Consider the following 57671-nt stretch of genomic DNA (forward strand, 5'->3'; position numbering starts at 1 on the left):
GATCTTACCGGTAGCGTTTTATACCTTCCCGATAAACGTTTTATTCCTTCCGACAACCGTATCGTTTGTCCCGGTAACCGTTCCGGTTTTCCTGTGTGGGTATAAATGGTTCAGGAGGCGAAATAATTAGAAAGCCTGCTGGCATTCTGGCCATATTGAGCTTGGGGTCGATAGACGTTTTAAGACAGATCTGCTTCTCCTAAGTGCTCTTTGCGTTTAGCGCTTCTGATCTTGTATAAACGTTCTGTAAAACCGCCCTGTTTTTCGAAATCTATTGCAAGGCGTTCGACCTGACGGTCAAGGAGATATGTGGCCAGGTTCAACAAAGATAGTGCAGCATTGGCAGCAAGACAGGCAGAAGACAAGGGTGAGCACGGACTGGCACTGACGTACGCCGCGGCTTGATTTTCATCATCAGTTTTTAGCGTCTGTTGGTGTCCATGCTTGTCAGTGGACCTTTTTTTTCCTGTGCCACCCAAACCTGCACCTCTTCCAGGGTTTTACAACGTAACTCTTTAAATCGCACCAGTGCAGGGTGCTGTGGTGATAGTTTTGGGTGTTTCCTCTGCCTCAAAAAGTCCTCATAATCCAGTGTTAACTCCTCCAGACTTGCCCGCGCAACCTGCGTCAGCTTAATCTCAAACTTTTTTGATGTAGCACTGGCCTGAGAGCCCTCTGCAATGTTTTGAACACCACTTTACGAGTCGAGGGGTGGCCCCCGAACGTGAGCTGTGAAACATTAAAAGTAAACCTAACTCAGGTCCCCGAGCGGAGCCGAGGGGTTAGTTTACGGTATCCACCATGTTTGGGTATTAGCTCGCTCATTTTCTAACTCTTATACCAGCAGGTTTATTTTCCTGGTCCCGTAGGGACGACATATACATATATGAAGATATGTGTTGTCCCTACGGGACAAGGAATTCTACCATGATTGTTTAACTATAAATATACGGTCCCTACGGGACCACAAAAAATTGGCGTATTTGCGACCAAACTACCACCTATTCCACCAAACCCCTCACTCCTACGCGGCAGGGCAGGACGGAAGGATAGACAATGGCCGAGGAGGAACGACGAGCCTGGAGAACATTGTGCCCGGATGGGTAGGGCCGATCCGAGTCTTCGAGGGTGCCGCCCTGATTAGCTTTGAGCTTTGAGCAGTGAGCTTTGAGCAGGAAAAATTAGCTTCAGCACCCTAAAGATCCTCATACACCACTTCCTTAAAAATCACCGTAGAATTCTGAAGCCTCTTATAGGTCCTGAATTTGTGATACAAATCGCGGGTGGTAAAAACAAGCATCGATATCGCTTCCCACAGAAAAACCCAGCCACCCACATACAACCCTTCCACTATAATTGTCGGGAAAATCCCGATTTCAAGCTCTTGGGGATAAGTAGTGGCCGCAAGAAGAAATAAAAAGCCCGCGAGTATAAAAAGAAAGATCCTTTGATTGGTATTTTTGAGCTCCTTTTTGGCCAAATACCGCTCATACGTGAATCCATTGTGCAGTCCCCGTTTAACCTGCTTCTCCCGCTGCTCCTCTCTTTTCCCTTCAGGAATGGAAAAACAAAGAGTCAGGGGGTATCTAAAGGGGATATCATCTGAGCTTTCTTCCAGATAAAAAATCAAATCGGGGTCAAGGTCTCTTAACTTAAAAGGCGCAGGGTCCCATTCATTAAAGATATCAGAGTAATGATCGAGGGCGATCTCTACAATGTATGATCCACTGGACTGATCAAAATCGTACACTTCACTGAAAACGCCCTGATGTTTGAGACTTGGCATAACTCAATAACTCGCTCTGAAATCCATTCACTGTAGGTCTGCTATACCAACTCATAACTGCTAAAACTATGCCTTTGACCGTAAACGGAGGGAGGTTATCTTGGGTTCCAGCTCTGACTCGACCCTAAGATGGCGGCCACAAAAACCATCATACCTATAGCAAAACGCACCTGACTTCGGTGATCAAACTCTCTTTTAACCAGGCGAAGTCTCTGAAGTTCAGCGGTATCTATGACCACAGAGTCAGAAAGCACCGCCGCGGTATCGGGGTGGTCTTTTGCACTGTCTGCAACAGTATAAGCAGCCGTAGCGGCTACCCCTTTATGAGTTGCGGAATCAGCCGCTTGTGCCTCTTCTTCTCTCTCTGCAGCAGATGCCCTTTCTTCTGACATCCGGTCTCTTCTGGCGGATGGCAAGATCCCGTATGAGGGATAAGCCATTAGTAATACCATAATTAAAACAACAAATTTCATCTTACCCCAGCAAATTTCTAAGGATTGTACTTACCTCTTTTGGGTTTGCTTTTCCTCTGGTAGCTTTCATCACCTGTCCCATAAAAAAGGAGGTAAGTTTTTTCTCTCCATCTTTATAGCGCTGCACTTCCCCGGGATTGGCATCAAGCACCTTTTGTACTTCAGACTGAAGCGCACCGGTATCGGAGACCTGCTCAAGCCCCTGCTCTTTAACCACCGTCGCGGCATCCTTGTCTTCGCTCTCCATCAACTGAAGAACCTTTTTTGCGGCTTTTGCCGATATACTACCCTTTTCAATCAGTTTAATTAGATCCCCCAGCCTCTGTGCGGACACATTCAGGGAAAAGGGACCCCCGACCTTCTTTTCATTTATAATACGCATTATATCGCCCATTATCCAATTAGCTGAAGCTTTAGGCTCAGAAGAAGCAGCAACAGTTTCTTCATAATATTGGGCCAGACCGGCACTCGATGTAAGGATATCCGCATTGGTTGCATTCAAACCATAGCTTTCCATAAAACGGTGACGCTTTGTGGCAGGTAACTCCGGAAGCCTGGTTTTAAGCTGTTCAACCCATGGAGTTTCGATGATCAGTGGCATAAGATCGGGATCGGGAAAGTAACGATAGTCGTGTGCATCCTCTTTGGTGCGCATGGGAACAGAGCGGTTTTTCACCGGATCCCACAGAAATGTTTGCTGAAGAACAGTGCCACCGGATGACAACACCTCTTTTTGCCTGGCAGCCTCGTACTCCAACGCTTTCTCCAGATTCCTGAAACTGTTCATATTCTTGATTTCCGTTTTGGTGCCAAGCTTACTCTCCCCCTGAGGCCGTATAGAGATGTTTGCGTCACAGCGCAAACTCCCCTGCTCCATATTACAGTCGCAAATCTGAAGGTACTCAAGGATTTGCTTTAATGAAGTCAGGTAAGCGTATGCTTCTGCCGGGCTTCTCATATCGGGCTCGGAAACAATCTCTATGAGCGGAGTTCCGCACCTGTTCACATCGAAGAGTGAATCGATATCCTGATCATGAATCAGCTTCCCGGCATCCTCTTCCAGATGTACGCGGGTGATGCCTATCATCTTTTCCTCACCATCCACAGTGATGGGAAGTGTTCCCGGACCACACACCGGAATTTCATACTGAGAGATCTGATAGCCTTTGGGCAGATCCGGATAAAAATAGTTTTTTCTGGCAAATACAGATTTTTCGTTGATACCGCAGTTTAAAGCCAACCCGATCCTAACAGCCATCTCTGCAGCACGACGATTAAGCACAGGTAATGCTCCGGGAAGTCCGAGGCACACAGGACAGCCATGGGTATTTGGTGGATCACCAAAAGGAGTAGTGCAGCCGCAGAAAAGTTTTGTTTTGGTCAGAAGCTGAGCATGTACTTCAAGGCCTACAACTATTTCATAATTCATTACTTATCCTCCGGAGCTGTTCTATGCTGTTCGATCAGTTTCTAACAACCTGTCCCTGAAACCCGGCCTTCTTTAGAGACTGATCCAGAAACCTCTGCGCTTCCTCAGGTGAACTGAATAACCCGGCACGCACTCTGTATATTGTAGTATTATCAACCGTAGCTTCTGCAATTTGTACGTGTTCGAAATCTTCATTTAGCTTTTCACGTATCTTTATTGCATTCTCCCTGTCACCAAAAGCACCAACCTGTACGGTATAAGCACCCAATGATCTATTGAATTTTAGATCACCTTGTTCCAGTATATTCTTTTGTGCCAGTGTTTTATTGATGCTTTCAACTTCGCTGTCCAACCCAAGCTCCTTGGCACAAAATAGCCTTGCCGCAAGTATGGCAATTTTTACAGGGGAATCCGCCTCAACCTCCCCGGCTTTAAGCAATTTCTGGCGGGCCTGCTTGTAATCATTTTCATCTATTAGAAGGTAAGCCAGATGAAGCAACGCTCGTTTTGATACATCCTCCCCGTGCTCAAGAGAGAGTGTGTGCCAGATATTTGCAGCTAACTCTGTGTTGCCATCAAGAGCAGAAGAGAGTGCCCAGCGATGGCGGGTGAAAAAGTCGGGAGTTATTTTGCCTGATCGTTGATACAGATTGGCAGCACGCTCCCACTCACCTTTTGAAAATGCATGATCTGCCAGTAACTTAAATGCTTCAGCTCGAACCCGGGCTGGCACCTCTTGTTCAGAGCTGAGGGAATCATAGAGCGAAAGCGCGTCAGCAGCACCAAGCGTTCTTGCGTAGAGAAGCCGTGCTTCCGCGTTTAGTGGATCGTTGCCAAGAACCTGCTTAAAAATTTCCTGTGCTTTTGAGATCTCACCTGCGTTTAAATAGTGCTCTCCATTAGTGAGAGGCTCTCCCGTTACATAAAGAGATAGTGAGAGCAGCAGAAGAACGGTTTTATTTGCGAACTTAGTAATCATCAATGCTTTATGAGATGAAAGGTTAATACGTCATTTCTCGCTCTGATTGTTTGCTTCACCATTTTCTCTGGCTGGATTGGCCCTGTTTTGCTGCTGATTTTCTTCTTGTTGAGGGCTTTCTTCCTTTTTTTCTTCCTCTTCCTCTTCAGAAGTACCCTTGTAGGTCTTAAGTTCAGCCATAACTTCCCTGAGCTTCAACTCCAGGGCCTTGATGCGCCTGCTTTTCTTACGCAGTCCGGCCTGTCCGGTAAGATAGTAATATCCGGCGATAAGAAACCCTATCAAAAGACCGATGGCAAAGGCAGAAACAACATAAACATAGATTGGAATACCGGGAGTAGTGTACCATAAGAGCTTCATAGGCACAGTCAGTGCGAAGGGTTCCTGGATAAAGGTAAAGATAACTATCCAGGCTATGATAAAAGCTAATACAAATACCGCTATCCATTTGGAGATTTTCACAAGCTATATCCTTTCCGCGATTAAGGTCATACCGCTGCTACGAACTACCCTGGCCTTTAAAATCATTCCTGCATCAATGTCCTTGCAAGCAAGAAGTACCCTTTTACAGCCTTTATCCTGTCCGATCCACATTCTGTCCCGCTTCTCCTGACGTCCGCTCACAAGTACATCAATTTCTTTGCCAACACTTTGAGCATAGATTTTTCTGGTGATTTCAGTCTGAAGGTCTATAAGGGCCCTGAGCCTCTCACCTTTTTGTTGCTCTGTTATGCTCTCAGAAAGCTTTGCCGCTGAAGTACCCTGCCGTGGAGAGTAAGCAAACATAAACGCCTGCGTATACCCAACTTCACTTGCAAGCGAAAGCGTTTCCTCAAACTCTTTATCCGTTTCTGAGGGAAATCCTACCATTATATCGGTGGTGAGATCAGCATGGGGAATATGTTTTCTGATCAGATCGATAAGAGAAAGATAGTGCTCTCTTGTGTACCCACGATTCATCAGTGAAAGTACCCTGTTGGATCCGGCCTGAACCGGCAAGTGGATATGTGAGCATAGTGAAGGTATACGGGCGAGTGTTTTTATCAGCTTTTCGGTGCAGTCTTTGGGATGGCTTGTAGTGAAACGTATCCTCTCAAGTCCATCAACTGCCGATACCATCTCAAGAAGATCCGGAAAATCTATCCCCTTATAATCATAGGAATTAACGTTTTGGCCAAGAAAGGTAATCTCTTTTATCCCTTGGGCCACCTTTTCCCGAACCGATTTTTCCACCAGTTCTGCCGGCACCGACATCTCCGATCCCCGCACATAGGGTACTATACAGTAGGAGCAGTAGTTGTCACACCCCCGCATCACCGGAACAAAATCGGTCACACTGTTGGTGGCAAAAACAGAGGTTTGGTCGTTAGAATCACCAAAGATCTCTTCAACGACCTCATCGACGCGATCCATCTGTTTCGCACCGATTACTCTTTTAACCCCGGGAACTTTCTTTTTCAGGTCTTCTCCAACTCTTTCTGCCATACAGCCGGTGACCCACAGCTCTCTGTCACCCGACTTACACAGGGCGCTCAGTTCGGCTATGCGTGAAACAGCCCGTTTTTCGGCATTTTCGCGAACGCTACAGGTATTAACAACTATCAGATCCGCTTCATGGGGCGTACTCGTAAGTATAAAACCTTTTTGAGATAAGAGCTGAAGAAGAGTATCTGAGTCTGCCACATTCATCTGGCAACCAAAAGTCTGAAAAAATACAGAAGGCATTTATATCAATTGTCTCAAAAAAAGTGAATGAATTACATACTAAGGTAAACTATTGAAAATTACTATTTGCGGGCTCCAAATTGCGACTTTTATACTGTATGGCCGGTAAAAGTTTCTGCGCCCAAGAGCCGCCCTAAACTTCCGCTGTTGTACCATCAATACCCCGTAGGATTCCTGGCCCCACGTTCTCCCAAGAGAACAACGATTCACCATACATCCCATTTCTTCTGTGCATATCTGCTCTGAAAGCATATATTACCCTAAAGAGCCTCTGGGAAGAATCATTGAATAGTTTTAAGCAAGCTATGTTACAATTTTTCCAGAGAACACTCAAAGGGGCCTTTAAACAACCTGAGCAGGAAACAGTAACTCATGGCCGACATTTTTAAATATCAGAACTTTCGTGACTATCTTAAAGCCTATTATGAGGAGCAAAAGGCAGCTAAGAAGGCATTTTCCTACAGAAGCTTCTCACAGCAGGCTGATTTTAGCTCACCATCATTTATATACAACGTCATTGAGGGGCGACGCAACCTCACCAAAACCAGCATTGTTAAGCTTTCACGCGCTATCGGTCTCACACGGGAGGAAGCTGATTATTTTGAGAACCTGGTTTTCTTTAACCAGGCCAAAACAGTTATCGATAAAACCACCTTCTATAGCAGAATCGCAGAGATGAGAAGGTCGATCGATATAGAGATAGTCACCAAAGAGCGGTATCAATATTTTAGTGACTGGTATCACAGCGTAATCAGAGAAGTTGTGGCATTCTATGACTTTAAAGACGATTATACCAAACTTGGATCTTTTCTCACTCCCGCCATAAGCGCAAAGCAGGCTCGTGATTCGGTCCGGTTGCTTGAAAAGCTTGGATTTATAGCTAAGCAGAAGAATGGTTGCTACGCACAGGTAAATAGCGCCATAGCCGCAAAGCCTTCAGCGGTTGAATCTTTTCTGATAGAGCGATTTCAAATGGAGATGCTTCAGATGGCACTTCGATCGTACCAAAAGATACCACTTTCAGACCGTATGTCTTCATCTACTACCTTCTCTGTATCAAGAGAAACGTTTGAGCTTTTCAAACAAAAAGCTCGTGATTTTAGAAGAGAACTTGCTGAAATCGCTAAACTCGACTCATCACCGGATTGCGCCTATCAATTTACAATGAATCTGTTCCCTCTCAGCCGGAGTGTTAATAATGATAAGTAGAAAAAAAATGCTCTGGTTTTTCGCGGCTTTGATTACCACTTTTTTTGCCTGCACTGAATCCCCTACTGTAGCCGGTGGGTCATCTGATACCGAATTAAGTGGTGCTGTCATTGTGGGAAAAGCTGTAGACTCAAGGGGCACTCCCTATGTTGATGCAGATGTTAAACTGAGGAAACATTTCTACCTGTCTCAATCCGGTTATCGAAATGAAAGTCAAAGCGTTCGTAATACATTAACCGACAGCCTTGGGAGTTTCAGCTTCGACTCGGTTGACCATGGATACCACGTTATTGAAATATCAAACGACGGCGATTCAAGTAGTATTTTCAGAGATATCGAAGTCAAACCAACCGATTCATTTGTGGAACTTAAAACAGATACGTTACGTCCCAATGCATTTGTCTCCGGGTCTATTGAACTGATGTCAAGAGTTCCTGTTCGTGGGGTTGGTGCAATAGTTGAAGTATTTGGTCTTGAACGCTCTGTTAAAACCGACCCCTATGGACGCTTTATCCTTGCATTACCAGAAGGCACATACAGATTAAATATCAGCGCGGATACTACTGGTTTTCATGAACTTGAACTCTTGCTGGATGTCATAGCCGGTGAATACAAAAACATCGGACACTTCAGATTACACCAGAAAAATTTATCACCCTGTTCAGATTACGAATGCGATGCATTTGTCATACGCTCTATTCTTGATAAAGCGGGATATGAGTCCATAGAAATTGATTCGATTGCAGAGGTTCGTCACGAAAGGATTGTGGAAGTTTCGCTCAGGGGACTTGATCTGGGTGGAGGCATTGAAGATCTCTCAAGACTTAGTTATCTTGAGGTAGTAGATCTTGGAAACAACAACTTATCTCATGAATCACTTGTCTTTATAAACCACCTTTGGAGACTTACAGAACTTAAGCTTGATTCTAATCGTCTCCAGGAACTTCCTTTTACCATAGATCAGCTAACCGGGCTTCAATTATTGGACATTAGCAATAATGAGCTTAGCACATTGCCGTGGTTTATTACAAACATTAAACCTGAAACGTTTCTTGGATTGTCTGGAAACAACCTTTGTTTTCTACCATTTCACATTGAAAATTGGGCAGACACTTATGATCCGGGGTGGCGCAACACTCAGTACTGTTCTTATATGTTTTGAATAAATAACAAATACAAACATGTTAAAATACCTCATTGAAAGACTGGTGAAAAATATCAGCCTTACGGGGATTCTATACCCTGAAATGAGAGTACAATGATAGTTTTGTGACTTTTTATAACAGGGATAAGTAACAGAATTAAAGTAATCAAACCGAAAAATTGAGGGAGGTAGACAGGTGTGTCACATTAAACAAAAGAGTATGTGGGGAATATTCTTTATTCTTCTTTTTACCAACACTTACGCTTCAGAGGTTGAACCGGGTTATGTACTGTACACCTCTGCTTTGGGAGCAACAACGACCTACCTTATGAATATGGAGAAGGAAGTAGTGCACACCTGGACCCATCCCCGCAGCGGTGGATACTCTGTTCATCTTCTGGAAAACGGTAATCTTCTTCGGCCAATGGAAGCACCGCAGGGTCCGGGGTTAAACGGAGCTGCTGCATCGGGTGTCATTCAGGAGATCGATCCTGATGGAAACATAGTGTGGGAGTTTGAATACAGAACTGACGATTTTGTTCTGCACCATAACCTTGTCCCAATGCCAAATGGAAATATACTGGCAGTTGCCTATGAGAGGATACCCGGAGCGGAAGCAGAACAAGCAGGGATAAATGTACGAGCGATTGATATGTGGAACAGACAAATTCTTTCGGAGAAAATCATTGAAATTGACCCTACCGCTCCTGCGGGTTCTGAAATAGTATGGCAATGGCGTTTGTTTGATCACCTTGTACGTCAGGAAAACGCAGCTGATCATCCTACACTTTTCAGCACTGATTTAGGTATGGATGGTAACCGGTTTCCGGGATTCAATGACTGGATGCACTTAAATGGATTGAGCTATTGTCCGGTAAATGATCAGGTGATTTTTTCCTCCAGGTACTTTAGTGAGATCTATGTAATAGATAAAAGCACCACAACAGAGGAAGCTGCTACCGGCAGCGGTGGCAGAACGGGAATGGGGGGAAGGATTCTTTATCGTTGGGGAAATCCTCAAAATTACGGTGCACCGGGGGAAAAACAGCTTGATGTGGTGCATTCTCCAAAATTTATACCTCCGGGATATCCTGGTGAGGGGAATATCATACTGTTCGAAAACGGGGTTGATAGGCGCCAGTCTCAAATCCTTGAGATCACTCCCCCTGTAAGAGACGACGGTACGTATGAGTACAATGAGCATACTGGTTTTGGGCCAGGTGAACCGGAGTGGGTCTATACAAAATCAGGTTTTCACTCCCCGCTTATGAGTAGTGTTCAACGTTTGAAGTGTGGCAATACTTTTACCTGTGAATCTGAGCCTGGAAGAATGAGAGAGATAGCTCCCGATGGAACGGTTTTGTGGGAATATGAATTTGGCCAGATGGTATCCAGAGTTTTAAAATATCCTGTAGATTATTCGGGAATCATTACCCTATTAGACCTGGAACCCATTCCGGATGATAATGATTCTATACCAAATGATGTTGACACCATTCCGGATAACAGAGATACCATACCAATCAAAGCAACACAACTACAGCGAAGTGCCATTAACGCGCCTTCAATAGCGCGAAAAAGTGGTCGTATAGAATTCTCTAACATAAAGAATATGAATGTGAGTATTCACTCCCTTAGTGGGAAACTAATCTACTCCACTTCTGCAAGTAATGAAGTACACACTGTACTTACAAACAGTTTTTCTGAAGGGCTCTATATCACCAGCATCACTGACCGCGAGGGAAGAATAATCGCGTCAGGAAGAATAACACTAATACATTAAATTCTTCAACTTTTATGAAGGTAGAAAAGGGATATCGCTATGTTTAAAAAACTTTCATTTCTTTTAACACTACTACTGTTTATACCGTTAAGATCACAAGAGGTGAACATCTCCGGAACTATTGTCGATGACAACGCGGAACCAGTCACCGACGCATTGGTTATGCTCAAAAACAATCCTGATTTAAAGGCATACTCCAATGAAGTAGGGGCCTTCCTTTTATCTGATAATGTTTCAAGTGTATCTAACAGCTTAAACGCGCGGGCCCGGTCTTTTAATGTCGCGATAAGTAACAATATCCTTTCCGTAGAAGCACCGTCCTATAAGGGGGAGCTAAGGATGGACATCCTTAAAACAAACGGTGCTGTAGCCTACTCCGCATCAACTCAAAACCAGGCAACAGCTGTTTTTAGTCTTCCTCGTTTGTCTCAGGGACTATATCTTTTACGATTGACTACCCCCCAAAAGTCCGATGTGGTAAGAATGGTCAATCCCGGTTCAGGCTCTCCCTATCTCTCCGCCAATGGTAGAAGGACCATTTCAGGATCAAACAGACAGGCCCAATCGGCAGAACCTGATGATACACTTATGATATTTGCCGGAGGATACAGAAATTACAGTATTCAGCTTTCTACGGTTCATGAGCCAAATGATTTAACAGTAACACTCACCCGATCAAACCCCTGGATCCCTGCCGAAGAGCTAATGTACTCCGGTAACCAGGTAAAGATAATGGCAGATGGATACGATTTTGAAATGGGACAACCCTACCCGGAAATCATTGAGTACTCATCCGATTGGGAGCAACCCGTCCGCACAGTTACATTTAATTACGATTTTTGGATGGACACTGTTGAGGTAACTCAGAGGGAATATGAAGAGATCATGAGAGCTGCTTATGATGACTATCAGACACCGCACTGGAACGCTACCTATGGCTTGGGAGATGATTATCCGGTTTACACTGTAACAGCTCACGACGCGATGCTTTTCTGTAATGCCAAAAGCAAACTGGAGGGGTTGGATACTGTTTACTCCTACTCCTCCATCGGTAGAACACCTGGTTCTATGAGCCAACTATTCGATCTTGAAACAGACTATTCTAAAAACGGGTACCGTTTACCCACTGAAGCAGAGTGGGAATACGCGTGCAGAGCTGGCACCTACACCGATTTTTACTGGGGTAATATTTCTCAGGATATAGAAGATCCTGAAATCGATAATCATGCGGTATGGAGAAATAATTCCTGGGACTTAGGATCGGAAGGAACATCCTATGGGACATTTCCGGTCGCGAGCAAACCGCCAAACGATTATGGGCTGTATGATATGTCCGGTAATGTATCGGAGTACGTGGGAGATTTCTTTGAGGAGTACCCGTGGGGTGATGATACAGATCCAACCGGACCTGCAGATGGAGTGTTTCATGGTCTGCGTGGTGGCAATTGGGGCAATAGCGCATTTTATCTGCGCTCATCCAACCGGGAGTTTATGGCACCGGATTACGAATATTATTTCATAGGGTTCAGAACTGTACGCAGAGCGGACTAGTTGTAATTCAATGTAAGGGGTTTCTAACATGTTAAAGATTGTTATTGCTATACTTTTAACAGGTATGGCTATTAGAACACTTGCAAATACTGTCGATTCTACAGAGATCCTTTTTGATGAAGAGCAGGTGTTTAACTATGAAATACAATTCTACACACCCGATTGGTCTGATTCCATGGATTACTACATGGAAATAATGGGTGGAGAGTATATGCCCGCACGGTTCATAAGTCGGTTCGATGACGGAGACAGTATTGTTCTGGAAAATGTTGGGGTGCGTTATAAAGGCAATTCATCCTATACGTTTTCCAGACATTCTGTCAAACGTCCTTTAAAAGTTAAATTTGATAAGTTCGTTGATCACCAGTACTATTTTGGATTAAAGAGGCTAAGTTTTCATAACGGTGTTCTTGATCCAAGTTTTATGCGGGAAAAAATAAGTTATGATATTGCCCGGGCTTATATGCCTTCCCCAAGAGTATCGTATGCAAACATAAGCATCGAAGGCGAACTGATTGGCTTTTATATCCAGGTCGAACAGGTCGATGACCAGCTAATTACAAGATATTATGAAGATGACACCGGCCGACTGTTCAAAGCCGGTAATGATGGAGCTTTTATGACCTTCTCTGTTGACGCATTTTCCAATTTCGACAGAAAAGAAGGTAGTAACGATTGGTCCAATTTTATCGACATGATGGATAAACTTAATAATACCAGTGATGAAGAATTTGTTGAAGTGATAAGTGAAGTGCTGGATCTAAAAAGCTGTATTACGCATTTGGCCTACACTATGGTGCTGTCTCATTTCGATAGTTATACCGGATCAGGGAGAAATTTTTACCTCTATGAAAATCCTAAATCAGGACGTTTTGAAATACTACCGTGGGATCTTGACCAGTCATTTGGTGTCTATACCAACAACTGGGATGTTATCAATGCAGACATAGTCGATATTTCAAATCTCGATCAACGACCACTCAACCGAAGAATCATAGAAAACGATTCTCTGAGAAACGTCTATTTTGATTTTCTTGAAAGGATGCTGAATGAAGCAGCAAATCCTGAGCAAATTGCCGCAGAGGCAGACAGGATAAAGGAGCGAATAAAAGAACATGTTAAAAACGATCCTAACAAATTCTACACGTATGAGGATTTTTTAACCAATATAGAAGAAGATCTTGTGGTGCAATCAGGCCCAAGGAGAAGGGTTTTTCCTGGGATAAAGTCTTTGAGCGCTCAAAGAGCGGAATCAATTCTTTCGCAAATAGAACACTACCGCGCGACATCTGTTGTTAAAAACAAAAAACCGGATAATCTACATCAAATGGCAATCCGTGCTGCAGGAAACAAGCTTTTACTTAGTTATTCTGTAAAAACCGACGCTAAGCCGGTTACTTTAAATGTGTACAATGCCAGAGGGAGCCTTATTGATTCCAGATATTTAGGTTTAAGAAACAGAGGACAGCATACAACCTCGATCTCTTTAGAGCAAAAAGCCGCAGGATTCTATGTTGTACAGCTAAATTTTGGAGACAAGACTCAGTCCAGATCTTTTATTATGCGCAGGTAAAACTGATATCATTATCATAATTCAGGCAATTATAGCTTATATGGAATATTTATTATTGCTGATTATTGCTAATATGCCAAATTTAATCAGCCATAGGCTCTGAATTTAATTATTTTAACCCACGATGTGGTATTTTTAACTATTGCTGTTTCATTTATAGAAGGGATTCAAGTAATGTCTCGATTTTTCATGGGTAGTATTTGTGTAGCTCTAACTACTATTATTATTGGTTGTGGAGGAAGTGCACCAAGTCCGGTCAATATTGAATCGAAGGGGACTTTTGCGCTGGTCAGTTTTTCTTTGCATAATTCTATTGTAGAAAGAGGAAAAGAAGCCGATTCTGGTCCGGGCCTTCTTCAAGATAAGGAAAACTACTATGGTGACCACATGGTTGCTCTTGAGGATATGATGGATCAGTTTTTTGATAATAAAAGGGAAATTTTCATTAGTGTACCTTTTATTGGTTTGAACGCAATCACAGAAAATGAATATTACGCAAATGAAACAAAACATGTCCCCAGAATGGTGATGGGTAGAAATATCGCTCCAGGGGCAAATATGCTCACAGCACGCGAAATTAACTACGTTTCTCCTTACGATAGCGATAAACTGGACAACCTTGCTGAGGAACTTGGAGCTGATGTTTTGGTGATGGTTGAAAACAATGCAGAATTTTACCTGAGTGGGGGACTCGGTTTAAGTGTAGGAAATCTTAATGTTGGCGGTGGCGCAGGAACCCTAAACCTTAAGACACGGGTGATTTTTTACGAGCCAGGCCAGGGAATCATTGTTGATAATACATTCTCTAACGATAGTGATGAAAAAATCCCTATGATACAGGGTACAGTAGACACAAAGGATTTTCCACGGTGTATTGCTCCTGCTATGCAATTAAACATTGCCGATATGAAATCCTTTTTTATCGAGCAAAAAGAAAAGGCTCTGGAGCTGGAAACGCAGGAATTGTAAATTTTCCTTTTTTTGGTTAATAGTGAAGGGTCACTATTAAGTATGTATACTATAGTGACCCTTAAAACCCTCTTACCCCACCATCGGTGAGCATTTACTGTGTGTGTCATCGGTTTTTACCACATCTCAATCAAAAAGAATGCTCTGCTCCGGGGAGATCGTAAAGTTCATCACATATCTGGCTTTATCAGATTGGCAATCAGGCTCCAATTCATCCAGAGAAACGATATACCCCAATACGCTTATCGTTCTTTTATCAAACGTTTCCAATACCAGTTGCTCAGAAGTGCCGCAGAGTATGCAACCATCAGAAAGCCGAAGGCTTAAACCTCCTTACGGTTCAGAACGGAGTGGCAACTGGATATAGCCGAAGGGATAAATAGTCTAATCCCTGAGCAAACGAACGGAGAAACCCACCCTTTTAATGCGGTCAAACTGCCCAGACCCCCGTGCATGCGGGCATGGTATCGGGGAGTGCTGGACCCCAACTTTTCGTGGAGTATTCCCTCCCGTTTTCAGACGAGATTCTTATCTTTACTCCCCTACCCTTTTTTCAAATTCTTTAAACTTTTCAGGTTGGTTTTCAATTTTTGCCCATCTGCGGATCTCGTTCATATTCACCTTATTCATTTGGCATATCAGCATTGCTTGTTCAAGACATTGTGCATCATTACCATAAAAATAGCCCGCAAGCCTGTCCTTTACAGAATCAGTCGGGGAGAGCAGTGAGAGATTGCCTGTTATCAAATTTAATTCAACTGGTTTTATCTGAGACTGCTCCCCGATACCAAGCGGCCCGGGCGGAAATTCAACTGAATAAGCGACTGATTCATTGATAAAAATTCTCCCCTCTTTCTCAAAACCAAGTGCAGTCATGACTTTGTTGATAATTTCATCATTCTGATGCCAGAAATAGTTCACCACAAAATCAAGATCACCTGTGACATATTTCTCATTGCTGTAGATTTCGGCGCATGCCCCACCTGACAGTGTCGCCTTCAATCCTTCTCTGTTTAGATTCTCACAAATTAATGCAGCAAGCTCCCGTATTGAAAGGTTTTCTATGTTTTTCATTTTAAGCGGAGTCCTTCTGAATATCCCCGAGATATCTGACAGGTTTGCCTTTCGCCCTTGGCCGACGGCGGTTGTACAGAAGTTTCTCTTTCCATTGTGGCGGGTAAGCATCTACAATCTTCAAAAGAAGTGCCGTTAGCTCTTTACGAAGAAAAAATCTGGGGTTCATGCTGTAAACAATTGTTTTACCGTATGGATTTGCAATCAACACACCATCGGCTTCAAGCCTGTTTAGTTCCCGCTTTATCGGCCGGTCCGGGCAACCCCAGAATTCTATTATTTCGCCAGCATACCCTTTTTCCCGTGCGGCAATGAAAGTAAGGATGCGTTCCCTGCTGAGTGATCCAAATAGAGATTTCATAATTCCCTCATATTCAAAAAGGTCAATTATTAACCCATATAGGTTACAATATAACCTTAAAATTACGGGTGATCAAGGGGTTTATTTTGTGCTGTACCGTCTCATTTCTCCATAAAATAACTGCCGTTTTGGGATTTTGAAAACAGGACGGGTTTTGGAACAGCAATTCAGGGTCATTTGGGGCTTTTTTGCAGAAAGCTCAGGTGTCCCGTTAAACCTTCGTTTGTGGGACTGGGGAGATATGGCCAGTTTGTATGCTTTGTGCTAATTGCGTATGTTATGTGCGTATTGCTTTACATTGACACCTTTTCTACCACGTACTCCTCCTCCTGCAGCAAAACACCCCGTAGCCACCTCTTACATAGAAATGGTTCCACCACCAGCCACTTATGCAGCCACTGATCATCTTCCGTCTGAACCGGTAGGTGCGGTAGTGTTTCATTACGCCGGCATAGGAGTTCATACTGCTTAGGAACAGGTCCATCTCTTCTTCTGAGGGCTTGTGGTCTCTGGCCGTTAGAGTGAGGTTATTAACATGTGTGTTTCATTTAACTATTTCAGATGACTTCGCAAACCAATCAGATACCTATTTTTGGGTACAGATGCTCTCGGCAGACCCTTCAGGTGCCGATTTCAGGGTTTTTCATGGTCCGGTAAACATTGCTGCCAGCCCGGGTACGGTCACTGATGGCAAATAATGGGCATCTGAGATGGGCGGAACCCTTGAGGACAGTGTCCCGAACAAGTCCGCCCATGGGCGGAACCCTTGAGGACACTGTCCTTAACAAGTCCGCCCATGGGCGGAACCCTCGCGGACACTGTCCTTAACAAGTCCGCCCATGGGCGGAACTCTCGGGGACACTGTCCTTAATAGGTCCGCCCATCTCAGATGTGCTTAAAATGCTCTCCTGTACTATTTCTTATAACCTCTTTCTACTATAAATTTAGCTAAACCATCAGAAATAGTGTCTCGAGGGGCGGTAATCTCTCTTCCGGGGGTCATTAGCGAAGACGGTACAGGCAAACTTGCCTATATCGCGGAGCAAATCGACGGGTCCTTATATAATTCGTTGCGACTGGTCAGGTGTCCCAAAAACATTGTGCCTTAGAAAATACCAGATCTCCGCCCCAGGCAGATCTCCGCCCCAGGCAGATCTCCGCCCCAGGCAGATCTCCGCCCCAGGCAGATCTCCGCCCCAGGCAGATCTCCGCCCCAGGCAGATCTCCGCCCCAGGCAGATCTCCGCCCCAGGTAGATCTCCGCCCCAGGTAGGAAACCTGGGGCTAATATAGAAAACCCCTTTGGGGTATCATATCGACGTTTCCAGGCGTTGGTGTTGGTAAATAAACCAAAACCTTTCTGCCTTAGAAGATAACATGGTATTGTCCCTATAATAACCTGAAAGGTTTTCCCTCTACCAGCGAAGGGTTTCCTACCCTGGCTGGTTGGGTCACCCCCCCCCTAGCCTCCGTAGCAGTAGCTACTGCGGAGGAAAGCCGGGGGTCAATGGTGAAAGCGTGAAAAGCCCCGTTTGGGGGACCCATGGACTATAAGCCAGGGAGGAAGGCAGGGGTTCTGCATCGGCATTGTGGCATTGTGACATAGTGGCAGGTTCTCTACGCTCTCTTGTATAATCTTCTACGGGAGGGGATGTTTATGAATTCTGCTCTCTGGGCTTGGCAAATCTTAAGCGCTGAAAGCGCGGGATATAATAGCCCGGGGTAAGCCAGTCTTCTGGCGCAGCCCCGGGTGTTGATGCCCAAAAGAAATCCGAGCGCTGAAAGTGCGTCAACTTCGTTGATGTCATCGAAAAAACAGAGGTAAAAATTTGGGATGTGAATAGAAAGAGTTTTATGAGGCCAAAGGCAATACCATAATACTAATGACCGATAACTAATTATTATAACAGTCAAGACATAGGCAACACAAATTTGTATTACCCCTGTCTTGAACCTCCACCAATGATTAGGGAATAAACATCTTTCCCATTCTCTTTCCCTTTTCCTATTCCTATTCCTGCTCACAGCTCAACGCTCATAGCTCATGGCTATTTAACAAAGACTATCGCGCGACTCCCAGCATTGCTCTGTAACGATAAACCTCTCCTGTACGGCGATCATACCCCTGTGCTTGAATAAGGTAAGATCCCGGTGAAACCTGAGCCCCTCTTCTATTGGTAAGATTCCACATGACAGGAGCGGTTCTACCTTCTCTGTCAGTTTTAACATCTGCTTTGTGGATAACATTACCTAAAGCATCATAGATTACCACCGCAAAGTCAGCGGCTGCCGGAGCATTGATTATAAACTGAGCTCTTCCGGAATAAAGCGCAACGGGGTTGTTATATATCATTATCCCACCGAAGTCATCAGGTGAGCTATCACTATTAAATCTGGTTACCGATGTAGGTTTGTGTATAGTGAATACTCCGTTTACAGGAATAATTCTATAGTTTTGCGCCTCCGCAAATGGAACTATTTCATACGTTCCTGCAGCTTCTCCCTCTTCCCGCTCAGCTCCGTAATCTATTAGTGCAGACTTATTTTCACCAGATATGAAGCCTTCAAACATAAGTGTGAAGCTCGGATCGTCAGTATTTATATACTTCGATGTATCTTCAGCGGTTACTGTAAGCCTTTTTTTGGTTATATTACCGGTTATTACTGAGGGTAGTTCAATGAAATAGTTATTTGCATCCGCACCCGTAAGTAAAAATTCAGAAAGAGTTACATTGATATCAGACCCTGCATTCTTATCCTCAAACGATGCAATTCCCGGTGATAGAGACAAAGTGTCCCCTAAAATTAAAAATCCATCTTCGTAGGTAACACCATCAATTGTTGCATCTGTTGTGCCATCATACGCCTTGTCTGCGATAGTAACACTGGTTACGTTAATGGGTCTTTTAGAAATTGTACTTAGTATCGTATCAGGGAGTTCATAGGCATAATTGATAGCATCGTCTCCCGTTAATGTAATGCTGCTGATAACAACTATCTTATTTTCTTCGGCATTTTTATCAGCAAAGGATCCATCTATTGCTTCTATCGCGACATCATCTTCAAAGACAACATTTCCTAACGAATCCCAGGTAAGTGTCAAATCCACAGTGCCATCATACACTCTGCTATCAGCAGCGATACCGACAACAGTAATCTCTCTTGCAACGATATTACCGGTAACAGTACTTGGAGATGAACCGATACGATAGTTACCTGCATCATGACCTGTAAGTGAGAGGTCAAAGCCAGTAACAGGCTTGTCATCACCGACATTTTTATCTTCAAAAACTCCTGTTGTCTGCGCTACTGAAACATCATCTCCAGAAATTACTTCATCAACTATTCCACTTATAATAATTGCCTCATGAGTGCCGTCATACTCTTTATCCTCGACAGTAACACTTACAATGGTAACCTCTTTTTCAGTGATATTTGCTGTTACCGGTTCGGGTTGTGCCTCAAGCCTGTAATTGCCGGCATCATCACCGCTTAATGAAAATTCTGAAAAAGTCACTGTTTTGTCAGTACCGGCATTCTTGCATTCAAATGCTCCCCTGCCAGTATCAATCACAACATGATCATCATCAAGAACCCCATCGATTGTAAAAGTCTTAATAGTTGCCTCGTCTGTACCGTCGTACTCTTTATCTTCTACTTCATTAATAGTAATTGTAACTGGTTTTTCCAGGACGATTAGGTCTGCAGAGACCTGAGCCGGATAATACGTTTCATCACTATCCACAGAAACTGTCAAGGTAGCTTCACCTACACTTACAATAGTTATCTCTCCTTCTTCTGAAACTGTTGCGACCGATTCTTCTGAACTGGCGAATGTAACTGTTCCTCCTGAAGACGTTTCTACCTCTATAGGAAAGGGGGCGTCTCCATAGGTAACTGTATCTGGTAACGGCTCGATGAAGGTAATTGTCTGCTCCAGTTTGTATCCCTGCCATTTTAAAAATGGATACTCACAGTTATCGATGGTGTTTATTCCCCAAATTTCATCATTGCCATTATCTGTTTCACCCATAAAATCCCAGCCTGCATCCAGAAAGGTAGAAGCGATTTTCATCTGTTCACTGGTTTTGCCTTCACCTGCCGCCGATGTGTCTAATTCTGAGGTTTCGGTATCCCAAAATGAGTTTTCAACACTTCCATCTTCGCCAATTTGGCCAATCAAACCACCAATGTTATTAGTACCTCTAACGCTTCCCCTGCTGTAACTGTTTTCTACCGAACCGCGGTTTAGTCCTACTAATCCGCCAACGATATCTTGTCCCTCAATATCACCTTTACTGTAACAGTTTTGAACAATTGAATTTGTATTATTTATTCCCACCAAACCACCTACAGTATTTCCTTCTTCATGTATTTCTACACTTACATTGCTAAAGCTTTTTTTGATCCTTGAACCACCATTACTTGCTCCTACCAGACCCCCAACAACATACTGTCCTGTTATAGTTCCAACACTATAGCACTCTTCTAACGTAGAACTGTTATTTATTCCCACCAAACCACCAACAGTAGCATTGGCTATGATTTCACTTTCACTGTAGGACCTTTTTATTGTGGCGGAGCTGTTGTTTCTTCCTACCAAACCACCAACAACACTATCGGCTGAAATCTCATTTTCGCTATAGGACTCTTCAATAACTGAGCCGTTATTTTCACCTACCAGTCCACCAGCAACGGTTGAGAAAGAACGACCATCCCTAATTCCAACCACCCTACCGGTGCTGTAACATTTACTAATTGTTGAACTGTTCTGGTTGAGGCCTACCAATCCACCAAAAACAGTCTGAGCTGTAACAGCACTACGGCTATGACTGTTTACTATGGTGGATGACACATTGTTACCTACCAAACCTCCAACGTGTTGACTGCCGGTAACCTCACCAGTGCTGTAACTACTATCCTCAATAGTTGATCCATTTCCACTAAAACCTACCAAACCACCAATATCTTCACCGGTTCCAGAAACCGCACTTTCGCTGTAACTGGTTCTAATTGTTGTCCCGATACTGACTCCCACTAACCCCCCAACATACGATATTCCGTTTACTGTTCCGGTAGTATAGCTGTTTTCTATAGTAGCACCATGGTGTGCAACTCCCACCAAGCCTCCAATGTCCAATTCTCCGCTTACTTCTCCTGTTGCATAGGAGTTTTCTATCACAGAAGCCTCAAGTGCTACTCCCACCAAACCACCGACACTAGTAGAACCAATAACAGAGCTGCTGCTAAAACTATTTACAATATTGGATTGAATTGCATTTTCCCCCACCAGACCACCTACAATATTATCGGCTGTAACGTTACTTTCACTATAGCATTCTATAATATCTGAGGTATCATTTCGACCTACCAGTCCACCAGCGACGGTCGTGGTAGAGTCACTATCCTCAATTCCATTCACCTCACCGGTGCTGTAACAATTTCTAATTGTTGAACTGCTCTGATTGAGGCCTACCAAACCACCAAAAACACTCTCAGCTGTTACTATACTATGGCTATAACTGTTTTCAATGGTGGATTGCAAGTTGTTACCTACCAAACCTCCAACGTTTCGACTACCGTTAACCTCACCTGTGCTGAAACTACTATCCTTAATAGTTGATCCATTTTCACTAAAACCTACCAAACCACCGATATCTGTACTGTCCCCAGAAACCGCACTCTCACTGTAACTGTTTATGATTGTTGTCCCGCTACTAACTCCCACTAACCCTCCAACAGACGATGTCCCCTTTACTGTTCCGGTAGTATAGCTGTTTTCTATAGTAGCATAATGGTGTGCAAATCCCACCAATCCCCCAACACGCGCACCACCGTTTACTTCTCCGGTAGTATAGCTGTTTTCTATAGTAACCCCATGGTGTACAACTCCCACCAAGCCTCCAATGACCGAATCTCCGCTTACTTCTCCTGTAGCAAAGCTATTTTCTAAAGTAGTCCCAAAATGTGCAGCTCCCACCAAACCACCAACACTAACAGAACCAATAACAGAGCTGTTGCTTGAATTATTGACATTGGAACTATAATCATTTTCCCCCACCAGACCACCAACAATACTATCTGCTGTAACCTCATTTTCACTATAGGATTCTTCGATGTTAGAGTCTCTATTGATTCCAACCAAACCACCAACAACAGTGTAACCAGTAACAGTGTTATTACTGCTATAACTATTTACAATATTGGATTGAGTTGCATTTTGTCCCACCAGGCCACCTACAATGCTATCGGCTTTGACTTTACTTATACTATAGCATTCTATAACATCTGATGAAATGTTACTACCTATCAGTCCACCAGCAACACCTGTAGTAGAGTCACTATCCTCAATTCCATTAACATCACCGTAACTGTAACAATTCCTAATTGAGCCGCTAAAATTGTAGCCTATTAAGCCACCAAAAACACGCTCAGCTGTTACGTTACTGTGACTATGACTGTTTTCAATTATGGTTTCTATGTTAGTCCCTACCAAACCTCCAACGTGTCGGCTACCGGTAACCTCACCTGTGCTGTAACTACCATCCTTAATAGTAGATCCATTAGCACTAATACCTACCAAACCACCAATAGTTGAACCCGTTCCAGTAACCGCACTTCCGCTGTAACTGTTTCTGATTGTTGCCCCGATACTGACTCCCACTAACCCTCCAACACCCGATATTCCGTTTACTGATCCGGTAGTATAGGTGTTTTCTATAGTAGCCGGATGAGCAGATCCTATCAAACCTCCAACAGTTGCCTGACCATTAATATCTACATCCTCTAAACCTACATTTCTTATAACCCCATTTTCCACAATCCCAAATAGACCTGCCCCACTTTCAGAAAGGGTTATTCTAAGATCTCTAATAGCGTAACCCCTACCGTCAAAACTACCCGTAAAAGCAGTGTCATTTGTTCCTAAAGGCAGCCACCCGTTATCGCGCCCTACCAAGTCATCATATCCGTTAGTGGTTGAATCCAAATCATTCATCAGAATAAAGCTTTGACCAGGATTATGACGAATTCTGTCTAATTCAAACCAATTGGTGATCTGGAAAGGGTCACTTTCTGTACCAGCCCCTCCCGCGAAAAGGGATAGATTCGTGGTTTCATCAGAAAACAGATCATCACTATTTACCTCCTGAGCAAACAGTAGTACCAGTAGCGCAGGACACAATACACAGAGAAAAGTCTTTAACCTGAACATATTCTCCCTCATTTCTGTAAAATGCGAGTTTATACTATTTGAACTATCAGACTGTTGGTTGCAACTATTTTTTTTTCGCCTTACAATCAGGCACCAGAGTGAAGCTTATATTTATAACAGACAGGAATGTTTTTGTTTATAGTATGATAATATATACTACTATCTTACAATCAGGCAATATTTTTTTTAACTTTATGGGGTCACTAAACAGTGTACTGTTTAGTAACCTCTGTGCATCTTCAGTGTTTTGCCGCGCTTTTTTGTTGAGTTTTTTCAGAAAACCGGGAATTATTCTGTTTTTACCACATCTCAATCCAAAAGAATGCTCTGCTCCGGAGAAATCGTAAAGTTCATGATGTATCTGGCGCTATCAGATTGGCAATCAGGCTCCAATTCATTCAGAGAAACTATATACCCTAATGCGCTTACCGTTCTTTTATTAAACGTTTCCAATACCAGTTGCTCAGAAGTTTCCTTTGAACGTAAAGAGAGGTAAATATAGGCGTTCTCTATACCGATACAGGGGTCATCACAGGGACATCTTTCATCTATAATGGAATCCAGCGACAGCGCAAGCCCGTCTCTACTGTTTTTCAACGTATCTCCAATAAGTATCGCATTATCTTCATCAATTACAAGCTTTGAAAACAGGTGCACTGTGACAGAATCATACGGTTGCTGAACTGTTACCACCTTATCATCATAGAGTTCATGAGTAATTCGTAATGTGTGAACTGCCGCCTCTGCGTTCCATTGTAATGACTTTTTGCTTACAGTAGCTCCTGTTTTATTGGACCATTGCCCGTTTAAAAAAAACGTTCTCTGTGCAGAGCCAATAGTAACATCGGCTACTATACTTCTGTTTTTGTATTCCCTGGGAAGCGGAATAGTGTGAGTTCCCGTCTCCATCATTCCTTCATGAAGCACCTTTAGCATTCTTCCACGCAGATCATACAGAGAAACTTTTCCTTGTTGTGAATGCAAGCTGTTGATAATCAGCTGACCTTCCTGAAAAGATACCTGTTCTCTTGAAGAGGAGATCACTCTTGAAGTACTGACAGGGTCTAATGTAATCACAAAACTCCCGGAAGCATCAGTAGTATCCGATAATTGCTCTGAATCAAGGTGTACTATGCTTCCCTCAACCGGGTGTCCTCTCCGGTTAAGAACTGTTCCTGAAATAACTGTTTGGGAGTGAATAAGCTGGAAGTTAAGAAATAAGATCAAAAGCAGAGCTAAAGATTTCATAATGGGGCTCCTTCAGTCATGGTGATGAGTTAGTTTTAGATGTGATCTTTCAATGATTTAAGCTCTTTTTTTAAATTACTATTTTGCTCACTACAATTGGTGTTTTTTTTGACTACTTACTATCTTTCCTCTAAATTAAGGGAATATCTCCTCGGTAGTAAGTAGTAATAAACTCTAAAAACTGCTTACCCACTCAAACCATCAAAGAGTTGTAATTAGTCATATTGTAATTTAAAACTGGGAGAATATAACATCAACTCTTGAGCTAAACGCGTATTTTATATATATTGCGATAAATATACTATGTAAATATCTCAGGTAGAAAATGATACCCACTATTTTTAACTACACAGATTACAGAGAGTACCTTACAAGCGTCTTTAATCATAAAAAAGATCTTAACCCTAAGTTCTCTCACAGACTTTTAGCCCTAAAACTTGGTCTTAAGGCTCCCGGGCACATGCTTTTAGTTATGCAGGGTAAACGACGCCTCACATTTGAGATAGCGGAGAAAATTGTGAAATGGCTGCGATTGAATCAAAAAGAATCAGATTACTTTTTCCAGATGCTCTGTTTTAACCATGCAATAACTTCTAAGGAAAAACAGATCGCTTATGAAGAGATGATCAGTCTCCGTAATCATACTGTAAAAGTGGCCAATACCCGATTTTATGAGAAGTGGTACTATTCTGCAATAAGATCAGCACTGAATATTATTCCCTTTTCAGGAGATTATAGTGCGCTTGCCACCGGTTTGATACCACCAATTACTATCGACCAGGCCAAAGAAGCAGTAAAGATTCTTACAACTGAGGGGTTTATTGCTCAAGACCAATCCGGTTATTTTTACCCTTCTGATCCATTCATTACATCAGGTGAAAAGTGGAAATCAGATACAATTAAAAGTTTACGGTATCAGTTTCTTGATCTGGGCAGGGAGTCACTTGAACGTTTTGAGCCAGAAAAAAGAGATGTATCATTTCTGACCGTTACACTGTCTGAGAAGAGCTTTGAAAAGGTAAGAAAAAAGGTTGAAAAACTTCGGGCAGAGATACTTTCTGTTGCAAGTACTGAAACAAAACCAGATCGGGTTGTGCAGTGTAACCTTGCCCTGTTTCCTCTCTTCGAAAAGGACAATGACCAGTGAAATTGTATGTTGCCCTTCTAATCACATCTATTACGCTACTGTTCAGCTGCCATTCGGGAGGCAGTGGCAGTGAAATAGTAAACGGAAACATCTCTATGGGTATGGAAGGCGCTATGGTGGAAGCCTATAGAATAGAAACCGATACCAGTGATTTTTCTGTAACTACTGCCCTTACTGATCGCAACGGTGAGTTTTTCCTGCATTTAGAAGCTGGACAGTATAACCTGTTTATTAGAGATACTGCCTTAAACATCGGGACTTTTATACCAGGGGTAAAAAGAGGTGACAAGCTTCAGGATATTGATTTATTTGAGATGGGAGCGATCGAAGTGATAGTTGAATCGCGCTTCTATCTTACTTATCAGCTGTTTATACCTTCCTCCCCGTTCAATACGATAGCAGAATCGAACCAGTTAACCAGAATAGAGCATGTACCGCCTGGAAATTACCGTATAGAATACGACACGTTGTTTGTTGGCGAAGCTCTTAGCGATTTACCGGATGAATTTATCCCCCCTGACGTTAAATTTCGGGAGCTAACCGTTGAACCTTCTGATGTGGTGCCTGTTCGGTTTAGATACCAAAAAGATGAAGTTTAAATCGGCAGAAAAATACGCGCCAGTAATGAATCATCGTTTTTACCAGTGCTATTGGATTACGGAATGCCCCGGAAATGTTGAGTGACGCCCGATCGTTTCAGAGCTGCAGAAGTAGTGTTTTAGAGGCAAAAGGTTACTGTAAATGATTAAAGGTTAATTTTTATCTTTCTTAGGACTACAACAAGTGAAGTGCCACCCTTCCAGGTTTTTGAAAAGAACAACTCTTAAGCTACTCTCTCAAATACCCCTCCCTCACCGCTTCCTCAATCAGTGATTGTACATACTCCCAGATCATCACTGAACCTTTCTCAATCTGACTATTCACACCTTTTACTTTGTGTGAGGGCACATTGTGTTCTTTCCAGGCATGACCTTCATCGAAATAGTTTTGCATTACCGGACCTAATCGATCGATTGCCCCTGCGAATTTGGCTTCATTGGTCTCTTTAGCCTCAAACTCTTCCCATAAGTTTAAAAACTCATCCCGCTGATCATCAGGCAACATTCCAAATACCCTCTGTGCACACTTTCGCTCTTTATCTACCTTTTCATCCTGATTTTCAGCATACAGATAGGTATCTCCTGCATCAAGCTCCACAAGATCGTGTATCAGTGCCATTTTTATTACCCGCGACAGATCAATTTTTTCGTTGGAGTATTCGCTTAAGATTATGGCCATCATGCTCATATGCCACCCATGTTCAGCGTCATTTTCATACCGTTTATCATGGAACAGCCGCGTTTTCCTGAATACATTTTTCACTTTATCAATCTCAATGAGAAAGCCGATCTGTTTTTGAAACCGACGATATCTCTGCGCATCTGACTCGTCTTTTAAAGTAGCCATGTTATCCCTTTCATTACGGTACTTATTTTATTACAAATCCAGCTTACAATTATCCCGGCAACCCTGTTTTTTCTCTTAAAATACACCCCGGCTTACTAGAGCCCTAATGCTTAGTTTTATGGCGCCTTAAAGCAGAGGGTAAGGTTTAAGCTCCGCATCAAAGGAAAATTTCCCACAGATTCATCATTTTGAACCATTTGATAAAAATTGGGCTCAAACAAAGTGTAGTTGAATTGTATTGATTTTTTCAAAGCTATAAGTGTATATAAAAATTAAATTATCAAAGCCCCCACTAAAGAGGAGTACAGGGATGAAAAAGATACGTTATTTAACAGGTGTTCTTTTAATTGCCACTTTTACAATCAGTTGCGGCTGGAGCAATATGGCCCGGGGTGGTGTAATTGGTGCTGGTTTGGGCGGAGCGTTAGGTGGTGCCATTGGCAACAGAACAGGAAATACTGCTGCGGGCGCGATTATTGGCGCCGCCGTTGGCGGAACCGCGGGAGCTGCAATTGGCAATTATATGGACAGGCAGGCTGAAGAGATGCGCCGGGACCTTGATGGTGCCAAAGTGGAGCGTATTGGTGAAGGAATAAAGATTACTTTTGATTCAGGAATTTTGTTTGACATCGGCTCAGATGCGCTTAAACCTCAGGCCAGAAACAATGTAAATGATTTGGCTTTGATTCTTCAGAAGTATGAGGACACCAATATTTTGGTTGAAGGGCACACCGACTCCACCGGTTCAGCTCAGTTGAATCAGCGGCTTTCGGAGGATCGGGCCGCATCAGTAGCTCGTCAGCTCAAATCCAGAGGTGTAGTGGGCAGACGAGTCACCACTTTAGGTTTCGGCCAGGACCAACCGATTGCAGATAACGGAACCGCAGCTGGTCGTCAGCAAAACCGTCGTGTTGAGGTAGCTATTTTCGCTAACGACAAATTGAAACGTGCAGCTGAAAGAGGTCAGATTTAAACGAACGCTACCTCCATCTCACCGAATCATCGCCAGGCGTAGCAACGTCTGGCTTTCATCTGTGCTGACTAACGTGGGTAGTATGAGGTGGATGTTTGAAGGAGTAACCCTTTCTGTAGAAAACTATGATACTCTGCTCAAAGGCTGGGCAACCCAAGAGCTTAAAGAAGGCGTTGAATTCAACGGCGGGAACAGCAAGTATTCTGCAGAAGCAGCAAATGCACGAAATACTCTTGTAGATGATTTTGGTTGGACTATCACCGATGGTGGTTTAGCAGACTGAACAGGACTGTTTGGTTTCAATCATAGGAAAAGAGAGATATTACATTACTGTCTTACCGTCGGGAGTTAAACGCCTAGCGTAAATGTGGATGGAGGTGGGCATGAACATATGCTTCTGAAAAATCTCCTGAAGGGTGATAACAGAGATATGTGTGTTCGTAATTTCTTTATTGAGTGTTTAATAGAATACTGTAATTAAAAGATATACACCAAAATCTAATGGTTAGACTTAGTACGGGCTCTTATAAGTGGTTCGAAAAGATATTCTAATCCGTTTACTTTTATTTCATAAACTGCCCTGAGCATCTCCCCCAATGTGCCCTCCGGAAATCCTTTACGGTTAAACCACACCACATATGGTTCGGGTAAATCTATAAGAAGTAACCCCTTGTATTTGCCAAAAGGCATCCTTGTACGGGCAAGCTTTAGAAGGTAGGTGGGATCAGAGAAGGGAATGTCGGGAGTTTGCATAATCACTGTTCCTAAATGAGGTGAATCGGTTATAATACATAAAAAGAATGCGATAGGTTTCTTTAAAAAGTTTATCTAAGATCGTATGAGTAACAAGTTATTATTTAGATTAAAGTATTACAGTCTTAAAAAACAATAGTAGTAATAGCTGTTATTAATAACAGTGCCCTGGATTGTAAACAGTGTTCTGTTTTTGTTTCAATCAAAACTGAATATTCATCAGAGTACCTCCACCCTCCTGACTTATAAAAGGAGACAAGGTTACTCTGTTTCCACCCGGTTGGTTACTATTCGCGGTGATACGTCCGATCCCATACCCAAGGGCAGAGCCAAGGATAACGTCGGACATCCAATGTGCATCTTCATATACCCGGGCAAGAGCTACCGCTGTTGCCAAACTGTAGGCACCAACTTTTAAGCGGGGATATCGTTCAGCAATTACCGTCATCACTGACCACACTCCGGATGCATGGCCAGAAACAAATGATTGATTCCCCTTTTCCAGTAAAAACGGGTTATCGGGACTACTTCTTGGCCGAACTCTGTTAACACTGCTTTTTAAAAGCTCAGTTACCGCCTGGGTTACCAACAGGGACTGAAAAGACAAAAGTACAGTATCATGAAAATACCTGTTTCGCAATGCTAAGCTAAGACCATAAGTGGTCGCAAGACCCGGAAAAAAATACTCCTTTCTCCCAACATTGTACAGAAATTGTGACACTCTGTTACTTCCCGAATAGAATCGTTCCCGCACCAAATCCCTTATTGTTTGATCCATAGATAGTAAGGCAACCGACGCAAATACCGTTACAGATAGTCTTGCCAGTCCGATTGAATCGGTAGGAGCAATCTCTTTTCCCGCTCTAACAGGTATAGATAAAAAACCCGACATATAATTTTTAAAAGACAATGCAGCAACAGTTTTTGTTCCTGGATAGTTTAACCGGTCTGTTTCAGTGCCATTACCTTTTTGGTTACTGTAATAATTAAGATAGTCACATGAGTCCGCTGCGATTTGCTCTCCAGGAGAAGGAACTTGTAGCAGGGTTAATACGATGGTAGCTGTTAAAAATATCGTTTTCATGATTTTACATCTATAGAACAAACTCAGTAATGTGATTTACCCAGGCCTTTTTACCGCGGTTATTAAGGTGGAGAAAATCTACAGTGAACTCTTTTTTAAGACCACCAGAATCATCTGCCAAAGCAGGCCAAAGATCAATATATTCTGCTCCGTAATTGGATACCGTATGTTTTAAAACATGGTTAAAAATACCAATCTCTTCTCCCCACTTTTTATGCCTTGGCATAATGCTTTGAACATAAATCTTTGTGGGAGGTGAAGCTGTTTTCAGGACATCAATGATCTTTACGGTATTGTTCAGCACCTCTTTATTTGTCGCGTTCTTATACGTGTAAAGTTCATTCGTCCCAATAAGCAGAAATATTTTCATAGGTCCTGATGAGGTCACTTGATGAAGACGGGCCAATACTCCAAAACTGGTATCTCCTGATATACCAAAATTGTGAACAGCGACATTGGGGAAAAAACGTTGCCAGTTAACTGAGCGTGTTAAACTATCACCAAGAAATACAATGTCTTGGGGGTTGATCGTTTTTTTCTGCAATCGCCTTACATATCTCTTATAAATAAGCGTATATAGTATCCAGGGTATTCGAACTGCCTGAGATTCATTTTTTTCCATTTTTTGTAATCTGCCCAATTAACCGAAATATACTTATTATTTATAGTTGCTGTTTGCAGTATCTATTTCAGTTCTAATTTTTTCCTTATTTTTTCAAGTGAGCTTTCTACATTTGTTCCTAACCATAATAAGTAAACATCTGGCTCTAAACTAACTAAATCAACCAAAAAGGGTCTTGCCCAGTTGTGGGTTTTGAAATATTGGACTTTTGATACGACACTGTCTTCTACAGCAAATAAAATCTTTTTATCTATTATATCATCCGGCACAGAAACATTGTAATGCTTTAAAAATTCTTTTAATATATTAAGTTCTTCATCCGAAAAATTGGTAGCTGAGTCCTTGTTGTAGTTTTCTTCTATACCGTCCAGTAAAAATGAATCAAAGGTAACGTAGAACAGGTTTGTGCGACTACAGTTAATTACACTACTATCCTCCAAAAAAAAGAGATACTCCCAGCCTTGCCTGAAAACTCTCTTTTCACAAGTATTAGTTCCCTGCACCAGTTTAAAGGTATCAGATAAAAATTCCCCTTTCCATACCTTTTTTATTTCGATTAAATGTGTATAGTACTCTGCACTAATCACCTTTCCGTGGAATATCTTTTTAGATTTTTCCACCTCCTCTTCAAAGGTGCTGACTACACAATCGCATGCAGATATATCACTTACAGCTATAACGATTAGGGATAGTACAACAGTAACTCTTTTCATATAGTTAACTCCTATGTTCATAATCACTACTCGGCACCATTTCTGCTTAGTAGAGTATACATATCAGGTATAAAACCAGGGAAAGAATAAAGCGAAAGGATGCTCTTTAAAGATAATTGATTTTTCTAAAGTTAGCACTCCATTTAAACAATGATTCTTCTGAAAGGAACAGATACATGAATGTTCTTCTACTTTATCCGGAATTCCCCGATACATTCTGGAGCTATAAACATGCCTTAAAGTTTGTAGATAAACGGGCTGTTTTGCCTCCTCTTGGGCTTGTAACCATTGCTTCTATGTTTCCTAAAGACTGGTCAGCGCGCCTTATCGATATGAATGTGGAGACACTTGATCACACCGATTTGGACTGGGCGGAAGCAGTATTTATCAGTGCAATGATCGTTCAGCGCCCATCTGCAGTAGAGGTTATGGCCAGATGCAGGGCAAAAGGGGTGCGCATCATTGCGGGTGGTCCTCTGTTCACCGAGAGCCCCGAGTCCTTTCCGGACGCGGATCATTTAGTGCTAAATGAAGCAGAACTGACTCTGCCTTACTTCCTTGATGATCTAAAACAGGGAAACCCAAAACGTATCTACAAAAGTGCTCTGTTTGCAACTATGAGCCAATCTCCAGTACCCAGATGGGAGCTTTTAAATCTTAATCATTATGTTGGCATGTCTGTTCAGTACAGTCGTGGGTGCCCTTTTCAGTGTGATTTCTGCAACGTTACATCACTATTAGGACATAGAGTGCGCACTAAAAGTTCTTCCCAAATTATCGCAGAGCTTGATGCTCTTTATGACCTGGGGTGGCGGGATGAAATCTTTTTTGTAGATGATAACTTCATAGGGAATAAAAAGATATTAAAACAGGACCTTTTACCGGCTTTGATTCGTTGGCGTAAAAAGAAGGAATGTATCAATTTCTATACTGAAGCGTCTATAAACCTGGCAGATGATCCTGAGCTTATGGCACTTATGATTGAGGCCGGCTTTGTCAGGGTGTTTATTGGAATTGAAACTCCGCAGATAGAAAATTTAGTCGAATGCGGCAAAATGCAAAACAAACATCGTAACCTCATTAATGATGTTAAAAAAATACAATGCGCGGGTCTTGAGGTTCAGGCTGGTTTTATTGTGGGCTTTGATAATGAAAAAGAGGATTTCTCTCAAAAACAGATCGAATTTATTCAAAAAAGCGGGATAATAACCGCAATGGTCGGAATACTTCAGGCTATCCCGGGCACCCGCCTCTATGATCGCCTAAAAAAAGAGGGACGTATTATGAAAGATGACTGCTCTGGAGATAACGGTGATGGATCAACCAATATTATTCCCAAAATGGATATAAATGATCTGCGTAAAGGATATAATCACATCCTGCAAAGCATTTACTCTCACGATTTGTTCTATAAACGGATTAAAATCCTCTTCAGGCAACTTAACCCCCCGCCCAAAAAGAGGAAGTTCCAACTTGTTCACCTTAAAGCCTGTTTTTTATCAGTTTACCTATTTGGCGTTATAAGCCCATACAGATGGAAATACTGGAATCTCATGCTATGGACCCTTTTTAATCGTCCGGGGCTTCTAAGAGAAGCTCTTACGCATTCGATTTGTGGCTACCATTTTCGTCAAATTTATAATAACTATATAAAGGAGAGCAATGCCTCAAAAAGAACCCCGACAAGAGCACAGAAAGCGACAGAGACATCAGCTTCTTAAGTTGATGATATAAATGCGGTGTTAAAGCTATACCTGCTTTGGTTGTTTTACTATGCCGGTTTCCCCGTGGGTGATTTGGAATTCACTCCCAAAGGGGCCCTATAACAAGCAACTTTGTTTGCACAACGATGTATTATTCTCTATTTTTCAGGGACCGATCATAGTTCGATTTTTCAAGATAAATCAGGGTAACACTACTGTTCATTTTCTCTCTTTTGACTCTCTTGTACCCTAAACTTGTATAAAGATGTAGATTCTTTTCGCTTCTATATCCTGTAAACAAAGAATACTTGTCACATGCTCCAAAAAGTTTTTCTATAGTGTTCATCAACTCTTTACCGTTACCTTTGTTTTGATGTTTAGGATGAACAATTAGTCTGCCTATATGACAAACATTACCTTTTTGATACGCCCTTACCGATCCAATAATAGTATTGTCATGCGTCGCTTTTAGAATGGTTTGATTAAGATAATCGTTTCTTATCTCTTCTAAGGATTGGGTCAGAGGAGAAATGGAATAATCATTATATAGCTTTGCTTCACTTTGATAGGCCTCTTTTTGTAATGTCAAAATCTGCTTTAAGTCATCATAATTTGCTTTAACTATCATATCTCCCTCTGTTGTATCGTCTCTGAAACAGAAAAATGTATTCTAAATCCATACACTCTGTAGCCCAATATATTGCCCAGTGACCTACTATGCTTTAAATGATTATAAAGTATGGCTTTAAGAGAAATATATTTTTAACTCAAAAAGTTTCATAAAAGTTATACGCCCTACGTAATAAATCAGCTCCGAGCACTAAAGTCTTATGGGCAGGTAGAAAAAATCTTCCATGAAATACTCTTTTTTGATTATTCGGGGTAAAATTCTCCAAAACTGGCTCGAATGAAACTATTTTTAGCATATGTTTTTTTAAAAGCGTAGGTAGCACAGCTTTTAAAACAAGCCTTTATTTGTTCTGATATCGAAAATTTTAGTGAAAAAGGGATATTCATGCCCAGATTATTTGATCTTTTACCAGACGACACCAGAAAAGAACTTGCCTCAGAAGCCAAGAAACCCGCACCGGCAAAAAAACGTCCGGGCCGAAAGCAAAAGCCCGCAGTCAAAACATCTCCGGCACCCAGGAGGGAGTACCAGGCTAAAACTAAAGGTAGCCCCAAAATCCAACCTGCAACAGTCCCCGATTTTGTAGCCCTGGATGTTGAAACTACTGGCCTGGATTTCAAAAACGATCGAATTATCGAAGTTGGTGCGGTCAGATTCTCAAACGGGAAACCTGAGCAGGAGTTTTCTACTTTTATAAACGCCGGTGTTCCTATTCCTGAGCATATAACCCGACTGACTGGTATAACCAATGAGGACATTCGCGATGCACCTTCATTTTCCGACATTGCTATGAAGCTGCTGGAATTTATTGGTAACCTTCCCCTTTGCGGTCACCAAATTGAGTTTGATGCCAATTTCATAAACGCAGAGCTTAAACGGGTGATGCTTCCTGCGGTTTCGATGCAGCTGCTTGATACGGCGCTGCTTTCACGGTTACTTTTACAGGAAACGGGACGTTTTTCCCTTAAACATGTCACCCAGACCCTCTCTGTAACTCTGGATAATGCCCACAGGGCTCTTCATGATGCCAAAGCATCGGGAGAAGTGGCTGCTCTTCTGGTACCCAAATTATCTGATCTTCCCTTAAATGTGCGACAAACTCTTGCGGCCTGTGCGCCCGGATCGCTGTTTAAATCGATGGTTATCTCTACACTGGGAAGTATCAGGGCATCGGTGAATCTTAGTGTTGGGGAAACCTTCAAAAATTTACCGAAACTGGACTCCCCCGAGTGGCATCTTGAGATCGACAGAGACGAAATCAGCAAAACCTTCTCCGCTCAGGGGGATATGGCTACAATCATAAAGAACTTTTCCCCCCGTCAGTCACAGCAGGATATGGCTCAGTATGTTACTGATACCCTTAATGACGGTCGCTTTCTGGTAGCTGAAGCCGGTACCGGAACCGGTAAATCCCTGGCCTATCTTGTACCTGCTGCAAGACATGCTTTAAAGAACAACTGCAGAGTGATCGTTTCTACCCGCACCCGTAATCTGCAGGATCAGCTTATCCAACAGGATCTTCCGGTTGCCGCAAAACTCAGTGGCGAAAATCTTCGCTATACTACCTTAAAGGGACGCTCTAATTACCTGTGCCGCAATCGCTGGCAAAGACTATTGAGAGGAGAGTTGGGGAATCTCTCTCCAAGGGAACGCATAGCAATTCTGCCCCTCATTATCTGGTCCGAAACAACAGAAACGGGGGATGTTGAAGAGCAGAATCAATTTAATCCCAGGTGGTTTGCAAAGATCTGGAATCTTATCTCAGCCGAGAGTCATGATTGTATGGGAAGGCGTTGTCCCAGTTTTTCAAGCTGTTTTCTTCACAAAGCTCGTCAAAAGGCTCTGGGCTCCCATATTGTAGTGATAAACCATGCCCTCTTTTACTCCGACATCTGCTCGGAAAATTCGTTTCTTGGGCCAATTGGTTCAATAATTTTCGATGAAGCGCATCACTTACAGTCAAGTGGCCATCAGCACCTCAGAACAGAGCTGGACACCAACAGATTAAAGCTTTATATCGACAGTATCCAAAACCTTGTTCAAAATCTTAATGGTTGTAAAGAGGACAATCCCGATCTGGCTGCATTCGGTAAAAAGCTAAAGAGTAGCCTTAAACACCTTAGAAAACGCAGTGACGATTTTCTCAACGAACTAAAGCAATGGGCACAAGCATGCGAACCCGAACTGGAAGGTGAATATCAGATCAGAATCACCGAAAAGTCGCTCGAAAATCTGTATGAAGCCCCTGCGCTTGACAACACCATTACTGATCTACAAAACAATATAAGCACCATTAAGCAAACTGCTTTGGCTGCCAAAGATTCCCTGAAAACAGAGATGCTTCTTAGTGAGATACAAAGCTGTGCAGAGAGGACAAGTCAGCTAAAAGCAGACCTTCTCTACCTTGTTTCGGCTAAAACCGAAGATCATGTGTTTTGGGTAGAAGGCAATCATGAAAAGAGATGGACAAAGATTTGTGGGGTCCCTTTAGATATAAGCTCAATCCTTAGTGATGTCTGGGAGCGATGTAACGGAGGGGTTGTTTTTACCTCCGCAACATTGGCTACCGGAAAAAGCACCGATTACTTCAGGCGTGCCGTCGGGTTGATGCCCTTTGACGACCGATGTGCGTCGGTACAGTATCAAAGCCCCTACAGCTCAGACCAAATGATTGCCGGTGGCATCAAGGAGGGTCCGGATGTAAACAACCCTGCCTTTGGGGAATATGTAGCGAACACTATTACAACCCTGCACCAGGAGCTTAATAGAAACATCCTTGTGCTCTTTACATCAACAAGTATGCTTAAATCTGTGTACAATTCAATTAAAGGCAGAAGTGAAATCGGTCACAGTAACCTTTTGGTACAGGGCTACAGCGGTTCCCGCCACGCGATGCTCGAACAATTTAAACAGGGCAGTGGTATGATTTTGATGGGAACCGACAGTTTCTGGGAGGGTATTGATGCTCCTGGTAAGAGCTGTGAAATAGTGATTATCCCACGTCTCCCTTTCCCTGTTCCCACTCATCCTCTAACCCGGGCTGTTGCTCAAAAGTTTGAGACCCAAAACGGTGAATCTTTCTTCTGCTACTCTGTACCCGAAGCACTTATTAAATTTCGCCAGGGTGCAGGAAGACTTATTCGCACTTCTGAGGACAGGGGTGCGCTTTTGGTTCTGGATAATCGCATTCTTGTGAAAGGGTATGGGAAACAATTCATTCGCTCTCTTGATACGGAGTTTAACGATTTTGAATCGGGTGAAAATATGGTAGAAAAGATGACTGAATTTTTCGATGGTGAAACCCAGGCCACTTCAACTGTTAGATATGTTCCGTTGGAGGATGTATGAAACACAGAGCAGTGTTAAATTTTCTATTCTTAATTGCAGCCCTTGTGCTCATCGGGTGTGGAGTTTATACTTTCAGCGGATCATCACTGCCTAACCATCTCAAAACTGTAGAGCTGCCTCTGTTTGCCAACAACTCGCTTGAACCAGGAGTAGCAGAAGATCTGACTCAGGAACTAAACCGTGAAATTGTCAGTGGTAATCTTCTCAGAGTGGTCAATGATAACGGGGACGCGGTAATACGAGGTACGGTAGTAGCCTACAGTAACGATCCTTACGCCTACGGGACTGTTTCTGATCGGGAGGTCGACATTGATCAGTATATAGTAAATATAAGCGCTGATGTTTCTTTCTTTGATAACAAACGAAGTCAGGCTATCTATGAAGGAACTGTTCGTGGAGAAGGTATATACGATTTTAAAAACGAAACTGAAGATCATGGGAAACAAAGAGCGATAAATGATCTGGTTGAGCGAATACTGCAACGATCTGTACAGAGTTGGTGATTACTTCATCGTTCAGCATCTAAGAGTGTAAAGATTTAATAGGGATATACTCATCTTTATGATTATGACTCCATCCACCCCAAACCAACTGAGAGCTTCATATGGGTTCAGATACCACAATACATTTCATGAAAATGGAAGGGCTCGGTAATGATTTTATCATTACTCACGGCTACGATGATAACGATATCCAATCAATGAGCGACTCCTTTAGCCGGTTATGTGACCGAAGGCTTGGAATCGGTGCTGATGGACTTATATTTGTGCTGCCATCAAAAACAGCTGATTTCCGCATGAGAATTTTCAATTCCGACGGCAGTGAAGCTGAGATGTGTGGTAATGGCATTCGTTGCTTTGCCCGTTACCTAACAGTAAAAGAGCTGATAAACAAAAACAGTATTGATATCCAAACCCTTGCAGGTACTATAAATGTGACAATCCAAAGCGACACTTTATATAAGGTTAATATGGGTAAACCTGTTTTAAAACCTGAGCTTATACCGGTAAAAACTGAAAAAGACCAGCAGAATAAATACTTTGTGATGCAAAAGGTTAGTGCCGCTGACAGGGAGTTTGAAGTCACAGCAGTATCCATGGGTAACCCCCATGCTGTAATCTATCAGGATAATCTGGATGACGAACTGATAAATACCTACGGGCCCGTTCTTGAATCGCACACGCTCTTCCCCAAACGTATCAATGTAGAGTTTGTTAAAGTGCTATCTGATAAAGAGATACAAATGCGTGTATATGAGCGGGGCTGCGGAGAAACACAGGCGTGCGGAACAGGTGCATGCGCGGCGGTGGTTTCAGGTATTATGAATAAACTGCACGGAAATGATATTACAGTACATCTACAGGGTGGTGATTTAGAAATCTCATGGGCTGGTAATGAAAACGATCCTGTTTATATGAGTGGCCCGGCAAAGGAAGTTTTCCGCGGAAGTGTGAGTGTATGAGTTATTTTGAAGTAGTGATGCTAATCTGTTTTGGTATTAGCTGGCCTATATCTATTATTAAAGCATTAAAAACTAAAGTTGTTACAGGAAAAAGCCCCCTGTTTATGGCTATAGTGATGACAGGCTATGCCAGTGGGATCATGCATAAAGCGTTGTTTTCAAGAGATTGGGTTATCTTTCTTTACGCAACAAATTTTTTTCTGGTCGGGTTTGATCTTCTTTTGTTTTTCTATTTCAGCAAAAAAAACAATCTTTTGCACAAAAATATTTAGTTACTCTACTTGCACTGCTCAACAAGACTTTTATAAATCAGGTAACCCAAACTCCAATTCGACTGCCATCACAGGGCTACCCTATCTGGAAGACTCTTCGAGCTAAAACAATGCCCCTTTTGCTTTCTGTTTTGAACCATTACCCCATATAGTGATTCATTTTTAAAATATAGTACTATTTTTTTCAACTTTTTTTATTCCCTAAACAATTGGCTTTTTACAAATATCCTGCAACTTTGCTTAACCACATATTGTGGTATTATAGTTTTTGACACACTACATATACAGACCTCTGCCAATTATTTGTAAGCCATTGAATTATTAGGAGTAAAATTAACATTCATTAAAACAAAGAGCCTTCAACAAATATTCTTGACGTTTATTCGCAACCTATATAAAATGTTTTACATGGAAACAATATTTGATCATAATGTAACAGAACACGAGCTAAATAAGCTCTTTGGCGAATCTACTAACGGTAACAATTATATGTTTACACCAATAGATTCGAATGGACACAACAAACTACTCTATCATCTTTTTTTATTGAGAAATCAGCCAATAATGGCAGATATTTATCTTAAAAAGATGAATGATTCCATGAGGATTTTCGACTATTCTCATCGTGACAGTATAGCAACTATTTCTGAAAGTGAATATTACGACTGTATAAAATCAGCAATGAAAGAAAGTACTTTTATCTAAAAACCGTAAACTTTTTATTTTAACCTAACGAGTTGTTTACTATATTTTGTAGAATGCATAGTAACTCTATACAAGATTTTGCGCTTTGAACGTTTCTTAAATGTATTATACAGGAGTTTCAATCTGAGAGTTAAGCTATGGAAACAATTTTCGACCACAACGTAAACGAACACGAATTGCTGAGACTTTTTGGTACAGGCATAGACCGAAAACTGTATATGTGTTCGCAGTCAGATCCAGACGGACACAACGGCCTCCTCTTTCATCTCTACAGTATAAGAAGAAACCAATCTGTTGCAAAGCGCTACTTAAAGCGGATCAAAGATCCCAATTACGTTGTCGATCTCATTGAGTGTAATATCGTAAACGGTGAGTGAGCAACTTACAGTATGTTTGTAATTTTTCCAACAAAAAGCCTGCCCTTAGCACCAGCTTTATGCGGATGTTCGTTCTTCAAAAACTCAAGCAACGGCAAAAAGAATACTGGTGCGGGCTATTTTCAACTATCCACTTTCACTGTATTGGGGTTACTGCTGGTGGGACAGTCTAAAACTCCATCTGCTCCGTTCACACCAAAGCTGCTCTGATATATTCTGAAACAACAGCTATTGGACTCCAAAAGGGGATACGTTAAAAGTATGATGTATTAAATCCCTGCAATTTTTCTTATAATAAACGGGTATCTATATCTGGTGAGGGCAGATACACGCAGTTTACCTACTATGGAAAGCACAAGCGGCTTCGGGAATTTTGAAGCCGCTTGATTAAGTAGTAGATACATTTTATTTAACGATCATAAATCGTTCTGTAAGAATTTTACCCGCGTTTCTCAGAACGACAAAATAGAGACCTGCTGAGTGGTTTGAAGTATCAAATTCACGTACCATTCTGCCAGATCCTGTTACAGCATGTCTTTCAACAACTCTGCTTCTAAGATCAATTATTTTCAGATCCGCGCCACTATTCCCATTAACCTCGAAATTGATATCAATGACCGGTGATGCTGCTCTGTGGGTAATATTTAAAAAGTTGTTATTTGTTCTCTGAGCCGCAAAGGTTCTTCCGATTGGTAACAGCTCATCGACAATCTTTAGTTCTACATTTGCTAAAGTCACCGACTCATTACTGCTCTCACCAAGATTGAACTCTATTCTGGCGTTATCATCGGTTTCATCCATAGCAAGCTCAACGACGTGTGTCTGCATTTCAGGTCCGATGGTTACGGTTTTGGCTTTATATTCTGTCCATGGATCTCCATTATGTTTGTAAGAGATAAGGATATCACGCACACCATCCGCCGCAGCATCAAAACTGAGCTGATAGTTAAATCCGTTAATTAAAACAACATTACCCTGAAAGAGCTGCACATGCCACACCTCTTCCCCTTCATTATCGATATCAATCCTGACCTGGTTATCTTCAGCAGTTATCTCCGCTTCAGCATCTGCGCTGGTATGGGCATAAAAGCTCCAACCATCCGTGCCATCTGAAAAATCACCGTTGGTAAGGATAGGATCGGGGAAATCGTAAAAACTCCCAATCAGCTTTTTCGGTGCATCCATGACAATAGTTATTTCTTCACTCTCATCACTAATAGATCCTCTCCAGGCGATAAACTGCGCCCCTTCATCCGCAATAGCCCGGATTGTTACCGTGTCCCCTATATCGTATTCATCACGCTCAGGCGTAACTTCAATTTCACCCGGTCCTTCTACACTCATTAATAGCCTTGGGGCTCTCTCCCCGTACTTATCGATATTTATGGATCTAATTTTTTCACGAATGTATCTTCCCGATTCAGTCAGATCATTTTCTACATCCCAGCCGCCTTCAGTAGACGTTCCGGGTAAAAGGGCTGCTGATGCTTCATCGATATCACCTAATGACCAGTTTGCCATACTGATATTATTATCCACTGCCCACTCGATCCAGACATCACTCTCTTCGGCATAAACTGTTCGGTCTGTGCGTCCCCCCGATGCATCAGAGGTCCCCCATTCGGAGAGAAATATTGCTATCCCGTCATCCAGTGCCCCATCTGCTCTACTCCGTAAAGCCGAGCCGTGAGTACCAGAGTAGAAATGCAGGGCATAGGCAGTGTTATCATCGGATAAGGGATTTGCTGCCGGCTCATTGACAAATTGGCTGTAAAAACGTGTTCCTGCAATTACCAGATTATCACTATTTTCCCTTATGGCTTCTATAACTTCTTCAGAATACGCGGCGATATCATTCCAGCTCTGACTAACCGGTTCGTTGAATATTTCCCATATAAGGTTAGGATAATCACCATACTTTTCCGTTATTTCACTAAAAAACTCTATCGCTTCATCGAGATGAATGTCGTGGGTATGCCAGTCTACAATCACGTAGATCCCATTATCGATCGCGGCTTCAATTACCGAATCCACAAGAGCCCGCTGCCCCTCTTTATCGTAGACCCAGCCCCACTGCCATTGTCCATCCGCGCTCTCCTCATCGACAGCCATTGCAGCCCGTATTACATCAATACGCCAATCCTCAACCAACCAATTCACAACATCTCTGTTATAGTATTTTTGGGGTCCCCAGATAGACCAGTATAAACTCATCCCCATTAACTGTACTGGGTCATCATTTTCACCTACAATCTGATTGCCCTCTACCCGTAACCTTCCATGTCTCTCAACCGGTGTTTCTGCAAACGAGAGGGCAACCAGCAGAAGTGTAGACACCATAGCCCCCGAAAATAGCTTTGCGAGATTCAAAACAACCTCCTAATCTTAGTTAAACGCTTTAGCTTTGTTCGCTGTACTCATTACACCAAACCAACTGTTTGTTGGAATAAATATAACGGAAATTACCTGAATACGAATCCTTTAGTTGTAGGCATTATTGAAAAAGTGTTTTAATTGATTCAAAAGGGAGGGACGTATTTCCCCATAAAAAGGGGTTAAATACAGTAACTGCGGGATTTTTACTGTTCAAGACTTTTACTTGGCTTATAGAATTTTTTTTGTTCAACGAGACGAACTAAAAGCCCACTCTCATTGATACATTTACCACATTAAACACATCAAGAGTATTATACTCGTAGGAGCAGTCAAAATTGATGACATTACCCCAGAAAGCATCGCTATCTATACGAAACCCTAGTCCTCCAGTAATCTTCCAGGGGGTTGAGTGATCCTGAAGTATCTCTTTTTGCGCACCGATTCTTAATGCAAGAAACCTAAAAAGCTCCTGCTCTATTCCCCCGGCCATTTTCCAGGGCTGGTCCTCATAAAGCGGCAACTGCCCTTCGGCTATGAGCAGCGTAGCGTATCCGGCCTGAAAAGAGCCCCCCATATGAAGCGTTGCAGCATTTGACTCAAAATATCGCTTACCGGTGACCGTATTTTTCCACCTGTTAACAAGGGGTATATCCCGTAGCAATAGCCCATAGCCGATCTTGTTATTTATTTGCCACTGAAACCCTGCATCAAAACCAAGCCCAAAGGATGACCCTCCGGGAGAATCCGGAGAAAGGCTGTTAACTCTTGAAGAGGCAATCTTTAGCGAAGCACCCACTGAAACCGGATTTTTATACATAAATAACTGATTTATCCTGTAGGCCAAAGCACTCACAAAATAGAATTCTGTGAGCCCAAAATCGCGGTCCCCGGAATACATAATCGCCTGACCAAACCCCACATCCCGGGTTGCCCTGTTTACATATGTCGCCGCGATATTATCAAACCCAAACCTGTACTGGTAGGCAAAGGATGCTTCCTGCCACTGAACTCTGGCCATTCCCGCCGGGTTATACAAAACGCCATAGGCATCATCGGACAAAGCCACATAAGCGTTTCCAAGAGCAGCAGGACGCGCAAACATTGGAATCTGATTAGCCGATGATGAATGACCGCTAAGTGGGTCATCCCGGTAGTTAAACACTACATCTTTGCTTCCCCCCTCTATGAAATAATTAAGTGCCCCATAAAGAAAAGCTGCACCTGTAAGACCGGAAGTGGAATAAAGCATTTGCTTTCTATTGTTTAGATGGTGGCCAAAATAGGGCCGGGTTATGCCATTTTCTCTAATTCCATGAACTCTTTTTACTGCAGATTCCATAAGAAATGATGCATCCACACCTACTTGCCCTTCAATACTCACCTCGTCAATAATTTCACGCAGATCTATATCGTACAACTGCAGTTGTATTCCCCACCTTCCCTTATTGTAATCGAGCATTCCGGATAAAACTCTGTCCATCCCGGCTTCTCTTCCCAAATAGATTATACATCTGGGATCCAGGCAACGATCAGGAATTCTAAGTTCTTTTTCTTCAAGGATAGTCTCAACCTGTTCTGAAGAATGAACCTGGTAAAAACCCATATCCAACAGTTTTTCCTCGATCTCGTTTGTTATACGTTGAGCAGCTACGTGCTGCCCTGTATTGCTTTCAAGTTCAAGAACCCCAATATGTACTTTGGACTCTTCTCCCGAGACGTTTTTTAAAGCGACCAAACCCGTTAACAGAACAAACCACGTGACCCTTTTCACTAAGCCCTCCGAAAAATCAAACCGTAAAAATTCTATTTCATAAGAATTACAGGATTCATATACTGAACCTTATTACCCGACATATCTTTTACTGTGAGTACTACAAAGTATCGTCCATTTCTAAGCATCCTTCCCTGAGGTATGCCACCATAAGGAAATACATCGCTGTTCCAGACTTCAAGTCTGGATGTAGTACGGCCGTTCCACCACACCCTATGTTTGCCCGTTGAAGCATTTAGCAGTTCCACGGCCCAGACTCTTTCACCGACGTTGTTGTATATGTGAACTTTAGCACTGGCAACCCTTTGATCAGGTGCATCTATTCTAAACATTATACACGTCCCTTTGGGAGCATCATGCCCAAACTCATTCACCGGCTTTATATAGGGAGAAAATGGATTGGGTGACACTTTAAGATTAGCAGACAGAGTTCTGGGCTCAGATACCAGTGCAAATTGCGAAAAGTTAGCAACTTTTGCGCTTACATATTCGCCCTCATCTTCAACAGTACTATTGGATAGAGTATTCCACTGAAGCGAATCCTGATCCCATCGGGCAACCCAGAAGTCCCTTTTGCCCCTTATAGCTTCAGATCGTAACCCTTCCGGTATTTGCAAGAAAATCTTGATACTGTCTTCAGAAAGATTAAAGGGAGTACCCCTAAGTTCTGTTATTTCATATGCCACAGTATCTACCATTCTTAAGTTACCAGCCCCTCGTTTCATCTGATTTCTGGTATTAGGTATTGAGACCTGCAAAAGCCCATTTTCAGTACCTCCGGTTATATCTGGAGGAAAAAGTATTTTACAGCCTCTTCCGGTAGTAACAGTATCATAGTAACTATTTGAAGCCAAGACATACCGTACATTTAGTCCAGCATTCATTCTTCTGCTATTTTTATCAACAGGGTTATACTCACCCGTAATTAAACCACTTCGAGCGAGCACTCTGACAAACCCTACAAAATTACCGGAAGGTTTGAATATTCCCTCCTGATCTATTTCACCACTTTCCTTAGGCACTACACTCCAAATTGGGTTAACTTCCACTTCGTTGCCATCTGAATCGACACCCACAGCCCTGAACCGCGCTCTTTCGATCCCGGAAGTAGTTATGGGATTTGGGTTAGATGCGTCAATTCTTACAACAGCTATTGAGCTGAGTGAGGAGCCACTCACAGTAAATTTCACTGAATCAATACGTCCCACATCAGGTGCAAGCCTTACCTTTGCGGTATCAATTTCGGCATACAGGGTTACAGGTGAAGTTATCCTGTTTCCCGGTGTTGTAAGATGTATCTGCTCACCCCTGGTAGCATCTATTCTACAGCCCTGAGCATTTTCAAGTCGCCAGGATATAGCGTCGCTTCTGATATTCTCATCCTCGATAAATGCCGAACTGTAATAACCTTTAACAGAAACGGTTACCGAATACCCCGAAGGAAGGGGTATAGGATCTTCAGATGAAGGAACTATTTCAAATCTTGAAAGCCTACTTGTATCAGCAGTTACAAAGGTGGTAAATGTTGCTCTTTCACCTCCGTACACATCCCCATCCCTATACGCTTTGAAGTAGTAAAAAAGATCAGTTCCGTTTTTCCGGGGAGAAAACGTGAAATTATACTCAAAGCTAGTATCGCTTTTTTCTATCATCCTGTACATTGATTCACCCCTGCTTCTGTAAAAAAGCCTGGCAGAATCCAGCTTTTCAACAGATTTGATCATCAGAGATACTTTTCCATCCAAGGGTTCAACACTCGATGGACTATTATGTATTACGGGTAACTTTACAGTGTCAGTATGAGTTGTAGCTGTTTCCGGTACGGTGAAGCTTCTATAGGATAAACCAAGAACAGAATCAGCATCAGGCTCAACTTCAATAATATAAGTTCCATGCCCGGCTCCAGTCAATGTATCGCCTCTATCTAAGTTTCTTATAAGCGGAGATCGTATTCTTATTCTAACATCACCATCAAAATCTTCCAAATGCCAGGTAAGTGCTTTATCGCCAGGTTTCATAAACAACTCAATATGAGCTGGTACGGCTCGTCCCTCTGTGATTTCGATGATTGGTAACGGAGCAACGCTGTCAAGGTACAGTCCATCGTAACCAGCCTGTACGGAATACTTTCCATCAGGAATATCTAAGATTTCAAAATACCCGTCTGCCTGACTTGTACCACGTCTGACCGCTTTATTGCTTTCCTTATCCATAAGAGTAATAGAGGCATTTCTTACATTTTGGTTCTGGTAAAAAGTTCTTACATTCCCCGACACCAATGCTTTGCTCATCAATGTGTCATTGTATTCAATAGCAGATGACGGAGCGGTTACTACAGTGCCCGGATCTTCCACAGTTCCAAAGCCAGAAGCAGCACTATACACTTTATATTCCCTATCCGCTGTAAGGTTTGCACTGTAATATCCATAGGTTCTGTCAGAATACACCCTTACAGTATCGTTTTCATCACTGTTTATGAAGGTAACAGAAGCATTTCTGATTGGCGCATACACATACCTATCCTGTGACCAGGTGCGCCCAATAATGTAACCACTGACCATAACTGCCCCGGGATTCAAAGTGATGTTTCGTACCCTTGAACCAGTTACAGTAATTTCTCTGGAGTAGTTAGAGAAACCCGCTTTTTGAGCAGTAAGGGTATAGCTACCCGGTTCAACCGAAAAGGAGTAGGAACCATCCTGAGGTGTAGAGGGTTGTTCGTCAATCTGAATTCCATTTTGAAGCAATCTCACTCTAACACCGACAATCGGTCTTGCATCACTGTTTCGAACCGAACCTGATAGAGTATAGGTGTTTTTTTGAAGCACAAAAGGATCTAACCTTTTATTTTCAGATACTCTTAAATCTACCGTTCTGGTCTGGGATGTTCTATATCCATTTTTAGCAGCACTGACTCTCCAGTTAGCATCATAGCAGTTAAGAATGTAATTTCCCTGTGAATTGGACTTAGCGGTAACAGTGTCCCCCATATCGGAAACGGCGGTAATGGTTGCAAGATTAATTGATGCCCCTGCTTCATCGATCACTCTTCCGTAAATTGTTGCCGGGGGGCGCTCCATGTACAGTGTATCATGGGTTTGAACACCCGCTTTTACTGTAACGGTTCTGCTTGCATCCAGAAAGCCTTCCTTTACTGCTGTAACCCGGTATCTACCTTCAGGCCGGGTTCTTGAAAGCCTGCCACTTTCATCGGTATAGAAAAAAAGCGGCGCTTCCATTGAACCATCCACCACATCTACTTTAATTTCCACCAGTCCAAGAGAATTATACATAGTATCAGCACTTTCACCAGTCCCAAACACAACTTTTTCTCTGGTATACAGATTCATCACACCGGTGGGTGAAGAATAAGAGAACCCACTAAGCTCTCCTGCAGTGGAAGCACCACTGTTATCAATGGCCATTACCCTCCAGGTGTAATTGTTGCTGGTAAATATTGAAGCAGCATTTATCGATACACTCATAGTATCGTCTTCACCACCAGAGGCAGAAACCGTTCTCTCCCATACAACAATCTGAGCACTGAGCTCATCCCCCAAACCAGGCAAAAGAGAGTCTGATGATGTATACACATAAAGTTGATAGGTATTTGCGTCAGGGTCCAGATTACTCCATTTAAAATTGAATGTGGGGTTTTCTGAACTGTTAAGCTTCTGGTCAACAGGATAGATATTTTCAGGTATATTTAACTGCTCACCCTCAATGGTAAAATCAGCGGGAGGTAATTTGATTTTTGAAGATGAAAGCGCCGGATGATTACCATAATTATTCAGTACAACCCACGTGTACCACTGCCCTGGTGAAAGCGGTGGCGGGTTAGCAGTTAATGTACCTGATGGATCAGGTGCGCCGTAGGTAATTTGCGTGTGTGGTGTAATGGCCTGCCACACCACACTTACACCCGAAAGATTAATAGTACCACTTGAGCTATCGATAGATATAGGTTCGTCAGAGAGCAAAATATGGTAATAGGGTACTTCAGGATTAGCATCCCACTGAAAGACAGGTGTTATGGAGCTTATCGTTCCTGAAGGAGACTGCCAGTTTACCGGGTCTTCACTTTCAATAATAATTTGAAACTCATTTGAGATAAGTGTATCCGTTTCCATAGGCCAGGCTACAATACCATAATACAACCCAGTGCTCATTTGTTCCTGATCTGTAGGCCTGAAAGCTATACCTCTGCTTGCTGGAGAGCCATCAAAATGGACATTATCCCATACAGTGTTAGAGGTGGTATCTACCCATGGGTTGTTTATTTTGTGGCGGTAGTTACTGAGATCACCCCCACCGGGACTTCTGTCAAAGTAGATAATTCCCGAATCGGGAGCTGTAATAGTTTGATCCAGTGGATTTCGGGTTGTACCGCTCCACTTAACCCACATCACCTGATCTGCCGCACGCGCCCCTACAGGCGCTTCAACTATCACATAATCACTTGCAATCTGAGCCACAGCCATAAAAGTTGTACAGAGTAACAAAAGGGCTGTTTTAGCCGAAAAATTCATACCAGATCCTTTCAACTATTTCTCTTCCTTTAAAAATGGTAAAATAGACCTGTCTTAAAAGCAGGCAGAGGTAACACATCCAGTTCTACAAGAACTTGTATTTTGGAGCCAAAAGCTGACCCTAAGCTTAGAATTGGCATCATAGCAGCATCGCCAATTTTCAATTCCCGAATAGTTCTTCCTCCAACCAGATTATCCATGTCATTATATCTTACATCAAAGGCAAAAATCCCAAAATTCAGAAACGAAGAACGGTATCTGCCATGCAGCATGATCACATGATCAACACTTATGCCCACATCAAAGTCAAGGGAATCCACCAAACCCTCATTGTTACCGGCAGATTCTATGGTTCTTTGTTCTTTATGAATATTATCCAACCCCAATTCAATATCACCATAAATTTTCGTATATGAAAGGGATAGCAGTCCGGGCCATACATCGAATGCTAAAGTATGCCCATGAGGTATTCTCCAGTGCAATTTACTATCGGTACTATACCCCACACTATCGATTGCGTTTGACAGTAGAATATCTCTAACTTCGGGGTCGAGTAATTGATCGGGGTCTTCAAGATCATATTTCATCTGGAACGTTTCGGGGTCTATAAATGAGGGGACAATGTACCTGGCTCTAAGTGAACCAGATGCCTCTTTTTGTAACCCGAACCTTGATACAAGTGAGAGCCTCCAAAGTTGCACGCCAAATGTAGGCGTCCAGGCCTGGGCCTTGTAATTTCCAAGCGCATAACCATTAATTCTGTCGGAGGGATAATCCAATTCGCCATGAATCGGTGAGAGCATTGATTGATTTGGATCAAGATCGATACTGTAAGATCCAAGCAAATCAATATCAACACGCCCTCTGAGATCTGCGTTAAAAAGATGACGATGCAAATTAAAAGCAAAAGAGACATTTCTGTTTAACTCATAGGCGTATCCAAAAGTCATTGTCTCCCAACCCATCGATATACTTACAGGCGCATTGACTGTTCCTCTGAGCATAAATTCCAATTCATCAGGTAAAGAATCGGGCGCCAGGTGCAGGTACGGATTACCCAGAAACGTATGGTAATTCATTGAAAAGTTTTGCGTATAGGCAAAGCTCCCAACCCCATTTAACATTGGCACATCTACCCTTATCGTGTTATTTGCACTCTGAGCGGCCACACCGGTTGGTTTAAATTCCTCACCATTTTTAAAAAGTGTCGTATCATTGAATAGCGTGTCGATAATTGGATCAAAACGTCCTGCAATGTTGCGCAAATTAACACTTCGATTTACCGGCAGGTTAAAACCAAAGTACCCAACAGGATACTGAAAGGAGACATTTAGAGGTGATCTCAGGAGGTCGTAGTTAAATCCTGCTGAAACTCGTGTTTCAAATGTGGGCAGAACAATACTTCCATCTTGTTCACCATTTATTTTTAATGCCAGCACTATAACGATCAGAGCAGCCAGTTTTGGCCTTATACGAATACAGCGATTCATAATACATTCCCTTCGTAACGGAATAAAAATACTCTATCATTATACGGGTCTTAGCAGGTGATGTCAACAAAGAATGGATATTTATTCTGGGGAGGTAGAGGTAAGTGTCTAATATACAAAAGACAATTTGCAGAGTGAATGTTTACTCTGCAAATTGTCTCAAAAGGAGAGAATGTAAGTAACTATAATTACACCTAATTTGTTTTCTTTTGCTGCAACGTATCAGAGATCTTACTTTTCAAATCACTGGAGTATTTAAAGAGCGGCACGACTCTTCTCAACAATGGAACGACTTCACCCGTTTTGGGATTACGTGCGGGGCGGGGCTTTCTTTCTTTAGTGTAAAATGTACCGAATCCCCTGATCTCAATATTCTTCCCACTCTCAAGAAACGTTGAAACAGTTTCCAATAACTCTTCAACAACTATTTTAGTATCTGCTTGTGTAAGTCCTGTGGATTTTGCAACAGAAGCGATTAAATCATGTTTTGTTGTATTTGGCACAATTCCCTCCTAAAAAACTAACTCAATAAAATATCCCATGAATTTAAAATAAAGTCAAGCACTTCTTTATTATCTTCGGGGCTCTAAACCAAACCCTTAAAAATTATACATGATAACAAAAGATTACGCCAGTCTTCTTCACTATTTTTATATCCTAATCACCTCAGATTCAACACTTTTTTGAAAAAGCACTCCTAATATACCTTTAAAACCCCCCAATAGTGCTATTTATAGCTATCAGCGCCTATTATCCTTTTGAACCTGAACGGGGGTGAAAGCTACGATGAACCTCGATTAAATACTCCCGGTCCACATGGGTGTAGATCTCCGTAGTCACTATATTGGAATGCCCAAGCATCTCCTGAACCGTTCTTATGTCTGCCCCCCCCTCCAAAAGATGAGTAGCAAAAGAATGTCTGAGAGTATGAGGTGATATTTCCTTTTTTATACCAGCGAGTTTTGCATAGGAATTTAATATCTTCCATATCCCCATGCGACTAATCGCATTACCTCTGATATTAAGAAAAACAGTACTATCTGAATGCGCTTTTTGAAATAAGCTTCTTTCCTTATTACTATATTCATTTATCCAGTACAGGGCAGAATCACCAATTGGGACGATTCTTTCCTTTGACCCCTTTCCAAAAATTCTTACGAATCCTTCTACGGAGATGATTTGTTCATAAGTAAAAGTTATCAATTCAGACACCCTCATACCAGTAGCATAAAGCGTTTCGAACATCGCTCTGTCCCGCAATCCGCCTCTTTTTTTTAAGTCAATGGATAACAACAGCTTTTCTATTTCATCTACACTAAGCACAGCTGGAAGCTTTCTTTTAACTTTAGGAGCTTCAAGCAACTCACTTGGATCTTCTCTAATAAATCCTTCAGAGGACACAAACGCGAAAAAACTTTTTATGGAAGAAATTGAACGTTGAATCGAGGATGGTGCAAATCCAATATCATAGAGAAGGCGAATATACTTTGACAATATAGATGGATTAACCTCGTTAAGATCAACTATATTGTTTTGCCGAAGAAAGCAACCTAAGCGGTTAAGGTCAAACTTGTACGAGTCAGATGTATTTTCACTTAATGTTTTTTCTAATTGAATATAGGCAATATATGCATCGATATATTGAAGCTTATCCATCTAATTACACCAGAAAAGGATTTTGACGTTTCTCCCGTCCAATAGTCGTTCTCCCCCCATGTCCCGGACAAACCGTGGTATCATCAGATAATTTCAGCAGTTTTTCCTTTATGCCTTCAATAAGAAGTTTACCATCACCGCAAGGGAAATCACTTCTGCCTACAGATCCCGCAAACAACACATCCCCACTAAAACACACCTTATCAATAACAACCGCGCATCCCCCGGGAGTGTGCCCTGGAAGGTGAATAAACTCAAGCTCAAAGCCTCCCAGACTTGCTTTACCCTCCTGTATAGAAGCAACTGGCCCCTCATAAGAAAAGGACAGTCCAAGCATTACTGAACCATTAAACTCAGAATTCCGTAACATAGGAAGATCCGAGGGATGTATGTAAATGTCGGTGTCAGGGTATCTTTCAAGCACTTCCGGTATACCTGTAATGTGATCAAAGTGCCCGTGAGTTAATACAACCGCGCTAACTGACAGCGCGTTAGACTTTATGAAATTCAGTATCTCAGAGCAACCCTGTGCAGGATCAATAATTATACACTGTTTGTTACTATTGTGTAACAGATAAGAATTTACCTGAAGAGGTCCTGTACTAACCGCAAAGTATTCAAAAGCCATATAAAAAGGTCCTTTTTTTCATTTTGAAAACATTTCTGTTTAATTGTAAAATTCTTTCACAATGAAGGGGTATAGAGCGGCTCTTCGAATTCACCGGCCAAAACCACCTCAGGTTCAAGTAGCACACCATGTAGCTCATAAACGGCTTTTCTTACCTGATTAATCAGTTTCATTACATCCCCGGCTTTTCCCTTCCCTTTATTGAGAAAGAAATTTGCATGCTTTGCTGATATTTCAATGTCACCACATTTCGCGCCCTTTAACGATGTCTTTTCAATAAGAGTGCCTGCATAAAAGCCCTGAGGTCTCTTGAATACACTTCCACAATTTGGATACTGAAGCGGCTGTTTTGCAGCTCTTCTTTTAAGCACATTCCTTCGCAATACACCCAGTTCCTCCAAAGACTCTGCGGGCCTGAATCTAAACCGTGAGTTGAGCACTATTGCGTCTAATTTTTTTATGAGACTACTACGATAATCAAATTCCAATTCACTTTTATCTTGCTCAACAATCTCCCCGGTGGAACAATCAAGGTAGGAAGCACTCAAGAGCGGATCTGAAACAGTGGATTCAAATGCCCCGGCATTCATTGTTAATCCACCACCAATTGTACCAGGAATACCGGAAAGATACTCAAGCCCCGAAAGCCCCCTGCTTACCGCCTCTGCAATTATCTCATCAAGAGAACACCCGGCATTGCACTGAAGCTCATTTCCGTTCCAGTTTTTTTCTTTGAACTTCACCGATAAATTTAGTACCAACCCGCTCCACCCACTGTCGCTTATGAGCAGGTTGCTCCCCCTGCCTAACACCAAAATGGGCATATTGTCCGATTTAGCCTGGAAAACCATTTCCTTAAGCTGCTCTATACTGTCTGGTTCACAGTAGTAACGCGCTACCCCTCCGATTCTCAGTGTAGTAAATGGGGCGAGGTCTATATTTTCTCTAAGTTGTGTCATATTACTCATTTAAATATATTTTGTATATACCTTTTTCAACAAAAAAATTCACAATTTCTTCATCCAGATGCCCGGCCTGAACTTCTTTGCGCAAAATGCTTATAGCTTTTTCAGGCGCCATCTTTGGTTTATAGGGACGATCCTGTGCAACCAGAGCTTCATAAATATCTACGACAGCCAAAATCCTGCTCTCAAGAGGGATCTCCTCCCCGCATAACCCATGTGGATAGCCACTACCATCGATTTTTTCATGGTGACAACACGCAATAAAAGGAATCTGTTCCATTTGCCGTGTCCATGGAATTTTTGAGAGGATTCTATACGTCGACATAGCATGTGAATTTATGACTTTTCGTTCATCACTGGTTAAATTACCCGCACGTACAGATAAAAAACGCCACTCGGTGTCGGTAAAAACACAGTGTTGTGTACCATCGGGAGTAATATAGTATTTCTCCTTTATGGTTTGAAGGAGCTGAAAATTTTGATCATTGAGATAACCCGAGCCATTCACCATTCTCACAAACTCTATATCCTTATCTATCTCCTCCTGTGATTGCCAGGAAACCTTACCGCTGTTTGTTCTTAAAAGCAGCCTTACATATTCAAACCTGGCGATAAGTGCGGCCATTTCTCCTGCAGAGAGACGAGATTCTTTAGTAAGCAGAGCTTCGGGAACACCAATTTTGCCTATATCATGAAGCAACGCAGCAAACTCAAATTGTCGCACTCTTTCAGGGGAAGAAGCCAGTGCCGAGAAAGGCCCCTCTTGGTTGGACGCGGCTTCCACAAATGCCATGGCGTAACCTTTGACTCTACGTGAGTGGCCACTGGTAACCCTGTCTCTTTCATCAATAGCAGCAATGGAAGAGCTTATAAAGCCCTCAAAAATACTTTCAATACTTTCATAAAGGCTTACTCTTTCGATTGAAACTGCGGCATAACTGGCAATCGATTGAATTATATCCTCATCACTAAGAGAGAAGGACACGACCTGCGAGGGCACATCATCTGCGTTTGTTATACTTTTCGTTCCGTCTCTCTTTTTATTCATCAGCTGTAAAACACCAACTATTTCACCATCCAGATTCTTAAGGGGAACAGTAAGCATCGATTTAGCTCTGTAGCCAAACCTTCTCTCCAAATCCCTTGAAAAACTATAGGGTACAGTATTTCCAATATCATACACATCATCTATTGAAAGCAGTTTTCCCGAGATAGCCACATACCCAGCAATGGATTTTGTGTTTACGGGGAAAACGATTTCTTCATTCTGCTTTACAGCAATTGAATCGTTTTGTGAAATTCTGAATCTAAGAAAGGGTTTTTCTCTCCCGTTTTCTTCAATTTCTTCATACATATAAATACTACCGGCATCAGCGCCTGAAATATCACGGCTGACGGATAAAATAAGCTCAAGAAGCCTGTTGAGGTTATTTTCGTATGATAAAGCAGTCCCGATCTGCATCAGCCGGTAATTTTGTTTTCGAAGTTTCGCAATCTCCTGTATCAGGTTACGGTTATTTTGAAGTGAATCGTAATTGCGGGCAATTGAAAGAACAATTGTATACACAGCAGATTCACTCAGGGGTAATTTAAAAACACCACCCAAAGGCACACTTTTCATAAATGAAGGTATTTCAGCTTCTTTTTCTACACACTGATAGTAGGGGACTTTTTCACCAAACCCGACTGGCAGTGATCTAAAAAGCTCCAATAATGCATCTTTGGTACATAGATTAAAGGAGATAAATGCAGCAGGCAAATCCCCACAGGACTCATCATACCCCAAAGAAAGGTTTTCACAATGTTGAATGGATAGACCCAAAGAGAGTGCTGCTTTTGAAAACATTGCACAGTTATTCTCCGAAACAGGACCTACGAGTACAATGCGTTTACTCATATTTGTTCTCTTGATTTGAGAAGTGCATAAAGTGTAGCGTTTCGTTTAAAATGGCAAACAAAGGAAATGAACTTCTGTAGAATTGTAACTCAAAAGAGGGAGACAGTCAAATAAAAAAAGCCCCTTCTGATTGAAGAGGCTTAAAATGGCGGACCGGACGAGACTCGAACTCGCGGCCTCTGGCTTGACAGGCCAGCGTTCTAACCAACTGAACTACCGGTCCAAATTTATATAAAAAAATTAAATGGGCGTTGTAGGATTCGAACCTACGACCACCTGCTTGTAAGGCAGGCACTCTATACCAGCTGAGCTAAACGCCCTTTTTTTCGGTCTTTTCTTTTCCATCCTTTGAAATTCCGGCTAGTATACCGTAGGGAATCAATCCACAGTAAACTAAAACCAAAATAACTGGCGCCACACTTTTAGAAAGCGGGTTACTAACCGGCCCCTGAGCCAACAGCACATAGGCAACCACCAGTAAGACAAAACTTATTCCAAAGACCACAATATTCTTATTATCAAACAGCATTTTTTTCATGATACCGCCTTGAAAGAGTAATAAAATAGACTATACCCAATTTAAAGTCAACAAAAAAATCACAATTTTAGTTCAGAAGTAGAATCTTTTTTCACATCCTGATCTTTTGAGCTTAATGTGAGCATTCTTTCACGGGTTACCCTGATAGCCTCATTTAAAAGCTCAGCAAGATTTTTGAGCTGATCACCTTTACGAAGCTTGATCTCGTTAGTGTAATCGCCATCGATTATGCTCTTGCATGCTTTCTCAAATCGGTACACAGGCCCGGCCAGTTTGTGCGAAAAAAAGATAGTCAAAAGCACGATCTGAGCAATTATTAGTACCATACCCACAGTTACGACCACCATGAGAGAACCTAATAGTTCACGCCTAAAAACGTTGTTGGCAGAAAAGCTACTCACATATTCCTGGAGCTGGTTGGTAAGAGCTTTATACTGCTCCACCCCCGGTTCGACCTGATCCTGCAAAGTGTAGGCGATAGTACTTTCCATGTCACTTCTTACAATACGCATGGTAGAATTGATAATTGCCTCAGAAGCAAAATAGAGAGTAAAAAGCATAAACGCTAAAAATATGATCATAGGCACCATAAAGGTAACCATATACCGGCCCTGGATGTTGCGATTGATGAAAAAGCGTTTTCTGGTAAATGTCGTACCTTTTTTGTCCGTCATATAAGGACTCCCTTTTTCTTTGCTGGATACTCTATCCGTGTATGAAAGATACCCTGAAGCACGGGCATAAATCCTTCTACTATACCATAAAGGTCCCTCTGCGTAAGATTACACTGATCAAGCTGAGAGGCCAAAAACTTATCCCTGATAATCTTTTTCACCAACTCCCTTAAAAGCTTTGGTGAACTGCTTGCAATACTTCTGGAGGCAGCTTCCACAGAATCTGCCAGCATAATTATCGCCGCCTCACGGGTCTGAGGCGGGGGTCCAGGATACCTGAAATCCTTTTCCTGTACTTGTTTGTGTGGATCCTGCTCCAGGGCTTTTTCATAAAAGAAAGAGACAGTACTGGTCCCGTGATGTTGCCTGATAATGTCCTGGATAATTAAAGGCAGTTTATGTTTCTTTGCCAAATCTACCCCCTCCCTGACATGAGAAGATATCACCAGTGCACTCATTGAGGGGGTTAGTTTGTTGTGTCGGTTTTTATCACCATGCATACAGTTTTCCACAAAATAGTCTGACTTTTCTATCTTCCCTATATCATGATAATATGAAGCCACCCTGGCTAACAGGGCATTGGCCCCTATTCTTAAAGCAGCCGACTCTGCCAGATTACCAACCAACACACTATGATTATAGGTACCGGCAGCTTCAATTGAAAGACGCTTTAGAATCGGATGATTCATATCAGATAACTCAACCAGGGTCATGTCGGTTGTTATATCGAAAATTCTTTCGAAAAAAGGCGTGAAGGCCATGGCAATGAAAACAGATCCGGTGACTCCGAAAAAGGCCAGCAGATAATTTTGAAACAGCGCAATCAGTGAGAACTGATACCCAATAAAATGCCACATAGAGATATTTATAATACAGATTATGAAACTGGGAGGTATCGCTCTGAAAAAATGCCACCGATAGCGAATTTTGTAGGTAAAAAGTGCCAGCAATAGTGAGCCAAGAAAGGTGTAGATAAAAAAGAACTGATTAAACCCAAGCACCACACTATAATAAAGACTTACAAACAGAGCCATGATCATCGACAGGCGCAGATTAAACAAAATAGCCGAAAGAATAACGCCAATAAATACCGGATTTATATACTCGGGGATAAGAGTGAATTCCGTTACCCCCTCAAAGAACTTGGGCAACACTGCCAGCCCCAGTCGTATAATAAGCAATTGAAGAAGAAGGATTAGCGCAAAGGCAAAGGTACGCTTAGGTGACTTCATTAGCTCCGGCTCATAGTTTTTTAGATAAAAAGCCATGAAAAAGAGCGGGATAAGAACCAGCATTAAACGCCCCAGGTTTCCGGTCCTGATTCTTTTTTTCTCAAGCGTACTCTCGGTTCTGTCCATTGCCATATGCATTGAGCGTATTTTTTGCATCACTTCA

General features: G+C 42.3%; 48 protein-coding genes and 2 tRNA genes (1 of these 50 running past the window's edge). 18 read left to right on the plus strand and 32 right to left on the minus strand.

Annotated features, from left to right (window positions below; genetic code table 11):
* Window positions 1-179: 179 nt before the first annotated feature.
* The 7 genes from QA601_02165 to miaB all read right to left on the minus strand — a co-directional run bounded on the left by QA601_02165 (window position 180) and on the right by miaB (window position 6392).
* The gene (locus QA601_02165; GenBank protein ID MDG5813868.1) at window positions 180-479 is read right to left on the minus strand and encodes a four helix bundle suffix domain-containing protein; all 300 of its coding nucleotides are present in this window, start codon (window positions 477-479) and stop codon (window positions 180-182) included.
* A gap of 716 nt (window positions 480-1195) precedes the next feature.
* Window positions 1196-1786 (minus strand): hypothetical protein, encoded by a 591-nt coding sequence (locus QA601_02170; GenBank protein ID MDG5813869.1) that lies wholly within the window; start codon window positions 1784-1786, stop codon window positions 1196-1198.
* 95 nt (window positions 1787-1881) lie between these two features.
* The gene (locus QA601_02175) at window positions 1882-2259 is read right to left on the minus strand and encodes a hypothetical protein (GenBank protein ID MDG5813870.1); all 378 of its coding nucleotides are present in this window, start codon (window positions 2257-2259) and stop codon (window positions 1882-1884) included.
* A 1-nt stretch (window position 2260) separates the two neighbouring features.
* Window positions 2261-3688: an Asp-tRNA(Asn)/Glu-tRNA(Gln) amidotransferase subunit GatB gene (gene gatB / locus QA601_02180; protein MDG5813871.1), complete on the minus strand. Its 1428-nt coding sequence runs from the start codon at window positions 3686-3688 to the stop codon at window positions 2261-2263.
* Between the two features lie 34 nt (window positions 3689-3722).
* Window positions 3723-4667 (minus strand): SPOR domain-containing protein, encoded by a 945-nt coding sequence (locus QA601_02185; protein ID MDG5813872.1) that lies wholly within the window; start codon window positions 4665-4667, stop codon window positions 3723-3725.
* 30 nt (window positions 4668-4697) lie between these two features.
* Window positions 4698-5129, minus strand: coding sequence for a lipopolysaccharide assembly protein LapA domain-containing protein (locus QA601_02190; protein ID MDG5813873.1), 432 nt, complete (start codon window positions 5127-5129; stop codon window positions 4698-4700).
* 3 nt (window positions 5130-5132) lie between these two features.
* Complete coding sequence (gene miaB / locus QA601_02195) at window positions 5133-6392, minus strand: tRNA (N6-isopentenyl adenosine(37)-C2)-methylthiotransferase MiaB (protein ID MDG5813874.1); 1260 nt, start codon at window positions 6390-6392, stop codon at window positions 5133-5135.
* 372 nt (window positions 6393-6764) lie between these two features.
* Between miaB and QA601_02200 the strand changes: the two genes are divergently transcribed.
* From QA601_02200 to QA601_02225, 6 genes are all read left to right on the plus strand, one after another.
* On the plus strand, window positions 6765-7601 hold the full coding sequence (locus QA601_02200; GenBank protein MDG5813875.1) for a TIGR02147 family protein: 837 nt from the start codon (window positions 6765-6767) through the stop codon (window positions 7599-7601).
* On the plus strand, window positions 7591-8763 hold the full coding sequence (locus tag QA601_02205; GenBank protein ID MDG5813876.1) for a hypothetical protein: 1173 nt from the start codon (window positions 7591-7593) through the stop codon (window positions 8761-8763). Before QA601_02200 ends, QA601_02205 begins: the two co-directional genes overlap by 11 nt.
* A gap of 178 nt (window positions 8764-8941) precedes the next feature.
* Window positions 8942-10528, plus strand: coding sequence for an aryl-sulfate sulfotransferase (locus QA601_02210; protein MDG5813877.1), 1587 nt, complete (start codon window positions 8942-8944; stop codon window positions 10526-10528).
* 39 nt (window positions 10529-10567) lie between these two features.
* Window positions 10568-12079: a formylglycine-generating enzyme family protein gene (locus QA601_02215; GenBank protein MDG5813878.1), complete on the plus strand. Its 1512-nt coding sequence runs from the start codon at window positions 10568-10570 to the stop codon at window positions 12077-12079.
* A 28-nt stretch (window positions 12080-12107) separates the two neighbouring features.
* On the plus strand, window positions 12108-13652 hold the full coding sequence (locus QA601_02220) for a CotH kinase family protein (protein MDG5813879.1): 1545 nt from the start codon (window positions 12108-12110) through the stop codon (window positions 13650-13652).
* A 174-nt stretch (window positions 13653-13826) separates the two neighbouring features.
* The gene (locus QA601_02225) at window positions 13827-14621 is read left to right on the plus strand and encodes a hypothetical protein (protein ID MDG5813880.1); all 795 of its coding nucleotides are present in this window, start codon (window positions 13827-13829) and stop codon (window positions 14619-14621) included.
* A 126-nt stretch (window positions 14622-14747) separates the two neighbouring features.
* On the opposite strand, the gene QA601_02230 is transcribed toward QA601_02225, so the two are convergent.
* From QA601_02230 to QA601_02240, 3 genes are all read right to left on the minus strand, one after another.
* Window positions 14748-14891: a hypothetical protein gene (locus QA601_02230; GenBank protein ID MDG5813881.1), complete on the minus strand. Its 144-nt coding sequence runs from the start codon at window positions 14889-14891 to the stop codon at window positions 14748-14750.
* 264 nt (window positions 14892-15155) lie between these two features.
* Window positions 15156-15695, minus strand: a complete 540-nt coding sequence (locus QA601_02235; GenBank protein ID MDG5813882.1) for a hypothetical protein — start codon at window positions 15693-15695, stop codon at window positions 15156-15158.
* A gap of 1 nt (window position 15696) precedes the next feature.
* Complete coding sequence (locus QA601_02240) at window positions 15697-16056, minus strand: hypothetical protein (GenBank protein MDG5813883.1); 360 nt, start codon at window positions 16054-16056, stop codon at window positions 15697-15699.
* 539 nt (window positions 16057-16595) lie between these two features.
* Between QA601_02240 and QA601_02245 the strand changes: the two genes are divergently transcribed.
* Window positions 16596-16754: a hypothetical protein gene (locus QA601_02245; protein MDG5813884.1), complete on the plus strand. Its 159-nt coding sequence runs from the start codon at window positions 16596-16598 to the stop codon at window positions 16752-16754.
* Window positions 16755-18117: 1363 nt separating this feature from the next.
* On the opposite strand, the gene QA601_02250 is transcribed toward QA601_02245, so the two are convergent.
* Both QA601_02250 and QA601_02255 read right to left on the minus strand, forming a co-directional pair.
* Window positions 18118-23268, minus strand: coding sequence for a GLUG motif-containing protein (locus tag QA601_02250; protein MDG5813885.1), 5151 nt, complete (start codon window positions 23266-23268; stop codon window positions 18118-18120).
* A 309-nt stretch (window positions 23269-23577) separates the two neighbouring features.
* A complete protein-coding gene (locus tag QA601_02255; protein MDG5813886.1) occupies window positions 23578-24516 on the minus strand; it encodes a carboxypeptidase-like regulatory domain-containing protein in 939 nt (312 codons plus the stop codon).
* Between the two features lie 325 nt (window positions 24517-24841).
* On the opposite strand from QA601_02255, the gene QA601_02260 reads away from it, so the two are divergent.
* Together QA601_02260 and QA601_02265 are read left to right on the plus strand one after the other, a co-directional pair.
* Window positions 24842-25663, plus strand: a complete 822-nt coding sequence (locus QA601_02260) for a TIGR02147 family protein (GenBank protein MDG5813887.1) — start codon at window positions 24842-24844, stop codon at window positions 25661-25663.
* Window positions 25660-26262, plus strand: a complete 603-nt coding sequence (locus QA601_02265) for a hypothetical protein (protein ID MDG5813888.1) — start codon at window positions 25660-25662, stop codon at window positions 26260-26262. Before QA601_02260 ends, QA601_02265 begins: the two co-directional genes overlap by 4 nt.
* Window positions 26263-26491: 229 nt before the next feature.
* Here QA601_02265 and QA601_02270 read toward each other — a convergent pair whose 3' ends face one another.
* Window positions 26492-27109: an HD domain-containing protein gene (locus QA601_02270; GenBank protein ID MDG5813889.1), complete on the minus strand. Its 618-nt coding sequence runs from the start codon at window positions 27107-27109 to the stop codon at window positions 26492-26494.
* Between the two features lie 310 nt (window positions 27110-27419).
* On the opposite strand from QA601_02270, the gene QA601_02275 reads away from it, so the two are divergent.
* Window positions 27420-28082: an OmpA family protein gene (locus tag QA601_02275; protein MDG5813890.1), complete on the plus strand. Its 663-nt coding sequence runs from the start codon at window positions 27420-27422 to the stop codon at window positions 28080-28082.
* Between the two features lie 82 nt (window positions 28083-28164).
* Window positions 28165-28365 carry a hypothetical protein gene (locus QA601_02280; protein ID MDG5813891.1) on the plus strand — a complete coding sequence of 67 codons (201 nt, stop codon included), beginning with the start codon at window positions 28165-28167 and terminating at the stop codon, window positions 28363-28365.
* Between the two features lie 215 nt (window positions 28366-28580).
* Here the strand turns inward: QA601_02280 and QA601_02285 are convergent, their stop codons facing one another.
* From QA601_02285 to QA601_02300, 4 genes are all read right to left on the minus strand, one after another.
* Entirely contained in the window at window positions 28581-28835 is a 255-nt protein-coding gene (locus QA601_02285) for a DUF3820 family protein (protein ID MDG5813892.1), read from the minus strand.
* 202 nt (window positions 28836-29037) lie between these two features.
* Window positions 29038-29919: a phosphatase PAP2 family protein gene (locus tag QA601_02290; protein ID MDG5813893.1), complete on the minus strand. Its 882-nt coding sequence runs from the start codon at window positions 29917-29919 to the stop codon at window positions 29038-29040.
* A 10-nt stretch (window positions 29920-29929) separates the two neighbouring features.
* Window positions 29930-30541 carry a GDSL-type esterase/lipase family protein gene (locus QA601_02295; GenBank protein MDG5813894.1) on the minus strand — a complete coding sequence of 204 codons (612 nt, stop codon included), beginning with the start codon at window positions 30539-30541 and terminating at the stop codon, window positions 29930-29932.
* 62 nt (window positions 30542-30603) lie between these two features.
* Complete coding sequence (locus tag QA601_02300) at window positions 30604-31254, minus strand: hypothetical protein (GenBank protein ID MDG5813895.1); 651 nt, start codon at window positions 31252-31254, stop codon at window positions 30604-30606.
* A 176-nt stretch (window positions 31255-31430) separates the two neighbouring features.
* Here QA601_02300 and QA601_02305 point away from each other — a divergent pair, with 176 nt between their 5' ends.
* The gene (locus QA601_02305) at window positions 31431-32975 is read left to right on the plus strand and encodes a radical SAM protein (protein MDG5813896.1); all 1545 of its coding nucleotides are present in this window, start codon (window positions 31431-31433) and stop codon (window positions 32973-32975) included.
* A 133-nt stretch (window positions 32976-33108) separates the two neighbouring features.
* On the opposite strand, the gene QA601_02310 is transcribed toward QA601_02305, so the two are convergent.
* Window positions 33109-33585, minus strand: a complete 477-nt coding sequence (locus QA601_02310; protein MDG5813897.1) for a GNAT family N-acetyltransferase — start codon at window positions 33583-33585, stop codon at window positions 33109-33111.
* 387 nt (window positions 33586-33972) lie between these two features.
* Between QA601_02310 and QA601_02315 the strand changes: the two genes are divergently transcribed.
* The 6 genes from QA601_02315 to QA601_02340 all read left to right on the plus strand — a co-directional run bounded on the left by QA601_02315 (window position 33973) and on the right by QA601_02340 (window position 39752).
* Complete coding sequence (locus QA601_02315) at window positions 33973-36936, plus strand: helicase C-terminal domain-containing protein (GenBank protein MDG5813898.1); 2964 nt, start codon at window positions 33973-33975, stop codon at window positions 36934-36936.
* On the plus strand, window positions 36933-37439 hold the full coding sequence (locus QA601_02320) for an LptE family protein (protein MDG5813899.1): 507 nt from the start codon (window positions 36933-36935) through the stop codon (window positions 37437-37439). Before QA601_02315 ends, QA601_02320 begins: the two co-directional genes overlap by 4 nt.
* A 101-nt stretch (window positions 37440-37540) precedes the next feature.
* Window positions 37541-38398 carry a diaminopimelate epimerase gene (gene dapF, locus QA601_02325; GenBank protein ID MDG5813900.1) on the plus strand — a complete coding sequence of 286 codons (858 nt, stop codon included), beginning with the start codon at window positions 37541-37543 and terminating at the stop codon, window positions 38396-38398.
* Window positions 38395-38670, plus strand: coding sequence for a hypothetical protein (locus QA601_02330; protein MDG5813901.1), 276 nt, complete (start codon window positions 38395-38397; stop codon window positions 38668-38670). Before dapF ends, QA601_02330 begins: the two co-directional genes overlap by 4 nt.
* A 408-nt stretch (window positions 38671-39078) precedes the next feature.
* Window positions 39079-39375, plus strand: a complete 297-nt coding sequence (locus QA601_02335) for a hypothetical protein (GenBank protein ID MDG5813902.1) — start codon at window positions 39079-39081, stop codon at window positions 39373-39375.
* Between the two features lie 137 nt (window positions 39376-39512).
* Window positions 39513-39752, plus strand: coding sequence for a hypothetical protein (locus QA601_02340; GenBank protein MDG5813903.1), 240 nt, complete (start codon window positions 39513-39515; stop codon window positions 39750-39752).
* Between the two features lie 405 nt (window positions 39753-40157).
* On the opposite strand, the gene QA601_02345 is transcribed toward QA601_02340, so the two are convergent.
* The 14 genes from QA601_02345 to QA601_02410 all read right to left on the minus strand — a co-directional run.
* On the minus strand, window positions 40158-42122 hold the full coding sequence (locus tag QA601_02345; GenBank protein MDG5813904.1) for a cellulase family glycosylhydrolase: 1965 nt from the start codon (window positions 42120-42122) through the stop codon (window positions 40158-40160).
* Between the two features lie 265 nt (window positions 42123-42387).
* Window positions 42388-43899, minus strand: coding sequence for a hypothetical protein (locus QA601_02350; GenBank protein ID MDG5813905.1), 1512 nt, complete (start codon window positions 43897-43899; stop codon window positions 42388-42390).
* A 32-nt stretch (window positions 43900-43931) separates the two neighbouring features.
* Complete coding sequence (locus tag QA601_02355) at window positions 43932-48428, minus strand: carboxypeptidase-like regulatory domain-containing protein (GenBank protein MDG5813906.1); 4497 nt, start codon at window positions 48426-48428, stop codon at window positions 43932-43934.
* A gap of 29 nt (window positions 48429-48457) precedes the next feature.
* A complete protein-coding gene (locus tag QA601_02360) occupies window positions 48458-49918 on the minus strand; it encodes a hypothetical protein (protein MDG5813907.1) in 1461 nt (486 codons plus the stop codon).
* A 194-nt stretch (window positions 49919-50112) separates the two neighbouring features.
* On the minus strand, window positions 50113-50421 hold the full coding sequence (locus QA601_02365; protein ID MDG5813908.1) for an integration host factor subunit beta: 309 nt from the start codon (window positions 50419-50421) through the stop codon (window positions 50113-50115).
* Window positions 50422-50668: 247 nt separating this feature from the next.
* Complete coding sequence (gene xerD / locus QA601_02370; GenBank protein ID MDG5813909.1) at window positions 50669-51574, minus strand: site-specific tyrosine recombinase XerD; 906 nt, start codon at window positions 51572-51574, stop codon at window positions 50669-50671.
* A gap of 4 nt (window positions 51575-51578) precedes the next feature.
* Window positions 51579-52202 (minus strand): MBL fold metallo-hydrolase, encoded by a 624-nt coding sequence (locus QA601_02375; protein MDG5813910.1) that lies wholly within the window; start codon window positions 52200-52202, stop codon window positions 51579-51581.
* Between the two features lie 56 nt (window positions 52203-52258).
* A complete protein-coding gene (murB, locus tag QA601_02380; protein ID MDG5813911.1) occupies window positions 52259-53161 on the minus strand; it encodes a UDP-N-acetylmuramate dehydrogenase in 903 nt (300 codons plus the stop codon).
* 1 nt (window position 53162) lies between these two features.
* Window positions 53163-55064: an HD domain-containing phosphohydrolase gene (locus QA601_02385; protein ID MDG5813912.1), complete on the minus strand. Its 1902-nt coding sequence runs from the start codon at window positions 55062-55064 to the stop codon at window positions 53163-53165.
* Between the two features lie 146 nt (window positions 55065-55210).
* Window positions 55211-55287, minus strand: a tRNA-Asp gene (locus tag QA601_02390).
* Between the two features lie 22 nt (window positions 55288-55309).
* A tRNA-Val gene (locus QA601_02395) sits at window positions 55310-55384 on the minus strand.
* A complete protein-coding gene (locus QA601_02400; GenBank protein MDG5813913.1) occupies window positions 55375-55602 on the minus strand; it encodes a hypothetical protein in 228 nt (75 codons plus the stop codon). Before QA601_02400 ends, QA601_02395 begins: the two co-directional genes overlap by 10 nt.
* A 59-nt stretch (window positions 55603-55661) precedes the next feature.
* Window positions 55662-56276 (minus strand): hypothetical protein, encoded by a 615-nt coding sequence (locus QA601_02405; protein ID MDG5813914.1) that lies wholly within the window; start codon window positions 56274-56276, stop codon window positions 55662-55664.
* Window positions 56273-57671: the 3' portion of an HDIG domain-containing protein gene (locus QA601_02410; GenBank protein ID MDG5813915.1), read on the minus strand. It continues 905 nt past the right edge of the window; only the last 1399 of its 2304 coding nucleotides appear in the window; the start codon falls outside the window, past its right edge; it ends in the stop codon at window positions 56273-56275. The genes QA601_02405 and QA601_02410 overlap by 4 nt, the downstream gene beginning before the upstream one ends.

It is taken from the genome of Chitinispirillales bacterium ANBcel5 (assembly GCA_029688955.1).
GTDB lineage: Bacteria > Fibrobacterota > Chitinivibrionia > Chitinivibrionales > Chitinispirillaceae > Cellulosispirillum > Cellulosispirillum alkaliphilum.

Coding starts and splice junctions, on each gene's coding strand:
- QA601_02355 (MDG5813906.1), bottom strand. CDS start 48,428: ATGAATTTTTCGGCTAAAACAGCCCTTTTGTTACTCTGTACAACTTTT.
- QA601_02400 (MDG5813913.1), bottom strand. CDS start 55,602: ATGAAAAAAATGCTGTTTGATAATAAGAATATTGTGGTCTTTGGAATA.
- QA601_02275 (MDG5813890.1), top strand. CDS start 27,420: ATGAAAAAGATACGTTATTTAACAGGTGTTCTTTTAATTGCCACTTTT.
- QA601_02300 (MDG5813895.1), bottom strand. CDS start 31,254: ATGAAAAGAGTTACTGTTGTACTATCCCTAATCGTTATAGCTGTAAGT.
- QA601_02330 (MDG5813901.1), top strand. CDS start 38,395: ATGAGTTATTTTGAAGTAGTGATGCTAATCTGTTTTGGTATTAGCTGG.
- QA601_02335 (MDG5813902.1), top strand. CDS start 39,079: ATGGAAACAATATTTGATCATAATGTAACAGAACACGAGCTAAATAAG.
- xerD (MDG5813909.1), bottom strand. CDS start 51,574: ATGGATAAGCTTCAATATATCGATGCATATATTGCCTATATTCAATTA.
- QA601_02185 (MDG5813872.1), bottom strand. CDS start 4,667: ATGATTACTAAGTTCGCAAATAAAACCGTTCTTCTGCTGCTCTCACTA.
- murB (MDG5813911.1), bottom strand. CDS start 53,161: ATGACACAACTTAGAGAAAATATAGACCTCGCCCCATTTACTACACTG.
- QA601_02290 (MDG5813893.1), bottom strand. CDS start 29,919: ATGAAAACGATATTTTTAACAGCTACCATCGTATTAACCCTGCTACAA.
- miaB (MDG5813874.1), bottom strand. CDS start 6,392: ATGCCTTCTGTATTTTTTCAGACTTTTGGTTGCCAGATGAATGTGGCA.
- QA601_02295 (MDG5813894.1), bottom strand. CDS start 30,541: ATGGAAAAAAATGAATCTCAGGCAGTTCGAATACCCTGGATACTATAT.
- QA601_02260 (MDG5813887.1), top strand. CDS start 24,842: ATGATACCCACTATTTTTAACTACACAGATTACAGAGAGTACCTTACA.
- QA601_02315 (MDG5813898.1), top strand. CDS start 33,973: ATGCCCAGATTATTTGATCTTTTACCAGACGACACCAGAAAAGAACTT.
- dapF (MDG5813900.1), top strand. CDS start 37,541: ATGGGTTCAGATACCACAATACATTTCATGAAAATGGAAGGGCTCGGT.
- QA601_02320 (MDG5813899.1), top strand. CDS start 36,933: ATGAAACACAGAGCAGTGTTAAATTTTCTATTCTTAATTGCAGCCCTT.
- QA601_02310 (MDG5813897.1), bottom strand. CDS start 33,585: ATGATAGTTAAAGCAAATTATGATGACTTAAAGCAGATTTTGACATTA.
- QA601_02215 (MDG5813878.1), top strand. CDS start 10,568: ATGTTTAAAAAACTTTCATTTCTTTTAACACTACTACTGTTTATACCG.
- QA601_02240 (MDG5813883.1), bottom strand. CDS start 16,056: ATGAAATCTCTATTTGGATCACTCAGCAGGGAACGCATCCTTACTTTC.
- QA601_02225 (MDG5813880.1), top strand. CDS start 13,827: ATGTCTCGATTTTTCATGGGTAGTATTTGTGTAGCTCTAACTACTATT.
- QA601_02375 (MDG5813910.1), bottom strand. CDS start 52,202: ATGGCTTTTGAATACTTTGCGGTTAGTACAGGACCTCTTCAGGTAAAT.
- QA601_02220 (MDG5813879.1), top strand. CDS start 12,108: ATGTTAAAGATTGTTATTGCTATACTTTTAACAGGTATGGCTATTAGA.
- QA601_02270 (MDG5813889.1), bottom strand. CDS start 27,109: ATGGCTACTTTAAAAGACGAGTCAGATGCGCAGAGATATCGTCGGTTT.
- QA601_02385 (MDG5813912.1), bottom strand. CDS start 55,064: ATGAGTAAACGCATTGTACTCGTAGGTCCTGTTTCGGAGAATAACTGT.
- QA601_02340 (MDG5813903.1), top strand. CDS start 39,513: ATGGAAACAATTTTCGACCACAACGTAAACGAACACGAATTGCTGAGA.
- QA601_02255 (MDG5813886.1), bottom strand. CDS start 24,516: ATGAAATCTTTAGCTCTGCTTTTGATCTTATTTCTTAACTTCCAGCTT.
- QA601_02250 (MDG5813885.1), bottom strand. CDS start 23,268: ATGTTCAGGTTAAAGACTTTTCTCTGTGTATTGTGTCCTGCGCTACTG.
- gatB (MDG5813871.1), bottom strand. CDS start 3,688: ATGAATTATGAAATAGTTGTAGGCCTTGAAGTACATGCTCAGCTTCTG.
- QA601_02280 (MDG5813891.1), top strand. CDS start 28,165: ATGAGGTGGATGTTTGAAGGAGTAACCCTTTCTGTAGAAAACTATGAT.
- QA601_02235 (MDG5813882.1), bottom strand. CDS start 15,695: ATGAAAAACATAGAAAACCTTTCAATACGGGAGCTTGCTGCATTAATT.
- QA601_02305 (MDG5813896.1), top strand. CDS start 31,431: ATGAATGTTCTTCTACTTTATCCGGAATTCCCCGATACATTCTGGAGC.
- QA601_02205 (MDG5813876.1), top strand. CDS start 7,591: ATGATAAGTAGAAAAAAAATGCTCTGGTTTTTCGCGGCTTTGATTACC.
- QA601_02175 (MDG5813870.1), bottom strand. CDS start 2,259: ATGAAATTTGTTGTTTTAATTATGGTATTACTAATGGCTTATCCCTCA.
- QA601_02360 (MDG5813907.1), bottom strand. CDS start 49,918: ATGAATCGCTGTATTCGTATAAGGCCAAAACTGGCTGCTCTGATCGTT.
- QA601_02285 (MDG5813892.1), bottom strand. CDS start 28,835: ATGCAAACTCCCGACATTCCCTTCTCTGATCCCACCTACCTTCTAAAG.
- QA601_02170 (MDG5813869.1), bottom strand. CDS start 1,786: ATGCCAAGTCTCAAACATCAGGGCGTTTTCAGTGAAGTGTACGATTTT.
- QA601_02200 (MDG5813875.1), top strand. CDS start 6,765: ATGGCCGACATTTTTAAATATCAGAACTTTCGTGACTATCTTAAAGCC.
- QA601_02405 (MDG5813914.1), bottom strand. CDS start 56,276: ATGACGGACAAAAAAGGTACGACATTTACCAGAAAACGCTTTTTCATC.